The sequence below is a fragment of the Tolypothrix sp. FACHB-123 genome (genome assembly GCF_014697075.1).
GTDB lineage: Bacteria > Cyanobacteriota > Cyanobacteriia > Cyanobacteriales > Nostocaceae > Aulosira.
Genome location: NZ_JACJRE010000051.1, coordinates 1 through 51,801, shown reverse-complemented (window position 1 = coordinate 51,801; position 51,801 = coordinate 1). Strand labels below are relative to the sequence as shown.

Below are 51,801 nucleotides of genomic sequence, written 5' to 3'. Positions count from 1 at the left end.
TCGGCTTATGGATTTAGAAACTTTGAAAACTTCCGAATTAGATGCTTGTTAAACTGGCATTTTGATTGTTAGTTTAGCATAACAAGTACTAAAGAACCATTGATATTACCCTTATGTATGATGTAATTAGCAGCAAAATCTCCCAAGATTTTGAATTTATACTCTGCTCTAAATCCTATGGAATTGGGTCTAAAAATTCTGTGATGGAAAAAACAGAAAAGCAGAAAATGCTGGCAGGCGAGTTATATTGGGCAGAAGACACAGAACTAGTCACTGAGAGAAAACGCGCCTCTCGTCTTTTGCGAATGTATACCGCCACCACAGAAGAACAAGAAGAGCAACGGTGGCAAATTTTACAAGAATTGTTTGGGCAAGTAGGAAAAAAAGTAACGATTGTGCCACCGTTTCACTGTGATTATGGCAGTAACATTTATGCAGGCGATCGCTTGTACATGAACTATGGCTGTGTCATTTTAGACTGCAATACAGTTCATCTTGGCGAAAATGTCATGTGCGCGCCTTATGTGCAGATATACACTGCCTACCATCCTACACAACCAGAAATTCGCCTTGCCGACAGAGAATTAGCCGCGCCAGTCAAAATTGGTAACAATGTTTGGATTGGTGGCAGTGCAATTATTTGCCCCGGAGTGACAATTGGAGACAATACCACTATTGGTGCTGGTAGTGTAGTAGTCAAAGATATACCTGAAAATGTAGTTGCTGCTGGCAACCCATGCCGTATTATTCGGCACCTATCCTAAAATTTGCTTAAAACTTGTATCCTCTAGCCAACCAATATTGCCAATCTGCAAGGGCTTCTAGGGTGTCCTCATCAGCATCAATTACTTCTATTTCTGATAGCCGTGCTGAATACACATCATCTTCTTTGCCATTAAGATCGGCTACTTCTACATACATATCCTTGAGACATTCATCATCAGGTGCCATTCCCAAAACTTCAACTTGCTTTTCTTGGGGTGTCGTTGATTTACGCCCCTTTTTTGTCCATTTGGCATTAAAAGGAAAGTTGAGAGCTTCTTCTAAATAGTAGTACCAAGCCATTGCCCGGTCTTCTTTGTCTTCAGCATCCGCAATGATTTCAGTTTCAATGCGCTGCTCTCGAGTTTTATCAAGTTCAACACTAGGCATAATATCCAGACTTGCTTAGGATAAATTTGGAACTATGTATGTTACCGTTTTGGCGATCGCCTGTCAATTTTTGAAATATTGCCTGTGCTCATCGCCAAATCAGCGAGTCCTAGAAATATATCAAATTTTGCCACTTTATTCTATAAAATCCCTAATTTACCAAATCGGTAATTTACCTAGTTAGAAGAAGCAGGAGAATGAAGGGAGACAAAGGAAGAAAGACAAGGCAAGCAGGACAAGGAAGTAACTAAAAATACTTAATGCCCAATGCCCCATGCCCCTAACCATTTAACTCTGAATCCATTAACCTGGCAGCTTCTTGTAAAAGTTCTTGCTGTTCTTTGTGAATTGCTTGCAAGCGATCGCAAATATCTGCCAATCTTTGTTGCTTATTTTGATACTCTATTGCAGAATTAGCCTGTGTTAATGCTGAGTCTGTTTTTTGCTTGGAAGCGCCTGTAATAGTTTGAAAACTATAACGAGCGAATTTACTTACAGAGAGAAAGCAAACTTTCACCAAAGCCTGAAGTAATTGGATGGGAACCCGCAGAATTGTCCAACTAGTGACTTCAATTAAGCGCATCGCCGCTTTAACTAAGCTCCAGAGTAGAGCTAATATGAATACCAGCAAGACAGAACTAATAATTGGGTGATTAGCAGCCCAACTCAGGATTTGCACCAGACGGAAAAAGGAAGGGTGTTGTACTAGCCAATCATTCATCGAAGAGGCGATCGCATTTTGGAAAGCTACAGACGTTGTACTCTTAATTTGTTCAGCAGTTTGCCAACTTTGCTCTACAGAACCTTTAGCTTGTTCCCAAGTTGCCGTCATCGTATCAACTACTCTAGTAGTAGCTTGATTGGCAGTTTCCTGAACAGACTGGCCTGCTTGCTGTACCGAGTTACCCAGAGACTTTACACTATCATTGACCAAAGACTGCGCTTGTTGCCAGCGTTGCCAAATTCCTTGAGATGAATTGATGCGTATTTGAGGTTCCATAGAACATTGCACCGAGTCGGAATCGAACCTGCAACCCATCTTACGTCAAATTATTTCTGGGAAACTGAATTGCAGTTGCAACGTCAAAGATAATATCTTCTCCGGGAATTACAATCTTAGGGAACTCCAAAAAATAAATTATTCCGTTAAACGTTGACTGTTGACAGTTGACGGTTCACAGTTAACAGTCAACCGTCAACAGTGAACAATAGCAATGGAATATTTTTTTACTTGGAAGTCCCTTATAGCAACTCACCATGAAGTTGCTCTCAATATTTAGTAGCTGAAAAAATGTCACCACTTAGTATAGGGTGCAACATTACAGAAAAAATCAGTCATTTCTTAGAGTAAATTCCGGAGAATTGGTATTAATAAATGTAGCAACTATCAATTCTCAAGGTCAAAGTGCATGAACGGCATTTATAAACTATCTAACTCAATTAAAACTCTATCTTATTTCCCCCAAGGCTTAATATTTACCTTGGCATTAACTAGCTTATTATGTGGTATTGGCTTTACTGCTAATAATGCTAATGCTGCTTCCAATGTAGCTAATATCCAATTATCGCAAAACGTCCAAAATAACCAAAATATACTGCCGAGAAAAGTTGCCAGAGCTATACTCAATGATGCAGCTAAGCGTGCAGGTTTGCCAGTTGGCGATTTACAAATTACTAAATCTACGGCTAAAACCTTCAGTAATCCCTGTATTTTCCAATTTGGAGAAGTTTGTACAAGGGAATATAAACCCATCAGAGGTTGGGAAGTAATTGTCCGGGTCAAAGACCAATCTTGGACTTATCACGCCAATAGAACTGGTTCGCAAATCATTTTAGATCCGAAAAGTAATACATCGATAAAAGTGCCTTTACCCAAAGCGATCGCTAATAAAATTTTAAACGATGCTGCCAAACGTTCTGGGGTAGCTGTGGGAGATTTAAAAATTAGCGAAACCACATCAATAAACTTTGGTAATTCTTGTGCATTCAACTTTGGAGAAATTTGCACAGCAGATTATAATCCGGTTCCCGGCTGGCGAGTAATTGTGCAAGTTAAAGAAGAACCTTGGACTTACCACGTTAATAGAACTGGCTCGCAAATTGTTTTAGATCCAAAAATTAGTGCATGGCCAAATGTGGCTTTACCAACAGCGATCGCCAATCAAATTTTAAATGATGCTGCCCAACGTTCTGGGGTTGCAGCGGAAAATTTAAAAATTACTAAAGCTACAGCCAAAAACTTTGGCAATCCTTGCGAATTTGGCTTTGGTGAAATCTGCACAAAGGAATACAATCCGGTTCCTGGTTGGGAAGTAATTGTCCAAGTTAAAGACCAATCTTGGACTTACCATGTCAATAGAGCAGGAACACAAATTGTTTTAGATCCGAAAACTAATGCATCGTCAAATGTGACTTTACCCAGAGCGATCGCTAATAAAATTTTAAATGATGCTGCCAAACGTTCTGGAGTAGCTGTTGCCAATTTACAAATTACCCAAGCTACAGCTAAAACCTTTGGAAACCAATGCCATTTTGGTTTTGGCGAAGTTTGTGCAGAGATTTATCAACCTGTTGAGGGGTGGGAAGTCGTAGTTAAGGTAAAACAGCAATCTTGGACTTATCATGCCAATAAATCTGGCTCCGCGATCGTTTTAGATCCAAAAGTGTCTTAGGGATTTGCCAATAAAAAACATCCCAATCATTAACTTACCAAGCCCGCAACTCGTAGGGATGGGGGTTACCCCGCCCCTAAAATTTATATTGATGGCGATCGCATCCTTAACTTTACCCATCTATATAAACTTGAACTTATTGTGGCTCGTGCAATTCGATTCGCTTAGTATATAATGATGGATTGTGTCGATCAAAGCCAAACCATGCCTAAACTCAAAACTCGTAAAGCTGCGGCGAAGCGATTCCGTGCCACCGGTAGCGGTAAAATCGTCCGTCGCAAAGCCTTCAAAAACCACCTTTTAGAGCACAAGACTACCAAGAAAAAGCGCAGCTTCTCCAAAATGGCGATTGTAAATGAGCGCGATGAAGAGAATGTACGTTTAATGCTCCCCTATTTGTAAATTTTTCAGGAATTTTCAGGAAAATATAAGTTATGACACGGGTAAAACGCGGTAATGTAGCTCGTAAACGCCGCAATAAAATTCTCAAACTAGCTAAAGGTTTTCGCGGTTCCCACTCAACTCTGTTTAGAACCGCTAACCAACAGGTAATGAAGGCGCTGCGGAGTTCTTACCGCGATCGCAAAAAGAAAAAGCGCGATTTCCGTAGCCTTTGGATTGCTCGGATTAATGCTGCTGCAAGAGAACATGGTTTGAGCTACAGCCAGCTAATCGGTAATCTCAAAAAAGCTAATGTCCAACTCAACCGCAAAATGTTGGCACAAATGGCAGTTGTCGATCCAGCTAGCTTTGGCAAAGTAGCTGCATTAGCTATTCAAGCTAAGGGATAAAGGATTAAGGATGAAGCATGAAGTATGAAGGCTGAAGTATACCCCAAAAATCAATCTGGGGGCTGGAAAACAGACACCTTACTACACAGAATAGGTGTCTGGCAGCAATTTTGGTTTTCATCCTTTATCCTTTACTCCTTATCCTTATTATTAATTGTTTGCTGTTGCTTTTTAGGCACAGGATCAATTGCATCTGCCGCCGAAATGCCAGAAATTCAGCGGCGAGGCTATTTAACTATTGCCGTCAAAGATAACTTGCGTCCCTTGGGATTTAGAGATGCTAACGGGAATTTGCAAGGCTTGGAAATTGACTTAGCACAGCGTTTAGCCAGTGACTTGTTAGGGAAAGCAAATGCTGTGAAGTTACAACCGATAGCAAATCGCGATCGCTTATCGGTAGTCTTTAACAATAAAGTTGACTTTGCTATTGCGAGAGTTACAGCCACAGAGTCACGCTCTCGCTTAGTAAGTTTCAGTGTTCCTTACTACTTTGATGGCACATATTTGGTTGTTAAAGATACAGGAATTCAGCAAACAAAAGATTTAGCTAACCGCAAAATCGCTGTCCTGAATAACTCTAGCACCATTGCTGATGTGAGGTACTATGTGCCCAATGCTGAGTTAGTCGGAGTGAATTCATATCAAGAAGCGCGATCGCAAATGGAAACTGGGGAAGTGCAAGCCTTCGCTGCTGATGCTAGCCTGCTGAGCGGTTGGATACAAGAATATCCCCAGTATCGCCTACTCCCAAACAAACTCTCCACAGCACCCTTATCTGTAGCCATGCCCAAAGGCTTGCAGTACGATGATTTAAGACTACAGGTAAATGAAGCGATCGCGCGTTACATCGCCGAAGGTTGGCTCAAGCAACGCGCCCAATATTGGGGGTTACCATAAGTCAATCGTCAACCGTCAACAGTTAACCGTTTCCCCCGCTCCCCTTGCAGCTGATAATAAATAAGAAGACTCTTTATAATTTTCTCTTTCAAGACAATGGATAACAGTCTAGCGGTTGTTTATCTCTCGATTTTCGTCGGTATACTCGCCTTTGCAGTTGTGAGTATTTTTCGCCAAATTTTCAAAACTCGTCGGATTGAAAGTTCGTTGTCCCGATTAAAAAATAAGTTGAGTAAAGATAAGGGTACAACTCAAGAATATTACGAGTTAGGCAGTATTTATTCTCAAAAGAAAATCTATTCCCAAGCAATTGCGCTGTTTCAAAAAGCTCTCAAAACAGCGGAAGAAGAAGGGGAAGAAAATATTGCTCCGATCTACAATGGGCTAGGTTACGTTTACTTTGCTCAAGAGCAATACGATTTAGCAATTCGTCAGTACAAAGAAGCCCTGAAAAATAAACCTGACTACGTAACAGCGCTGAATAATCTTGCTCATGCGTATGAGCGGAAAAAGTTGAACTCCCAGGCGCTACAAACTTACGAAGAAGCTCTGAAATTTTCGCCCAATAATTCTACAGCTAAACGCCGTGCTGAATCTTTGCGGCGATTAGTTTCTGCTTAATTATTAACTTTGTAGTGAGGAATTTAATCCTCATAATTATTATAAGATACCTAACTTCTAGGAATAAGTTGGGTATCTTATTTTATATTTATTTCAATGTATCTAATTTAAAATATTTTTTCGGATGAATACTTCTATCAATTTGAAAAAATCATGCGAAACATTGTAGGGGCTAGGCAATGCCTCGCCCTCTAGAATATATTAATGTGTCGCTATAATTAATATAAAAATTTCCGAAATTATGCGGTTTATCAATCCCAGCAAAGAATATATATAGCTATACATTCCGATAAATATTGAAATAATGATTAAGCGGCTCCGGTTCTTGAGTTTAATTATTGCCATCATTATTTTCATTGTTGGCGCTCTCGGTTATCGAGAAATGTTATTTGCACAAGAACCGACAATTACCCATCCCCTAACAGCGTTAACAGCAGCAGAAATTAATACAGCGGTTGCAGTGGTGAAAAAAGAGAAAGATATCACTGAAAATGCTGTATTTCCTTTAATAACTTTGCAAGAACCAGATAAAAAAGAAGTTCTAAATTTTACACCAGGTAAGTCTTTTCCACGCCAAGCTTTCTTAGTAGTGTATGAACGCTCCCAAAATCAAACATACCAAGCTATCGTTGATTTAAAAACTCAAACCTTGAGTTCTTGGAAGCAAATACCTAATGCCCAACCTGCAATCATTAATCCTGAATACGATTTAGCAAGGCAGATTGTCCAATCAGATCCCCAATGGCAAGCGGCTATGCAAAAACGGGGAATTACAGATTTTGATCAAGTGAAAATTAACTGTTGGGCACCAGGGATTTTAACTGACAAAGAAGCGGCTACAGGTAAGCGTTTGTGTCGCGCATTATCTTACTATAAAGGCGAGCATTGGAACTACTTTGCTAGTCCCATTGAAGGGGTAGTAGCTACTGTTGATTTAAACACAGGTAAAATCGATAGTTTTATAGATAATGGAGTAGTACCTTTATCCTCAGAAAATTGGAATTATGATGTCAAATCTTTTAGGAAATTACTGACACCACCAAAATTATTAAAAATTCTCCAACCTCAAGGTACTAGTTTCCGCATTCGGGGAAATACAATTAGCTGGCAAGGTTGGAATTTTCGCTATTTAATGCATCCTAGAAGTGGGTTAGTTCTTTATCAAGTAACTTATGATGATGGGGAAAAAATTCGCCCAATTTTATACCGTGCTAGTCTATCAGAAATGGTAGTACCCTATGGTCATCCTGATTTTACCTGGGCTTTTAGAAATGCTTTTGATGTCGGTGAATATAATTTTGGTTCTCTCGCCACTTCAATGGAGTTAGGTAAAGATATTCCGGAGAATGGCTTGTTATTAAATGCCGTGATGGCTAACCCTGAGGGCGAACCTTATGAAATGCCAAAGGTAATTGGCATTTACGAGCGAGATAATGGGCTATTGTGGCAGCATTACGAATACAACAGCCGGAAAAATTATGTCCGTCGCAATCGAGAATTAGTAATGACGATGACGGCAGCAGTTGATAATTATGATTACAGTTTGAATTGGATTTTTCGCCAAGATGGCAGTTTAGAAATTGAGAACGATTTAACGGGAATTGTGCTAGCACAGGGTACAACAGCAGAAACACAATCTCCAGATAATTCCTATGGCAGACTATTAGCAAAAAATATCTTTGGGGTGAATCATCAACACTTCTTTAACTATCGCCTAGATATGGATGTAGATGGTGAAGCTAATTCTGTCATGGAAATGAATGTGCAAGCTTTACCTTTAGATAATCATAATTCTTTTGGAAATGCGATCGCAGTTACAGATACTCCCTTAACTACAGAAAAAGCTGCTGTGCGCGATTTAGACATGAAACACAGCAGGGAATGGATGATTGCTAACGCCAAACGTCAAAATAGTCTAGGAACTCCCCCAGCATATATGCTGATGCCAGGAGGGAATGCGGTATTTTTCCCAGTAGAAGGTGCTAAGATTCGCGATAAAGCTGGCTTTGCGACACATCATGTATGGGTAACAAAATATCACCCAGATGAACTTTATGCTGGCGGCGATTATCCAAACCAAACTCAACCAGGACAAGGTTTACCTAAATATATTGCTAACAATGAATCTTTGAATGGTGAAGATATTGTACTTTGGTACACAATGGGCGTTACCCATATTCCTCGTCCTGAAGATTGGCCTGTAATGCCAACACACCGAGTGAGTTTTAAACTTGCTCCTAGAGGATTTTTCCGCCGCAATCCTGCTATCAATTTACCAGGATCGCCCTGATAAAATATGCCGGAAAATATGGACTTAGAAAAACAATTTATAGATTTTGTGTCAACCTATTAGCATCATCCCCCTAACTTTATTTATGGGGATTTCCTTCTCTCCTCAGCAAGACAGTATAGCTACCTGCTCAATTTTATTTAGGAGTTAGATGGCTTATCCTGCCTGACTTTTTTGATTAATTCCATGTAAACATTAATTTCACTAACTTCTACATCATGTTCAACTCTAGTTACTTTCCATTTCTCCTTTTTTAGGTAAACTTCTTCTCCGATTCTGGGAATAAATTGTAAATCATAAAACTTTTTGAGAAAATCTTTTTGATTCTCTTCCCATAAGACTACTTTGGCTACTTCTTTGTTCATTGGTGATCCTTGTTTGTTACTAAATGAAAGTCAGTAGTTTAATGACATACATTCAGCAAGTTTATCTTACTAATTCAAGGTCATAGCGTAGTTAAAACCACATTATTTACTAATAGTCATTTCTTTTGCGCGATATTCACTCACAATCCACAGTAAAAATACTCAAGTTGTTCGATCAACAGAGTGCGATCGCTCTTACAAAGATTAGAGCAGAAAGCCCACTCTTTTCTAGAAATGGGGACGCGAATAATGCGTGAAGCAAAAAGCCACACCTTGATAAATTCTTCCTACTCCTCGCCTGTCTGGGTTAGGTTATCTTGTGTCAATCCCACAATTTGGATTAACTTCCTTGTTATGGCTGGACTTTCGCCCAGTTTTATGTACTTTTCTATCGGATCTTCTCGGCAAGAAAGATAAAGATTTATGTCACTTAAACAACATCAATGTTGTTAAAATTAAGCGCTAAACCCCAGATGCTAACAGGGTTTGGGCGATCGCATGAATTGAAACTTAATAATTACCCCATTTTATTCAGGCTACAAGTTTTGAGAGAATCAAACAACGATGAGAGATTCCGCAATCATAAAGTCCATCTATATAACGGACTGCGTATTGTTTCAGTTTAAAAGGGAGAAAAACTGATGAAATTGGCTTACTGGATGTATGCAGGGCCAGCGCACATTGGTACGCTACGAGTCGCTAGTTCTTTTAAGAATGTCCATGCCATTATGCACGCCCCGCTAGGCGATGACTATTTTAACGTCATGCGCTCCATGCTATCGCGGGAAAGAAACTTTACTCCGGTAACAGCCAGTGTAGTAGATCGCAACGTTTTAGCACGCGGTTCTCAGGAGAAGGTGGTAGACAATATTACCCGCAAAGATGCAGAGGAACACCCAGATTTAATTGTTTTAACTCCTACCTGCACCTCAAGTATTTTGCAAGAAGACTTGCACAACTTTGTCGAACGGGCACAACTAGAAACTAAAGGCGATGTCATGCTAGCGGATGTCAACCATTACCGCTACAACGAACTGCAAGCCGCCGATCGCACTTTGCAACAAATCGTCCAATTCTACATTGAAAAAGCCCGCAAAAAAGGCGAACTTCCCGAAGGTAAAACTGCAAACCCCTCAGTGAATATCATCGGGATTTCTACTCTGGGTTTCCACAACCAGCATGATTGCACTGAATTGAAAAGACTGATGGCTGATTTGGGAATTGAGGTAAACACCGTGATTCCTGAAGGCGCATCTGTCAACGAATTGAAGAAAATGCCTCAAGCTTGGTTTAACCTAGTACCTTACCGCGAACTGGGTTTAACAACAGCGCGTTATCTCGAAGAACAATTTGGTACTCCCTACGTAGATATTACGCCAATGGGTGTAGTTGAGACTGCCCGTTGTATCCGTAAAATTCAGCAGGTGATTAATAGCCAAGGTGCTGATGTAAATTACGAAGAGTTCATCAACGAGCAAACTTTATATGTATCCCAGGCTGCTTGGTTCTCCCGTTCCATTGACTGCCAAAACTTAACTGGGAAAAAAGCCGTCGTGTTTGGCGATAACACCCATGCAGCAGCCATGACGAAGATTTTATCGCGAGAAATGGGGATTCACGTTGTTTGGGCAGGAACTTACTGCAAATATGATGCAGATTGGTTCCGCGAACAAGTCAGCGAATATTGCGACGAAGTATTAATCACCGACGATCATGGCGCAATTGGAGATGCGATCGCTCGCGTCGAACCCTCAGCAATCTTCGGTACGCAAATGGAACGCCACGTTGGGAAGCGTTTGAATATTCCCTGCGGTGTCATAGCTGCACCCATCCACGTCCAAAACTTCCCAATTGGTTACAAACCATTCTTGGGTTATGAGGGTACAAATCAAGTCACAGATTTAATCTACAATTCCTTTACTTTAGGAATGGAAGATCATCTTTTAGAAATCTTTGGGGGACATGATACCAAAGAAGTGATTACCAAAGGAATTTCTGCCGAATCTGACTTAAATTGGACAAAAGATGGTTTAGCAGAATTAAACAAAATTCCTGGATTTGTGCGCGGAAAAGTCAAACGCAACACCGAAAAATTTGCGCGCGATCGCGGTATTAAAGACATCAACTCTGAAGTACTTTACGCTGCGAAGGAAGCTGTCGGTGCTTAGCTGACGAAGTTAATTGAGAAGATTGGGGTAAAGATTCATTCTTTACCCTACATTAAGGCTGTATACCTGTTTTAATTTTGAATTCTGCCTTGTGGTACTAGATTTCATCTGGAAGTTAGACTTTACTTCTCTTCAGGCTGTTAAGAAAATATCAATATGATGAATTTTTTGTTGTTCAAAATAGTTCATTAAAGCAGAAATATCATTACTAAATTCAATCGAACTGCTACTTCTATCGACTACAGAAATTTTATACCCAATATCTAAGATTGGTTGTAAGAAATCTGATGTTTCCATTCCACTGAATAGTTTGATATTTGAAGGTGCTAATTCTGCGAAGATAACAGGTTTATCTCGTCTAATAATATTCAACATTCCCCGGATGGCGTAAGGTTCATGACCTTCAATATCAATTTTTACTATATCTACTTTAATGTCTGTTAAAAAAGTATCAAGTTGAACAGCCTCTATCTTTTTTAAACATATATCGGTATCAGGAACCAAAGATTTTAATAAATCTTCATTGGTCGAAGTAACTTTTGCTCCAGAATTGTCTGTATTACCAAGGTCAGCAATCATAATAGTTTTATTGATGTCACTGACTGCTAAATTATATGCTTGGATAATATTATCAAATCCGTTATAGGCAATACTTGTTTTCAATAGTTGAAAGTTCTGATTGTCAGGTTCAAAACTAAAAACTTTACCATTAGGGCATTGGCTAGCAGCTAGTAAACTGTAATAACCTATATTAGCTCCAATATCTATTACACAAGAATCAGGTTTGAGATATTTAGCAAATGTGTCTGATATCCACTGTTCATAGCTACCTTTTATGAGGAGTGGACGACCGATATATTTATCTTGGATATTTAAAAGTATATAAAAATTATAAGGTAAAATTTTCTTAAATACATGGTTAGATTCAGCAATAGGTTTCAGAAAAATATCAGGAACAATTCCTAATATTTCCACTCGTAGGTTTCGTAATTTTTCTTCCCATGATTTGAACATACATTTGAATACAAAATCAATTGTAATATTATAGGGTAAATATCAAAGCCCATTACCAATCAAAATAAAAGGTGCCCAATAGAATGGATGACTAAATTCGTTTGCAGCATTAGCAATTAACTTATTATTACTTTTATTTTGCTTATTTGATGAATAATTGCCGGAAATTAAAGCTATTTGGGCTTTTTGTAGGGCTTCAGCTTTGGTGTATTTACCCGATCGCAATTCTTGATAAAATACATTCATTAACGCCTGGGTACCGCCATCAGATACAGGCCATAATGAAGCAATAGATGCCTTGGCTCCTGTTAGTTGAATCTGATATCCTAAACCGAGAATTTCTTGTCCATTACCTAATTGTTCTCCTAAGGCTGTTTGACAAGCACTTAAAACTACTAAATCGACATTGGGTAAAGACCAATTTTCGATATCGCGTAAAGTTACGTGTTCGCCATCACCAAACAAAATAAATGAATCTTCAGGACTTCCTTTGACTAAATATCCATGAGTTGCTAAATGGACGATTTTATAATCGTTCATTTGGGGAATTGTTCCTGAAGGACTAAATAGTTTATCTAATAAAACCTTAGTTCCAGGAATTGTTTTAGCTAAGGTTTCTACTTCAGTTTTAGCAAACTGCAAACCACTAAAAACTTCTGAGCGATTGGCAAGTTTGACTGTATAATCGCCTTGGGTAAAAGCAGCAGCTAAAACATTAAGATTTTTCGGGGGTTTGTTGTCAAATTTGGTGAGACTTGCAGATGTAATGTTATTCACCACAAATCTTTGTGCTAGCCATTCTTTCCCATCAAATAAGCCAGCTAAGGGAACGTATCTTAATTGTCCATCGGGAGCATAAATAATCGTTTTTGCATCGGCTTGTTTTAGCTCATTTTCTATAGGTTTAATTAACCAGCTATACAATTTAAGTGCTGACTCTTTAATATTATTCCGGGGTACTTGGATTTTTTGGCGATATTCTTGAATTGTTTGATCTAACTCTTCTTTTTTTACTGCTACTGTGCGATGAATTGGTGGCGCGTCTGCGGTGACGATGACTAATTCTAATCTATCTTCTAAAACTAAGGGATATATTAGTACAGCTTTGTTATTTAACTGGCGTAAATTATCCCGTAGGGAATTGAGTTGGCGTAAACTGAGATTTTCTTGACTTGATGTTGCAGATAATTGCTGAGTTAAAGCAACTACAGCCGGACTTTTGATAAATTTATTAAATTCGGCGGTAGCTTGTTGCTCAAGTTTTACTAATTCTGCGATGCGCTTTTCTTGCGCTGAAGTGCGTTCTTTGGGATTAATTTTGCGTAAGCTTGTCAGTTCTTTACCTAAGAGAATGACTTTATCTTGAATGGCGCTATATTTTTGCGATATTTCTTGTTCTTGCGGTTTTAAAGGTAGGTTTTGTACTGACTGAGAAGCATTATTAGCTGTTCTTGTTTGAGTATTCGCTATTTTTTGATTACTTCCGCGATGATTACCAATAAAATCTTGTACTTCTTGTATTTTCAGTAAATCTAAAACTTGTTGCGCTTCAGCTGAACGGTTTTGCTTGAGTAATAAATCAGCTAATCGGCGGTATCTTTCCGAGACTGTTTCTGTATAGGATTTTTGAATATCTGTAGGAAAAACGCGCAAATTTTGGCGGATAGTTTCGGTAAGATTAACTGATTGTTTGTAGAATGCGATCGCTAATTGTGGCTGATTTTGTTGTGCTAACACATCCCCTAAGTACTTCAGTGTAGCAGCTTCACTGACTTTATCGCTGACTTCCCGGTGTATAGCTAAAGCTTGCTGATATAAGCTGATAGCTTTTTCATATTGCTTTTGCTGCTGGTAGATTTGTCCAAGATTGCTGAGGGTGACACCTTCGCCGGTGCGATCGCCTACTGTTTTATAATTAGTCAACGCCTGCTGATTTGACTCGATAGCTTGGTTATATTTCCTGGTACTCGCGTAAACTCTGCCAATATTATTTAAGGTGACAGCAATTCCTTGGGGATATTTATTTTCTTGATAAATAGCTAAAGCTTGTTGATATAGCCTGAGTGCTTGTTCATTATTACCTTGGCTAAAATAAATTTGCCCGATATTATTTAGGTTTAATGCTTCCCCTTGAAATTGAAACGAATCTTTACCAAAAGCATCGCCAACATTCGCGCGACTGCTAACTTGTTGTAAAGCTTGGGGATTTTGTCCGAGAGCATCGTAGAGTAATTTTATATCTTGTTTATTTGTGCCTTTATATTCACCAGTGCGGAACTTTTTGTAGATATTGGCAGATTTTTCAGCAAATTCTAAAGATTTTTGATATTGTCCTAAGCTAAAGTAAGCACCTGCAAGATTATTTAAAATTGCTGCTTCTGTACCATAAAAGCAAGTTGATTTTTGTTGATAACAGAAATCTTGAATAGGAGTTAAAGCTTGTTGATAAGCATCTAATGCTTGAGTATAGTTACCTAAATTAATGTAAACAACGCCAATATTATTTAAAGCCTCCGCACTACCAACGCGATCGCTATTTGCTTTGTAAATTGCTAAACTTTGTTGATAAAGTTCTAAAGCCTTTTGATATTGACCCATCCTAAAATATACAGACCCAGTATCAGCCAGCAGAATGCGTTGACTTGTAGCGTAGCTAGAATCTTGAGGATTAGCAGCTTGCAGTTGTTTGAGAATAGTTAAAGTTGATTGATAAGCTTCAACTGCCTTAGGATATTGACCTAAATTTGTGTATACTTCTCCTATATAGGACAAAGGTATCCATTCATTCTGGGTATCTCGTGTTTGTTTGCGGATAGCTAAAGATTGTTGCAAAAACTCCAGTGCTTGAGAATATTTTCCCTGACGCAGATACACATAGCCAATATTGGTAAGGGCGTTAGCTTCCCCAGCTTTAGCATTGTATTTTTGGAAAATCGCCAACGCTTGCTGGAACATTTCTAACCCAGCTTGCAAATCCCCTAAACCCACTAAATCTTTATATACCAGTCCTTCGCCATTATTATTTAAGGTAATCGCTTCGGTAATTTTTTCTTCAGCAGTTGGTGTTGGTGCTTGGGCGATAACTGATGCTGAACGATGAAATAGTAGGGATGGCGCAGCTAGTGTTAATAGGGCGCTGATAGTAATTAAACGTAGTAACATAAGTAAAATTTTATATGTACTACTTAAGATAACTCTCGCAACCCTCTAGAACAGGAAAATTTTAACAAACTTTGATTATTTAGATGCAGAAAAGTAATGGTGAGTAGAGACAATTATCAGGGCACAACTATGTCGCACCCTGGTAATAAACTATAAGTGCGATCGCTAAACGTGCAACACTTACTTAGGCGCTGTAAAACCTGCTTTTTCCGCAGTGGCGGTATCTTTAAAACAGATATCTGGTTTTACATTTGCATAATCAGGAAACTTCGCAGTATGGTAGATATTTCCTCGCTTTGCAGTAGCTTTCCCCTTAATAGATGCATTGCTAGGACAAGTAGTCTCATCTTGAGGTTTTACGCCTAACTTTTGCGCATCTGCGGAAATCGCTGTATTAGTTCCAGTTGCGGAAGTTTCACCTTTTGTTTCAGGCTTAACTTGAGAAACCGCCGTTGGTTTTTCAGCGTTATTACTAGCTGATTCTTCTGTTTTATTACCGCAACTAGCTAACATTAAAACACTTAACAATGTTAGTCCAACTCCAAATTTACGTAGTTGAATTTTTGCATTCATGGAATATATCATCCCCAAATCAAGTATTGTCTTCGGCAGATGAAGACAGCATATAGAGGTTGTTTAAAAAGTATTTTGTTGCATTTTAAGTACTTCTGACTCGCCTATTTAACCTAAAAATATATATTTAGGAATTTCCTTTCCTGGCTTCCTGTCAACAAGATAACTTTTAAAACATCCTCTGATAAAAAATTGCTGTCTCATCAAGGAATTAATTCAAAAAATCACTTAACCAACTGCAACTTCATCAGTGGCTACTTCTGTTGCACCACTTACACCAGCCGCAACTTCAGCCAATTGACTTAAAGTATCTGCATCAGGTACTTGCCCTCTTAAAACTACTTTAGTTCCTAATTGAGCAACGTAAATTGTATTAATATCATCGAAGCGAGAATCTTCATCAAAAGCCAAGGCGACTCTTTTAGCTAAACCACTTTGGTCATATTCCCCATTCAATCCCATTCTTTCAATAGGAACTGTTTCACCTTCCACAGAATTCTCAGCTACTAAAGTAGGCTCAGGATTTACTTGAGCATTTTCTGGTTTTTCCATACCAAAAAGTCTTTGTAACCAGCCCATAATGTATTTTCTCCAATGCTAAATCTTGAATTTACGCAAGTATTTTAACTTGTTGTGGATTTAGATTGATTGTAGCCAACATCATGCAAATGAATAATGAAAAAATTATTTATATCAAGTATGCAGATATCAACGAAATATTTAACTTATGACAAATCCTAGATTAAGTCAATGATTGTTATTTTTTGTTAAAAATAGCAGTCTATTTATAGACGATCCCAGCCTAATATTGCTTAATTTTCTATTCAGGTTATACAAAATATCTATGGACAGAGAAAAATAATTAAATAGAACTTATGAAAAAATTAGTGACTAGTCAATAGTCAATAGTCTAATAACTAATGACTATTGACTATATTAATTAACGATCGCAGTCAGGGTATTAAAGAAGTCAGGGTAAGAAATCGCTGCTGCTTCTGCACGGTGAATTGTCGTGATCCCGGTGGTGACTAAAGCGGCGATCGCTAAACTCATGGCTATGCGATGATCTGTATGGCTATCAACATCAGTCCCGACTAAAGCAGTACCGCCTGTAATTTCCATTCCATCGGGGAGTTCAGTAACCTTAGCACCCATTTTATTGAGTTGTTGCGCCATCACGGTAATGCGATCGCTTTCTTTAACTCTTAACTCCTCTGCATCGCGAATAATTGTTGTTCCTTGGGCAAAGACGGCTGCTACTGCCAAAATCGGAATTTCATCAATCATTCTTGGTATAATATCGCCAGCAATAGTACAGCTTTTTAAACTACTGGAACGCACTCTAATATCCGCTACTGGTTCCCCTGCGACTTCTCGCTGATTTTCCAGTTGAATATCTGCGCCCATCATCGCTAAAGCTTCTAAAATCCCGGTGCGAGTAGGATTCACGCCAACATTTTCTACCACCAATTCCGAACCAGGAACAATTGCACCTGCGACTAACCAAAAGGCTGCGGAACTAATATCACCAGGAACTATCACCTTTTGTCCATAAAGTTGGGCTGGCCCGGTAATTGTGACGCTGTTAGTGTCTGGATCTATACTTAGTTCCGCACCAAAAGCCCGTAACATCCTTTCGCTATGGTCGCGGGAAAGGGCTGGTTCCGTCACCGTAGTTTTACCCTCAGTTGCTAGCCCAGCCAGTAAAATACAAGACTTCACCTGTGCCGATGCAATGGGGGAATGGTAATGAATTGGTTTGAGGGCTTGTCCTTGAATCGCTAGAGGGGCGAGAGAATTTCCTTTGCGTCCCCAAATTTGCGCGCCCATTTCTTGCAAAGGTTTAACTACGCGGGACATGGGACGCGATCGCAAAGAATGATCGCCTGTTACAGTAAAAAAGCGCCCTGGATGAGAAGCCAAAAGTCCCAACATCAGACGCAGTGTAGTGCCAGAATTACCAGCATTCAATACGTCAATTGGTTCTTGTAAATTTCCCAGCCCAATACCTTTAACCTTGACTAAATCTGTATTTAGTTCCGAAATTTCCGCGCCCATAGCTTGAAAACAACTAGCAGTGCTGCGCGGATCTTCTCCTAAAAGCAGACCTTGAATTTCCGTTTCACCTTGGGCAATAGCCCCCAACATCAAAGCACGATGAGAGATAGACTTATCACCGGGAATCCGAATCCGACCTTGCAAGGACAAACCAAAGTGAGGTCGCTGGATAATTAATTTTTGCGAAAGATCTGTTTGCGTTTCTTGGGTTATTACAGCAGCCGACATTAGGATACACTGGCTTTTGAACACACAGGAAGTATATAAGCGACTGCGTATGCCGCAGTTGTTGACTTCCTTTTTAGTATCCTATCGCCTTTTGTTCTATGAAACTTAATCAAATCTTCCAAAAGTGGTTATTAATCATTGGTCAATATTAATTACTTTGGGCTATTGACTTTGGACTCTAGACTATCCGCTATACTTAATTCGGTTATCTTAAGATTATTTACAATATATTCAATAAATTTACTTTTAAATTGAGTTTCCGGATAAAAATCGCAGTTTTTGCTTGATAAATTCGTACCCTAACTATTTTCATATTTATTTATCTGGCTTACCAAATAAGCAGATTCAGTTAATATCTAAGCATGTTTTGCTGTTTAGTTTCTGACCCTGGACTGCTAGATACCCTGGTGTTGATTTTTTGTTGTTCAATAGCTTTTAGCCCTTATCGCTCCCATGCTGACCCATCACCGCAAGCCTGTTTGTTTATCACTAATTTCCACTGACCTACCAGTTTGGTCTGTTGTGGAAACTGCCGGAACATTGTATCAAAAAGATACTGACCGCTTTCATTTACTCCTGACCGCACCGCCTTTAATTAGCTGCGAAATAGTAAATTCCCAAAATCCAGAGGATGCGCCTCTCCAAAAAAGGAGTAGTGCTTATGCACCCAGCAGTCCCAGGATTTTGTGGTTAGAGATTTCCCCATATCGGGTAATAATGACCATGCAAGGTAACGCTCAAGTGAGTTATCGTCACTTCTGGGAACAGGGTGTTTATGGAGTTAGTCGTTACTGGTTACCAACTGAGTCATTGCAACCTAATGAGCCTATCCGTCTGCGAAATTTTACAACTGCTATGGTTCTCACTGGACAATCTTTACCAGAACATTTGCGGATAGAATACGAATTATGGGCAGACAAAGTCCAATTGGGACGCTACATACTTAATTTGGAAATCAAACACTAATCGCAAATTTACCTTCACCCTCACGCCCTTAAAAATCATAGTGAGGGTGAATTTTTTCGTAGGTAGTCATTAGTCATTAGTCCTCCTTCCCTAGCTTCTAGCCTCTAATCCCTAGCCCCTACCAAAATAACTAGGCGCATTCCCAGCTTTCCATTTAATATTGCAGCCAATGCTAGGTTTTTGCTCATCTGACACAGATTTACCCGCTAACACCGCCTCAATAGCTGCACGTAAATCCGCACCTGTGACAGGTTTACCATTACTGGGTCTGCTATCATCTAATTGTCCGCGATATACAAGTTTACGTTCCCGATCGAATACAAAAAAATCAGGAGTACAAGCAGCTGTATAAGCCTTTGCTGTTTCTTGGCTTTCGTCGTAGCACAAGGGAAATTTGAACCCCTGTTCTGTCGCCATTGCTTTTAAAGAATCTGGCGCATCATCTGGATAATTTTCGGCATCATTAGCACTAATAGCAATTATTCCTAAATCGCTGTTAATATAGTCTTCTCCTAACAGTGCTAATTGTTGTTGAATATGTTTTACAAATGGGCAATGCCGACAAATAAACATCACTAACAGTGCTTTTTTATCAGCAAAATTAGCCAAAGAAATTACTTCTCCAGATACTACTTCTGGTAGATGAAAATTCGGAGCAATTGTGCCTATGGGCAACATTGTCGAAGCAGTTAAAGCCATAATTTACCAAATAAGATTTCTCTAGTAGATAATACCAATTTAAAAAAAGAATACGACAGATTGTAGGGGCATTATCTTGTCCTATAGCATAAATTGATGTATCGCAAACATTATTTGAATTGGTATAACAAAATAAAACCACAAAATAAAGGCACAACAAATTTGTGCCCTATCTGTTTACTTAATTTACTGTAAAGAGGCTATATTTTCAAATATTCTTTACTACCACAACTTGATTAAATCCATGTGGATTAAAGTCTCCAAAAGAATAGGTAGAAAAGAAAAAGTCACCCGTTAATGGGTCAATTGCTGCGCCAATGGGGCCATCAATTCCAGTTAAAAAGTCTTGGCGGCTGCTGCTAATGGGATCGCCATTTTCATCGATGTTGTAAACGGCAACTTTGTCAGCATCTTGCTCTGTCATTAAGATGCGCTGGCTCTTAAATTCTGGCATGGAAGCAGATACATAAACAAAGGCATCAGGGCCGCCACTGAGATTAACTGATTTATTGGGAGGTGCAATATTCCAAGTCCCCATACCATCAGCAGACACAGTTGTGTCATAAAAATTACCAGTATCGTAGGAAGTAATTTTTAATCGCCCAGCACCAGGAAACCCTTGAGGTACGAAAGTCAAACCCCCAGCAGAAGCCTCAAAACCAAGTTCATTTAAATCTATTTGCTTGTCAGGACTAGAACTACCTGGTTTGATTTGCCCTACTGTATTGTCGTTCCAAGTTGTATAGAATAAGACATTTTCCGGGCCAAACCCCAAGCCAGCATCAATTAATCCGCCATTTAACCCAGGTGCAGCAGCCACTAAGGTCGCTGTACCCGTAAATCCGATAATATGATTATTGGCATCCCGTTTGAGTGCGATCGCAAAAATTTGGCTGTCTTCTGTTTGGGGTGTAGAACCAATTAACAAAGTATTAGGATCGTCTGGTTTAAAAGCTAATCCTACATAAGGAATAGGTAGTCCTGGTACTTCCCCAAGACTAGTTACAGCATAAGCACTATCAAACGGAGCAGCCAAAGTCATAAATTGGCTAACTTGTTGAGCGTAATTGATTAGTTGTTTTCCTAATTCTGTATTGCGCCACTCTTTTTTTGAGTTAATTAATGCATCTAACGGAGATGTTTTTCCCGTAGCTCCCTTAATTTGAAAGATGATATCGTTGTAATCCCAATCAGAATTTTGATGAGCAAGTACATCTTCTACGCCAAAAGTAGCACCTTTATCTGTTCCCTGTCCGAGTTGGGCAAAATGAACAGATTTGTCAGTATTAGCATTAGCAATCGAAAATATGGCAGTTTTATCTTGCTTAGGAGCATCTAATAATTCTTGGATTTTCCCATTAGGTAATAGTAAGAAAGCAAACTGCTCCCCAGCAATCATGGTATAGCTTTTCTCTCCTAAAAAGCCACCATGATTTTTTTCTCCTTCCCCTAAATTTCCGCTAAATTTAGCGCCCTCTTGAATGTCGGAAATAGCGAGATAACCAGCTTGAGAATTACTCAGAATCCGACGGGCAGATTCTTGAACAAATTCCACCGAACCAAGTTGTAAATTTTCCATCCCCTTCAAACTGAAGAGGCCGAGTTCTCCAAGATAACTACCACCATCAGCTAAAAATTCAATACTGACTTGACCATCAAGTCCGACATTAAACACACCAGGATCTAAAAGAGACATTGTTTAAAAAATTGAGTCTTACTCTCAAAAAAATTTCCGGTTTGAAATCATGCAAAATTAAACTAAAATTTTAGTTATCGATGCACGGTATTGTGTCATCTTTAAACTAAAGTTTTAGTCCAATATGGATACAGCAGCATTTAGTTGATAAATCTGCTGTTGCTTCAGGATTGATATTCAAATTTAACAAAAAAAAGACTAGATAATATTTAGGAGATATACGCAATTATTTCTGAATATATTATGATTTCCTGAAATAATTTCGGTATTCACAGAGATAGATTCTATAAAGAAAATTATTTTTCTCTAATACAACACTTCCAAGAAAATACAACGTTTTTTGGAAAATTCCAGAAAATTTGTGGTTTCCCAAGACCGCGCTAACTCACTACGAACTTAAAATAATATGCCAGTTGCGTAAATTTTTCTGAATATCCATAAAATTATGATTTATATTTGATTTCTGGAATATACCTATGTAGGCATTCTCCACTCTACAAATAAGAATATTTTTCAAAACATCAAATTTAATTTCGATAGTATTTGATTTGGGTCAATATTTAGTGAATTTCATCACAAAATCCCTGACATATTGACAAAGTCAGGGATTTTATTTGTCACAAATTATTGAAAATTGCTGGATAAAAATTAAAATTACTATTTACAGATTTGCCAAAAGACCAAAAATACCGTGTCCTGTAACAACTTCTAAAACAATTAGAGACACAAAACCAATCATTGCTAAACGACCATTGACGAGTTCTGCATAGGGTGTAAAGCCAGTGCGATCGCCTTGCTCATCTACATATACCTTTGGCTCAAGCGCAAAGTTGTTCATCAAACCTTGGTCATCAACGATGGAAGTATTTGTACGCATAAGATTTTCCCGCTTTGATTTGCTATGTAACAAAGTGTAACGCAATCAATTAAGTTTTGTAAAGTAAATGAGTAAGTTGAATCAAGTCCAAGGCAGAGATATGATAGTGAATCGTTCTCTTGGAGATGTCTCACCAACAGGCTGCATACTCATGGATCGATTTCGCGTAGAGGTTATTAGCAAAACACCCAATCCTCAGCAGGTGATTTATGCCGCCATGCACCAGGACTACACTGAGGGGTTCGTGTATGATGAACGGGACTCATGGCCATCTGAGTCTCAATGTGGCGAAATTATTGTCAAGCGACTTTTAGCTGGAGAAAGGGGACATTATGGGCCTTTAGAGCATCCCCAAATAATTTTTAACTGTGGCTACTTTCCCCACAGTGTCATGCAACAGGCGCGTACACACAGGGTGGCGGTATCATTCGATGTCCAATCCTTGAGGTATACGGGTAACCAGTTTATTGATGTAGTAGAGGGTAAGAAAGATATTGAAGATGTTTTCTACTTGCGCCCTGTTGGTTATTACACTGATAGACAAGGTAAAAAATATTATTACTCACCAGAACAAAGAGCATCAGATTTACAGTGGTGTTTAGAAGCAGCGAAACGATATAAAGCTGACTTTGAAGCTGGAATGTCTGAGGAACATGCTAGAGGTAAAATGCCTTTTGATTATCGCCAGCACTTTGTTGTGAGTTTCAATTTAAGGTCTTTCTTGCATTTTTGCGACCTCAGAAACAAGAAAGACGCTCAACTGGAAATTCAAAAGTTATGTGAAATGATGTGGCCTCATTTTACCGATTGGGTACCCGCGATCGCAGAATGGTATGAAAAATCGCGCCTGGGTAAGGCGAGATTAGCACCCTAACTCATGGCTAACTTCAGCCTTAAACTTTCGCTAAGGTGACCCTTTCAGATTGATCTTGATATTTACCTTGACGAGCTTCGTAACTAATTGCGCAGGGTTCGCCTTCTAAAAAGAGCAATTGCACAACACCTTCATTGGCATATATGCGACAGTCAGCACTGGAAGAATTAGAAAATTCCAAAGTTAAATGACCCCGCCAAGCAGCCTCAGCAGGTGTTAAATTTGCTATAATTCCACAGCGAGCGTAAGTGGATTTACCAATACAAATAACGGTAATGTTATTGGGAACCTCTAGTTTCTCTAAAGCTACGCCCAAACCATAGGAGTGAGCAGGTAAGATAAAATAATTACCATTAACATCCGTATGTAGAGGTGTTGACTCTAAATTCTGCGGATTAAAGTTTTTGGGATCGATAACAGTTCCAGGAATGTGGCGAAAAATGCGGAATTCAGCAGATGAAAGGCGAATATCATAGCCATAAGAAGATAAACCATAGCTAATAACTGGTTTGAAGTCTGTTTCTGCGTTTTGTTGTACTTTTCTAATTAAAGTAGGCTCAAAAGGCGAAATCATACCCTTTTGGGCCATTTGAGTAATCCAAATATCGTTTTTAATCACAAGTCCACAGCTAATTTAAACAGAATTACTAGAATATCGTGAAGTGACACATTGTTCACGGGCTATGACTGCGCCGGATTTCGGTGATTTGATCGGCTACATCCAACAAAGATTTGGGCATATCTGGCCCAGTCAGGATGATATCGATATGGGGAGGGCGTTTGGCTAAGAATGCTAAAACTTCAGCTTCTGGGATTAAATTAAAGTTGATCGCTAAACTTAACTCATCTAAAACAACGAGAGAATACTTACCCTCGGATACTACCTTTTGTGTATGTTGCCACAGTTTTTGTAAAGCTTCGTTTTCGGTATCGTCTAACTGTGGTGTATCGATACAACGAGGCAAATCGCAACGAATCCAATCTAAATTTTGCCCCATTTGAATCGGTCGTTCATGCCCTTGGCGAATGCCACCTTTGAGAAATTGTACTACTAACACTGGTGTGCCTTGTCCGGCAATTCTCAGTGCTTGAGCCATAACAGTTGTGAAAAAGTTACGGTGTGAGCTAGTAAAAACTTGTACTAGCCCTTCGATGGGAGATGATAAATTAATGGTCGAATTTACACTTGAGGTATCTAGCTGAGCTACCATAAAACGAAGTTTAAAATATTACAAATTCACAGAGAGATTTTGCTGAAACAAGCGATCGCCAATTAACTTGTATAATCAATCAGATTTTCCCAAATGTATTTTATTGGGCAAGTTGCATTTTTAGTCAATCACTACCTTTGTGTGAAAGTCAAGAGTTAATGATATTGGCATTGATCGAGCATAAATGCAAGTCTTCATAAAACTCAAAACACAAAACTAGCAGTGCCAATTCATCAACAACCTGGGTGCAAGCGCTCTGAATCAGCAGATGTTAGATTGACCATCTGTTTGGGCACAACAGAGTAAGTAAGTAATAAATTTAACAGGATGAGGAGTGAATTGTTGTGAGATTGGTGATTCTGGGTGGTTCAGGATCGGGGAAAAGCACTCAAGCAGAAAAACTTTGTAGACACTTTGATATTCCTAAAATTTCTACAGGGGAAATTTTACGAGAGGCAATTTCTGTTGACTCGCCATCCTTACGAGAAGATGCTTTGCAGTCAGGTCTCAATAATCACATCAATGATTTGGGAGATTTGGGACGCTATGCACAACCATACATAGCCAAAGGTGAGCTAGTCCCTGACGAAATGATGATTGACTTAATTCGGATGCAGCTGACACAGCCGGATTTACAGTCGGGTTGGCTATTGGAAGGCTATCCGCGTACCGCTTTCCAAGCTGAAGAATTAGATTTTTTATTGGAATATTTAGGACAAAAATTAAACTGGGCAATTTATTTACAAGTACCAGAAGCTATTATGGTTAATCGTTGTTTAGGGCGATCGCTCAAAGATGAGCAATCCGAAATCGTCCAGAGGCGGATAGAGTTATTTTACGATCGCACTATTCCTATACTCGAATATTACGACCGTCGTCGCCGCTTGTTAACAATTAATGGCGACCAATCACCAGAACTAGTACATCACCATATTCTCAACCTGCTAGCAGTTCATTAAAAAAATCTGCAATTTTTATTAGCAATTTCCTGACATAAGTTTGGCGCTGGCTATACCACAGACCATCTAGAGACACTATGACATTAAGGTAACCTTAAGGCAGTATTCTCTATAAAAATTCAGAGGCAACTCCAATGGTTTGGCAGCGTCCAGACGGCCGGTACTCCGACCAACTCCGTCCCATCAGCTTTGACAGTGGCTTTACCCGCTTTGCCCCTGGTTCTGTGCTGACAAAATGTGGTGATACGAAAGTACTATGTACGGTCAGCGTTACCGAAGGAGTACCCAAGTTTCTCGCCGGTAGCGGTAAAGGTTGGTTAACTGCTGAGTATCGAATGCTTCCCAGCGCCACACAACAACGGCAAGAACGGGAATTGATGAAATTATCGGGACGTACCCAAGAAATTCAACGGTTAATTGGACGTAGCTTAAGGGCTGCCTTAGATTTTGAAGCTTTAGGAGAACGCACGTTAACCGTAGATGCTGATGTCTTGCAAGCAGATGCGGGAACGCGAACCACAGCCATTACAGGTTCCTTCGTCGCCTTAGCCAACGCCATTTCTCAATTATTACAGCAAGGGAAAATCGAGCGATCGCCTTTATGCGGCCAAATAGCCGCAGTCTCCGTGGGTTTATTAGAAGGAGAGCCATTTTTAGATCTCAACTATATCGAAGACGTAGCCGCCACAGTAGATTTCAACGTCGTTATGAATCAAAATCTAGATGTAATTGAAATCCAGGGAACAGCAGAAGAAGGCAGCTTTAGCCGCAAACAGTTGAATCAGTTATTAGATGTTGGTGAACAAGGCATTCAGGAATTACTCATCGCCCAACGGGAAGCTATTACCGACTGGAAGGAGATTTTTGTGAATTAGGGCATGGGGCATTGGGCAGGGGGCAGGGGGGACAAGGGAGACAAGGGAGACAAGGGGGACATGGAGGACATGGGAAGGGGGATGACCATTGACCAATGCCCAATGCGCCATGCCCATCGACAACTGATCTTAAAAGTTTCAAAAGTTCAAACGGGGGATTGTAATAAATTCGGTATTGTATTGCTGGAAGCAGGCAAAATGATGATAAAGCCATGAACAAAACGGTCGAAGTTCTACCGGATCAGTCCGCTCTAGTTAAACGAGCGCTAGACTTGATTCTGTCCAAGATAGATACTGCTATTCAAGAGCGGGGGCGGTTTACTATCGCCTTATCTGGCGGCAGTACACCTAAGCCGTTGTATGAGGCGATCGCTAATCAAAAACTGCCTTGGGATAAAATCCATGTATTCTGGGGAGATGAACGTTATGTTCCCCCAGATCATCCTGACAGCAATGAACTGATGGCGCGTCGTGCTTGGCTAGACCGGGTTGAGATGCCAGAGACGAATATTCACCCTATGCCAACTTTGGAAGCCGATCCCGCAGTAGCAGCAGTGAAGTACGAACGTCATTTGCATAACTTTTTTAATTCTGCATCCGGAGAGTTTCCCGCTTTGGATGTAGTTTTGCTAGGAATGGGTGATGATGCGCACACGGCTTCCTTATTTCCACATACCGAAGCCTTAAAAGTAAGCGATCGCTTAATTACTGTGGGTAATAAAGATACCAGTATCCGCATCACTTTTACCTACCCATTCATCAACTCGGCTCGCAGCGTCATTTTTGTAGTTGCAGGTGCTAATAAACGCCCAGCTTTAGCTCAAGTATTTGCACCCGTAGCCGATGACTTTACTTACCCATCACGCTTAATTCAACCCCAAGGAGAACTTTGGTGGCTGCTAGATGCGGCGGCGGGTGCGGAACTCCCTAGTTAATTTTCCAACAGCGGTATTGCCTGGAAAGGAGATCTGGATTATTCCGGATCTTCCTCTGTTATTAGTCATATGTCATTGGTGTTGACAATGGGCAAATTGCCAAGTCTCTTGTGAGATTTTCAGTAATGAAAACTTTGTCAGCAAAAACTAATGACAGCGAGGGGTTTTCCCTTATGCAGGTAATAACATCACCCGCAAGGTCTCCAGGAACAATGTTTAATTGAGACGCATGTTAACTTATCAGGAGTAATTGTTTAAAATTGAAAGCTAGAGTCGCTTCTCTGCTTGCCAGTCCCATTTTACGATGAGCTTGAACAAAGGCTGAAATCCATGATCGTCTGCCCTAATTGCAATCACCCTAACCCAGACGGCGCTGTCCAGTGCGAAGCATGTTATACGCCGTTACCAGCGACTAACAACTGTCCCAACTGTGGGGCAACTGTGCAGGCAGATGCCGCTTTCTGTGGTCAGTGTGGCCATAACTTGCGGGCAAGTGCCGCAGCGCCTCCAACAGCGGTAGCAGCAACTGTCGCCCCTGACGTTCCCTTAGAAGTACCGCCATTGGTTACTCCTGATCCTCTTGTTGAACTGATACAACCAGACCCATCAGCAATTCCCAATCCGGTTGCAGCTTCACCTTTACCACCAACAGCAGTGGCTGTGCCACCAGAGGTACCAGCAGCACCACCAGTTGCGCCAATAGCAGTAGAAATTACTCCTGCACAACCTGTAGTTTCTGAACAAACCTTTCCTACTCCTGCACCGGAACCGGAACCAGTCGCCGCAGTCCCCGAACCGGAACCAGTTGTAGTAGTACCAGAACCAGAACCAGTTGCAGTAGTACCAGAACCAGAACCAGAACCAGAACCAGTCGCCGCAGTACCGCCAGCGCCTGCTGTTAGTCCTGCCAGAACCCAATTACAGCAGATAACTGCACAACTATTCCACGTTCAAAGCGATACCAATATTGAATTACCACAAACACTGTCTGTAATTCATATCGGCAAACCCAACGATCGCATTCCCCCAGATGTGGATGTCTCAGGATTTCCCAATTCGGAAATTGTCTCGCGGATTCATGCAGATATTCGCGTTGAGGGAGATGCTTTTTATATTGAAGATGTTGGTAGTTCCAATGGTACCTATATCAACAATTTGCCCCTATTACCAGGAAACAGACACCGCCTCAGACCAGGCGATCGCATCAGTTTGGGTAAGGGCGATTTGGTAACATTCCTCTTCCAACTTACTTAAGTTAATTTTGTAGTCAAGGCTTTAGTTATTAATATTAAGGCTAAAGTCCTGACTACAAAAATCTCTAAAAATCTTGATCAACTTCCGCAAATAATGCCATATATCAATATGGGCACAACAATAACAATGTTGTGCCCTTAAGCATACTTGAATTGATTTGTTGCAAAAATTATGGGAATGAGGATGACACTTTTCGTATCAAGTTAAATTCAACTGAGATTTTTTAATACTTGGTTTGAGTAAAAATACAGCCAGAATAATTCCCAAAATAGACAATCCAATGGTGATGAGAAAAAATGGTAAATAGTTACCAAAAATATCACGGATATTACCAGCAATTACAGTTCCCAATAACGCACCCATACCAAAGGCAGTAAATACTATACCGTAATTTTGGGCATAATCCTGACTGCGAAAGAGAATTAAAGTAGATGTGGGCCCTATTGCCATCCAACCACCAAAAGCCAGATAAATTAAACTAAAAGCTACGATATAAGTGGCGATCGCTCCTTTAGTCGCACTCAGCATGATAATCGAGGCAATCATAATCAATACATAGGAAACGATCGCTGCATTTTTGGGCTGAAAGCGATCGCTAATCCAACCAAATAAAGGTCTACCTAACCCATTAAATACCGCAAATAAGGACACAGCACTGGCGGCTGTATTTTTATCTAAACCAATAATTTCTATCCCTACTGGACTAGCAATACCAATTGCTGCTAACCCGCCAAAAGTACCGATGGTAAAGCATAACCACAAGCCATAAAAGTTCAGGGATTTTAATAAAGGTGGATTGCTATCGTTGTTGAAGTTGTTCTGTTGCATTGGTGGTTTCCAGCCCGCAGGTTGCCAGTCTGTGGGGGGATATTTCATCACCGGTGCGATCGCTAACAGAATCAGGGTAAAAGCAATACCAAAAATAATTAACGTCGGTTGCCAACCTTTATCACCATTAACAGCAATTAAATTTCTCGCTAAAGGTGCAGTTACCAATGGTGATAAACCAAAGCCAATTACCGTCACGCCAACAGCTAAACCCTTTTTATCAGGAAACCATTTAGCATTCACAGCCAGCGGTACACCATAAACCATCCCTACACCAGCGCCAGCAATAATACCGTAGGTAATAATTAGCAAAGGGATACTATTTACAAAACCCGAAGCGATGTAACCCATCCCCATCACAATTGCTCCCACCGTAGTCACCAAGCGTGAGCCAATTTTTTCCAGATAAAAACCAGTAATGGGCATCAAAATTGAAAGTACCACTAACCAAATTGTGAAAGGTAGCAAACTTTCTATTGCCCCTACCTGTAATGACTTTTCAATCGTATTCCGGAAAATACTCCAAGAATAAGCTGTTCCTAAACAGAGTAAAACAATCATACCCAAGGGAATTAGTAGCCATCGCCCTTTTTCCGCAGGTAAACCAAATAGTTTGACCTCATTTGACAAATAATTGTCAAAATTATTGTTGATACTCATTGTTTACAATATTGGTAACTAAAATCAAGGTTACCTGAGGGAGATATTGCGTAAAAAGCTATATAGCCAAAAAGTAATATTTAGTAATTTTTCAATAGCAAAAATAACCAAACTTAACTGTAAATTAAGCGTTGTACTCTTTAGCTAAACTCCGAGAGAATGCTCCTGCCACTTGCTTTAAGCTGGGAAAGCCGCCCAATGCCCCATGCCCAATGCCCCAGATAGAGATTAGCATGGAAGAGAATACACTCAAGCCTTTGAGGTAATTACTTTAAGGAAGTGAACATGAGGGAACCAGGAAAGGATTTTGCAAACTTGCTTTCCCAAGAAGCACCAAAAGAAGTTGAACGGATGGGGCTAACTTGGTTAATTGCTGCCGCGATCGCAACTATTGTCCTCTGGCAAGTCCCAGCAGGAGATTACATTTTATACCCGTTTACTATCCTTGCTACTTGGTTTCATGAAATGGGTCACGGCTTAATGGCACTGATGTTAGGGGGACAGTTTCTTAAATTAGAGATTTTTGGTAATGGTTCGGGTGTAGCAACTTATCGCATCGCTTCCTCGTTAGGGTCAATCGGCCCTGCTTTAGTTGCCGCTGCCGGGCCAATGGGGCCGCCAATTGCCGGTGCAGCCTTAATTCTCGCCTCTCGCAGTTTTAAAGCCGCTTCCCTCAGTTTAAAAATATTGGGTGGCGTTTTGCTACTTTCCACCTTGGTTTGGGTACGTTCCTTATTTGGTTTTATAGCAATTCCTGTATTAGCCTTAATTATCCTAGGTATTGCCTTCAAAGCACCGCGTTGGGTACAAGGCTTTAGTATTCAATTTTTAGGCGTACAAGCTTGTATAAGTACATACCATCAACTAAATTACTTATTTAGCTATCGGGCTGGTTACTTAGGTTTGTCCGATACAGCCCAAATGCAGCAGTATTTATTATTACCTTATTGGTTTTGGGGTGGATTAATGGCGATCGCATCTTTGGTGATTTTAGCCCGTAGTCTCCAAGTCGCCTACCGTCATTAATCATCTAGCACCCCAACAAACTTCCGTCACAACGCAAGCAAAGCAAATCACGCACGGTTCGACTTCGCTCACCGTGCGCCACACTACAACGATGGACTGCTGAGTGCCGGCTTTTGCTCGCGGTTGATCAAAATACCTCTCAACCCTGCGGCTTTAGCACCGTTATAGTCTTCTTCTACACTGTCGCCAATGTGCCATGCAGCGTCAGGCGAGCAGTTATGCTTTTCTAAAGCAACAGCAAAAATTTGCGGGTCGGGTTTAGCTGCACGGGCTTGGGTAGAAATAGTAATAGAGGTGAAAAAGTCTCTCAACCCCAAACTTTGCAGCACCGAATAAATCCGGGAATCGAAATTAGACAATACACCTAACTCAATCCCCATTCGCCGCCAATTTACCAAAGCTGGGAGAACATCCGGATAAACAAACCACGGTTCCGCAGTGCCAAAATGGATATATAATTCGCTAAAAAAAGCTGAAAAGTCAGAAAATTGCTTGAGAACGCCGGCGCTGTCAAAAGTATTGAGAGCAATAATCCGCCACCAATCAAATTCTCGCTGGAGTATATCTTGTGAGTCTGCATCGGGAAATATTGGCGGTGGTGCGGCTTTAAAGCTCTCGTAAAATGCTTGATTCAATGTATCAGCGGGAACATCTACATCAAATTCCTGGGCGATTTGCCGATAAACTTCGCCCACGCTGCCTTTTACCCCGATGAGTGTGCCTACAGCATCTAAAAAAATTACTTTCGGTCGTTCCATCAAAATGTTATGCTTTTGAGTCCTGGATTTGAGATTTGCCTGAATACAGCTTCAGTGCATAGTTATATTTACGCACTATTTGCTACCGAGAAAGTGATTCTATAATAGGACGGACTAGCCAATTAAAACCAACTCTTAGTTGGTGATCTAAAGTAGGCAAACGATATAGATAAGCCAGACGACGGGCTACGTAAGCCAATGAACCATCTAACTTGATTCCTAAGCCTGTGAGGGTAGCATTATCTACACCCAATGACAACATTTCCCCTAACTTTTGATATTGGAAAGGTAATAAAGGGCGATCGCACAGAGAAGCCCAGATATTCCAAGCTGTATAATCTGCTTGTTGAAAAGCAGCTTGTGCAGTAGCCGGGATTTGCTGACCTTGAGCATCAATACAGTCGGCTAAATCTCCCAAAGCAAAAATTTCCGGATGTTCTGGAACTTGCAAAGTTGCTGTAGTCGTAATTTGACCGCGCTGATTATGTTTGAGAGGTAAGGATTGGACAACTGGACTCACTCTAGTTCCTACAGTCCAAATCACTAAATCAACAGGAATTGTGTCTACTTGATTTTTATACTCTAGAGAAATAGTATCTTGAGCAATAGATTCTATTTTGGTTTCTAAATCAATAAATACGCCTCTTGCATCCAAAGCTTTTTTGGCAGCTTCCCGGTTAAATTCGGGCGAGGTACGTAAAATTTGGTCACTCAGTTCTACCAGGCGGAAACGTCCTCTTTCCCCTAACCTATCTGCTAATTTACAAGCCAACTCAACACCGCTGTAACCTGCACCAACAATTGCCACGCGAATTTTATCAGCATCAGATTCTTCCAACGCCCGCAAGCGTTCTTCCAAACGATAGACATCAGCAATTGTGCGGAAAGGGTAGGCGTAGGAGGTCGCACCGGGAACAAAATCCAAGGGGGTTTCTCCACCTAAGGCTAGTACTAAACGATCGTAGGGAATTTCCGGGCCATCTTGTAACTGTACCCGTTGCTGGTCTACATCAATTCCTGCAACCACCGCTTGATAAAAGCGTACACCTGTGCCTTGGAGAAGTTCAGCAAAAGGTGGCGCAATTTCCCAAGTTTGGAGTTCGCCAGTGAGTAATTCGTAGAGTAGAGGAGAAAATAAAAAGCGATCGCTTTGATCTACTAGAACAATTTCCGGTTTAGCGGTAGACTCCCAAGGTAACTGGCTCAAGCGCAAAGCAGTATACAGACCACCAAAGCCTCCACCAAGGATCGCAATTCTCTGAGTTCGTTGAGTCATCTTTTCTTCGGGACATTCAATCCCATCTAGGCAACTAACTCTCAGTGTAATGATTTATTTCCCCTCTTGAACATAAGGCATTGGACATAGGGCATTTGCAGGGATGTTTGTTACCTTATCTAACTTGGGAATAATAAACCTAAGCTCATCAAAGCTACTCAATTCACTAATCTTTCCCAGTATTCTGGTAGGCAAACTTTGCAGGGTGAAAAATTCTCCCTTCCTTGTTTCCTTGTTTGGCCGTCTCCTTGTCAGTCTCAAACCATAATTAATTTTGGAGAGGTTGGCAAACTATGAGTATGCCTTCCGCTCAGCTTGAAAACCGCAATTTTAGGAACTGGTAGTGCCAAATTTAGATGATTTCAATCAATTTCCGCAAATTAGTCAGCCAAAAAGAATTCCTGGCCATTCTCACTCAACTCGAAATGGATATGGATACTGCTATCTGCATTGAAGATGTAGACGGTAAACCACTAATTGGCATTAATCATGCTATCAGCATCCATAAATACCCAGTGAAGGTAGAAGAAGAAATTATTGGTTGGGTAATTACTGACCACAATACTACTACTATTGCGGCTCTAATTTCTTACTTAGCACAACAGCAATACGAAAAAAAAGCAGTTACTAAGGAATTATTAGACAAGTATGAGGAAATTGATTTATTTCAAGACTTATCTACACAAGTTACAGCCAGTCTAGATGTTCAAGAAATTGCCCGATTAGTTATTGAGGAAGCTAAAAATTTTATTCAATCTACCAGTAGTGCAATTTTGTTGCTAGATGACAACACAAATTGGTTCAGAATTATTTGGAAATCTGGACAGATTGACAATTGGGTAGAACCTCTGACATTGGGTCAAGGAATTGTCGGTACAATTCTCCAATCAGGTCAAGGTGAAATACTTAATCATGTCTCAACCGATCCTCGATTTACTCATCTTTCACCTAGGGTAAGTTCTTTAATTTGTGTTCCCCTAACTTCTAAAACCAAGATGATTGGAGCAATTGTTATGTGCAGTGAAACTCCTATTACATACTCTACTAAAGACTGGAAGCTGCTAAGTATTTTGGCATTGCAAGCAGCAGGAGCAATTGAAAGAGCTTTACTTTACGAACAAAGCTGTACTGCGGCCAAAGTGGCTCAAGAACAGGCTAAACAACTCCAGCGCACCCTTTTTGAACTCCAGCAGACACAAACGAAGCTGATTCAAAGTGAAAAAATGTCTTCTTTAGGTAATTTAGTTGCTGAAGTGGCTCACGATATTAACAATCCCATTAACTATGTTAGTGGTAACCTCAGCCATATTCAAGAATATACCCAAGAAATTCTCAATTTATTGCAACTTTATCAACAACATTATTCTCAGCCAATTGGAGAAATTCAAGCTGCGTTGGACAATTTAGATTTAGAATTTCTCATAGAAGACCTTAACAAAATTCTCTCTTCGATGAATTTAGGTGTTGGTCGAATGCGCCAACTTGCTTTATCTTTACGCAATTTCTCGCGATTGGATCAACTGGAGATGAAACCAGTAGACATTCACGAAGGAATTGATAGTACATTACTAATTCTGCAAGGACGATTGAAGCCCAGAGAAAAGAACTTAGGTATTCATATTGTCAAAGATTATGGCGATATTCCCTTGATTGAAGGCTATGCGAATCAGCTAAATCAGGTATTTATGAATTTAATTGCTAACGCTATCGATGCTTTAGAAGAATCTATGATTAGTTGTCAATGGCCAATGATTGCTGATAAAAGTAGTAATAACTTCCAAATTCGTATTTCTACTGAGCTAGTTAACTCTAATTTATTGAAAATCCAAATTACTGACAATGGCCCAGGTATTCCTGAAAATATCAAAGAAAGATTATTTGAACCATTTTTTACTACCAAACCAACTGGCAAAGGTACTGGATTAGGTTTATCTATTAGTCACCAAATTATCGAGAAACATGGCGGATCGCTGCGTTGTTTATCTCAGCATGGAGAAGGAACTACTTTTTGTATTGAAATTCCAGCATTCCAAAATACATGAAAAATTTATATTTAGTAATGAGCTTTTTCTCAAATTTATAGAAATTTCCTATAGGTAGTTAATTTATGTAATTCTCTTTCATTGTTCTTACTAGTCATCCGATACTTAATAAAAATTATTTGCCCTTAAAAATACTGACAGACATATTACATATACAAGGATAGAATGTTATTGCCACATCTGACAGCTAATCTGATAGCTAATAAGTTTTCTCAAACTCATTAACAAGCGATCGCATTTTTATGCATGAATTAGTTTATCTTTTATCACTAAAAAATTTTTATGATAATTGCTGTCTGTAGGAGAATCATGAATTTCTATGAAAAATAAAGTATTAATTGTTGATGATGAAATTAGCGTGCGTTTACTTCTTGAAGAGGTACTAGAGACTTTAGAACATGAAGCAGTAGAAATATTAATGGCTAAAAATGGCTCAGAAGCCCTAGAACTTATTCAAACAGAAAAACCAAAGCTGGTATTTCTAGATGTTATTATGCCCAAAATGAGTGGGCTTGAAGTTTGTAATACTGTTAAAAATGAACTAAGGATACCAAATATTTATATCATTATGTTGACTGCTAATGGGCAGGAAGTGGATAAACAACAAGGTAGCGAAGTTGGTGCAGATTTATATATGACTAAGCCATTTCGTGCCAAAAATGTTCTAGAGATTTGTCGCGATGTCTTGGGTTTATCTATTGCCAATGAATAAAGCTATATATGTTATGGGTATGGGAATTGTTGTGAAATTGGGGAAAATTTTGCAAGCAAAAGGCAAGGTTATAAATTACTGAATCAGCGGTAGTTTATCAGTTAAATATCATCGTAGGGGCACAAAATTTTGTGCCCCTACCTGTGTATACTTAACTTACCTGAAATCAGCTTTATGGAAACTGCGATCGCTAAAATCAAGCTAAAGCTAATTAATTTCCCCCAGTGGTGATAGCTTTATTATGTATAGGTGGATCTTCGGGTTTTCTTTGCCATTGTCCGCCGTTCCCCGGCTCATATTCATTTCTCACACTATTCCACGCTACATCACGAGCAGCTTGTTCGCTCATACCGTTGTCTTGAGCTGCATTGAATGCTGCAAAGAATATCTGTTGGGCGTGTTCAGGTAGCTGTTCTCTAATATCCTGAGGTAATTCGTCTATCTGCTTATAAGGCATAAACTTACTCCGATTATCTCAACTTAGATTCATCCTAAAAAATGGCTAAGTAGATTTCCTCTGCAAGTAGAGATAGACAAATACCATCCTTTAGGCTGAGTTACCTTCAGGAACTAATACAAATTAAAATTTTATTGGCAAAATTAAATTATTCAATCCGGGTACAAAAATATTGCGTGCCTATTAATTTTGCTAATTCTTTGGTTAAATTCATTCGTAGTGATAACTGAAGTTTTCACTACAAAAGTCAATTATACCTTGGAAAGCAAAACTGCTACCAAGCTATACTATCTTGCCATTTGTTGACCATCTTATTACTAATACCAGGAACTTTTTCTAAATCTTGTAAAGAGCTAAATTTTTGCTGTTGACGAGTCATAATTATGCGTTGTGCTAACTTTTCACCAACACCAGGTATTGTGATTAATTCTTCTAATGTCGCCGTATTTATATTAACTTTTTTTGCTGTTTTTTGAGGAATTGATGTCGGACTCTGGATTTGAGAACATTGTTTAATTTCGGTGGCAATTTTTTGTTGAATTGCTGGTGGTAATCCAAGTTTGACATTAGTATAAAGACGGGCAAATTCGCGCACATAATGGGCGGCGACGGTGGGACTTTCAATTACTAATAAAGTTTCATCATTACCATTATTTGCCGCTTCAGACCAATTATGGGAACCTGTAATTACAGTTTTTCCATCAACTACTGCAAATTTATGATGGAGTAAATCTCCTTTAGCTAAGGTAGGGACACCTACAGTAGTAATTGGATTCTGCCAAGGTTTATTATCTACTTCATATTTACATTCATCACTGAGCGCCAATCCCATCATATCTAAGGCTTCGCTATAAGGACGATAAGCAAATTGTGGTTCAATTAATGTACGGATTTGTACACTTTGTTGATGACGAGTTTCCAGGATATTAGCCAACCGTTGCTCGGAAAATACAAATAATGCCATATCAACTGACTTGGTAGCAGATTCTAAAGTACTAGCTATTAAACCATTAGTACTGTTACTCCACGGTTGAGTTGCAGAAGTGGGTGAAAATTGGACGGTAATTTTTGTATCCCCTAAAGATATAGTTTTTGGTAACCGTATCGGTTTTTTGACACCAAAAATACTATCTGGCTTTCCTCCAGGCCCGTCACCCCACATGATGTTAAACTCTTCTGTAAATAATGCAGCTAATTCTGGACTATTAATTTCTAAGAAATTATTGACATTTCCTAAACTGCTGGAATTACTAAAATCTCCAAATACATCGCTTAAAGTAAAGTTAGCAGAAGTGACAATTACAATCCGATTGTCTACAACTACAAATTTGTGATGCATTAAACTGCTACCTGCTGAACCATCAGCACGATCGTCTAGCCAAGGAATTTGAGCATTTTGAACGATCGCTAAAGCATCTCTTTGATTAATTTCTTCCTCGCTGAGTTGGTTGTCTTGGTTAAGATCTATAAATTTACGCAATTCGTTATAGCGTTCCTGTTCCCTTTTTTCTAGCTTGCTGATTTCTTCAGGCGTGAAGCTACTCCAAGGACGGGTATAGGTATTTTCTAAGATTAATCTAACCTTAACTCCGGCTTTTTGTCTTTCTGCTAGTGCTTGGGCTAATTTGGGTAAACGTAATTCTTGAACTGCTACATCTACTGTAGATTTAGCTTGGGAAATAGCATTGACTATCTGTTGTTCTAAATTATCTCCCAGCCGAGTCTGCTGGCGGTAAGGTTCTTTGAATTCTGAAGACTGAGAATGGTTAAAGGAAACCTGAACAAATGGATCTTGTGGTAGAGGTGCTGGACGTTTATTGTAAGATTGGACTCGCTCGCAAGCGGTAATGGTAAATATGAAAAAAAATGTAAAATAATACTTGAGACTAGAAGAAAGTTGCACGGTAATCTGCTAAAAGTGGATTGAGAGTTAACAAGTATATTATTCCCAAAATTAAGTATGTTGCGGTAGGTAGAAAAATACCTTTACAAATCAGGCAAAAATCTATCTATCGCCGGAAAATTAGGGAGATATTTTGAGAATTAAGCTAGTTAAATGTATATGCTGAAAATATAGATAGCCCAGATTCAGCTTGTGTTTTTACTCATTTATTGATGATATGCAAATATATCTAGATTACAGTGCTACTACTCCTACCCGTCCTGAAGCGATCGCAGCTATGCAAAAAGTTTTCACTCAACAATGGGGGAATCCTTCTAGTTTACATGAGTGGGGACAACGAGCCGCAACAGTTTTGGAAACAGCCAGATTCCAAGTAGCAGGATTAATTAACGCCTCTATTGTGGAGTCGATTATTTTTACCTCTGGTGGTACTGAGGCTGATAATCTAGCAATTATGGGCGTAGCTCGGTTATACAATGTCCCCCAACACATAATTATTTCTAGTGTTGAGCATTCCGCTATTTCTGAATCAGCACGGTTGCTGGAAATGTGGGGTTGGGAAGTGACTCGTTTGGCGGTAGATGGAAAAGCCAGAGTTAACCCCGCAGATTTAGCCGCAGCGTTGCGAGATAATACGGTCTTAGTATCTGTGATTTACGGTCAAAGTGAAGTTGGAACTGTCCAAGCGATCGCAGAATTAGCAGCTATTGCCCGCCAAAATGGGGTATTATTCCATACGGATGCAGTGCAAGCTGTGGGACGATTGCCCATTGACGTAGAAGCTTTTTCCGTAGATTTACTGAGTTTATCTAGTCATAAAATATATGGGCCGCAAGGTGCAGGAGCATTGTATGTCCGTCCTGGTGTAGAGTTAGTACCCCTATTTGGTGGTGGTGGACAAGAAATGGGGCTACGTTCTGGTACTCAAGCAACAGCGGTAATTGCTGGTTTTGGTGTAGCGGCTGAACTAGCAGCCCAAGAAATGTCCACAGAAACACCGCGTTTAATTCAGTTACGCGATCGCTTATTTGCCCAGTTAGTCGATATACCTGGTTTAATTTCCACAGGCGATCGCGAACACCGTCTACCCCATCATCTAAGTTTTTGTTGGGAATACGCCGATGGTGAAAAACGTAGCGGTAAAACCATAGTCCGACAAATGAACCTAGCTGGTATTGGTATTAGTGCAGGTGCAGCTTGCCATAGCGGTAAACTCAGTCCCAGTCCCATATTATTAGCAATGGGCTATTCCGAAAAAGCCGCTTTGGGTGGAATTCGCATTACATTAGGACGGGAAACCACCGCAGCTGATGTAGATTGGACAGCGATGGTTTTGAAACAGGTATTGCAGAGGTTGTAATTAAAATATGGGCATTGGGCATTTGACTCTAAACTAGACAATAGGAGCAATACTGATACCTTCAACAGCAATCCCAGCTGGTATTCCATTGTTTGAACCATCCCAGAAGGGGGTAAAACTACCACTGGTATTAACGCCAAGAGAGGTTGGGTTGAATACAAAGATATCAGCACCATCCCCTGTTGCACCAAGAACGCCAAAAGATCCCTCGGTAGTCAGGAAGATTTTGTTACTATTAGCGTCGAACCAAATACCATTCACATCTTCAGAAGAGTTAGTTAGACCAACATCAGACCCGTCAAACAGCATTGTCCAGGTACCAATTGTATTTTGACCTAAACTACTAGCATTGAACTTGATCAGGTCTTCATCGGAACCGGATACTCCAGGAATTGTAAAAGAACCCTTTGTACTAATGACCAAATTACCATCTGGGGCAATAGCGATCGCATCTATTTCCTCAGAATCGGTGCTTAATCCTACATCCGAACCGTCAAAATAAAGTTCAAAGGTTCCACTGGTAAACTCACCTGTAGTTATGGGCGTAAACTTCACTATATCCGAATCATCTACTGCCAACTCACCAGCCAAGATCGCCGGGTTATTTAAAGCAAACAAAATTGAGCCATCGGCATTAATATGAAAATCTCGCAGGTAGGAACTACCGAAGCCCAGATCAGAGCCATCGAAATACATATACCATTGATTATTTGACTGGTCGTATGCGAGGATGTCTTGGCGATTAAAGCTGACTCCGCCAATAGTCCCACTACCGCCAAGGCTGACAAATTTTGTCGATGCAGGATTTAAAACTTGGATAGTTTTCTGGCTGCTACCCGTTAATTCCCCATCATTTGCCTGTAATTGTACAGTGTAAGTTCCGGGAGTAGAGAAGGTAGCCGTAGTATCCTGTACAGATGGATTGGCAAAAAATACTTGACCAGTCCCGCTAATCGCACTCCATGCAGTAGTGAAATTTCCTGGAGGATTTGGTAAACCATCATCGCTTACAGAACCGTCAAGGTTGGCTTTGTACAACACTACTTGATTTTGACCTGCGGATACTGCTGGTGCTTGATTGGGGACAGGAGTACCTAGAGCAAATTCGTAGAGGCGACCATCATTTTCATTGGCATCGGTATCATTATCAATAGCGCGATCGACAATGTAGAGGCTTTGCAGATAAGGATTTTGACTACTGGGTGCAATCGTAATCCCCGCTGGCTTGATGGCGTTCGCCGCAGAAATATCATAGGTACGGACAAGTTGACCGGAAGTTGTGATTTCAAACACCAAGTTAGACGGGAAACCGACCATAAACAGGTTCCCACTACTAGGATCGATGGTAATCCCTTCTGGATCGTGAAGTCCCAAGATCTCAGTATCAAATTGGCTAATTAAAGTGCCGCTGGTGGTAACATGATAAACTTGTTCACCCAGACCATCAACAACAAATAAAGTCCCTGTGGTTGGTGAATAGACTATATCTTCTGGATCAGTACTACCCCAAGCAGTAGTACTAAAAGAACTCACCACATCATCAGCAGTGTTGTAATTGCCATCGGCTCCGAGATTGAGTTGAAAAACCCGACCCTTGTTATCATCGGAAATATAGAGGAAGCGATTTGCTGGATTATAGGCTATCCCTGTTGGCTCGTTGGAAAAGCTCATCGTGGTCAAAGTCCGTTGCAAAGTCCCACTCAGACTTGTTTGAAACAGGTTCCTACCTGTGAAGTAGGTAGGCATTTCATCAACTTCACCATCAGAAATCAACAGTGAACCCAAATGACTAATATAAACAATCCCCGATGGATCGGGACTTGGAGGGGCAAATTCAGATGTGTAGATAGTCTGTACTAGTGTGGGAGCAGAAAGAACAGATGTTGTCTCCATCGTCTGAACTAGCATCAAGGATGAATCCGCAGTTCTGGCTGTTAAGGTGCTATCGATAGTATTATCAGTAACTAAAACAGGCTGACTGTCTAGCTCCAATCCTGATAGATAGCGTTCAGAAGCAATGTTACCAGCGGGGGTAAATTCATACTGAATTTGATGTGAAGAGCTTTCTACCAGAAAATTACCATTTTGAGGATTCAGCTTGATACTGCTAAGATTCGGTAGATTTTCTGGGAGATTTATCTGGGTAACCAAGCTAGGTTTGACGAAACTACCTTGAGAATTTGGCTGAATTTGATAAATCTGCTGTTTAGTACCTCGGTCTAAGATAATCAAGCTTCCTGTAACTGGATCTATTGTCAGCCCTTGGGGATTTTGCAATCCAACTTTATGAATATCAATTCGTTTTAAAGTTGTCAGATCTAATTCTCCATTTTTAGTTTTAACCTCAATCAGCACTGAGGAATTTTCTAAAGCGAACCAACGATTAAGCTTAGTATCAAAAATAGCGTTAATCGAATTACGAAATTCATCAATGCGGAAATTTGCTGAGGTCGCCATTATTATTTACGATTACTTATTACACAACTAATGTTGCTGATATTTTGCCGAAAAATGCTCTATATCAGAGATAATAAGTAAGAATTTACCTTGATTTAATCTATTCTTAAAGTCGTTAAATATAAAATTTACAGATAATTCATCGAGTTTTTATAAAAAGCCTGATCTAAGAAGAATATATCCATGAAATGTGTGAAATTTTGTCAGGTATTCACTATGTATGCCCATTGGGATAATTACGGTATGTTTAACTAGGTTGGCGTGATTATTTATCGTTAAGATCAGGCTGTAGGCAGCAATTATATAAGCTCAGCGATCGCCCAACATAAGAAAATAGCTTTGAATTGAGTTTTATTTATAGCTGTTGACTGTTGACTGTTGATTGTTGACGGCGATGCACTGAGCTTGCCGAAGTGTTGACTGTTGACTGACTCTAAAGGCTTTTATTGTCAGGATTTTATTTTGGCTTGATGTCCTAATATATCTGGCTACGGCTATACATACTTCAGTTTTTTTGTATCGTTATTCCTGTAATCAAATTACATTTAAATTATTGATTTACAAGCCTAATACTGTTGAGAGAAACGCTACTTTAACTGACTGCATAAAGATTACTTGATATTAACTAATTATGAGAATTGATAGATTTTAATGCTGCTAAAATTTCCGTGTTAATTGGTGATGTTGCGAGAATTGGATGCTTAATACCTCCCCAAATACTACCTTTTTGGAGGCGAATTGAGGTGAACAATTCTGGGATTTGTTGTGATATGAATACTTCTGGTGGTGCAAGCTGACCGAGCGATCGCGCTAAATTATAGTGATAAGACTGTGATAGAGCTTTATCTAGTTGTTGCGCAATGGTTTGGGGGGTTTGCGGCGCTGAATCTAGTAACAGAATATAGTGAGGTGGGTTGTTAACGGGAACCAAACTCTGAAAATGATTTCCTGGCAAATTCAGGCTATTTAAAGCATCCTGCACAAAGGTAGCTGACAATTTTTCCCCGACTAAATCGCTGATGTCTTGATTTCTTCCGAGAAATTCTAAACAGGGTGTGTGACGATAGTAATGAGTCACGCGGACGCGATCGCCTATGCGATAACGATAAAGACCGCCTTTTTGCGATAAAATAATCGCGTATTCATCACCGATGCTGAGTTCGTGTAACTTATGCAAAGAGCCAGTATCATCCTCAAACTCAAAAAAAACTTCATCCAACACCGGAACATAACCCCCCGCTGCAATTAAAGGAATTGTCATCGGTGCTTCAGTGGCTAGCAAACCCTTACCCTGAACAAATACACCCGGAAACTGCGATCGCAATCCCTTGGCTGAATCGGCGGCGTTAGCGCTATCCCAGCAAGAAATCAGCTTTAAATTTGACCATAGCTGCATCCAGGGAATATTATCTGATTGGAGAATTTGCAAGCGATCGCTTGATATAACTCCTTTTAATTCCTTTGCTAATAACTCCCGATTTTCTTGAATGTAGTTTAAATGTACTTGTAAAAAACTCGGACTCCAAACTGAAATAATTTCTAACTTCTGTGCTTGTAATAAAGCCAAAGCCAATTGATGTTTAAATTCTTGGACATTATGGAGGCGATTTAGTCGATTTGGCATTACTAACCAAGGACGCAATAACCAACGCAACCATTCATCTAAATAATCTAAGTCATCCTGTAAAGATTGGGAATCACCTACATTTAGTTGTGGCGAGATAGAGGCGTAAATTTTCCCCGTTGAAAATTTCGGGCCATGTACAATCAAATCATGTGCCCAAACACAAAACATCTGATTAAACGAGCGCCGCAAAGATTTAGTATAGGGAATCCATTTTATCGCCCCAGTACTACCAGAGGTTTTTTCATAAAATAAAATTGGTTCTGGGGTGAGGGGAATTTGTTGACGTTTTTCTTGTCCTAAAATCCAGGGTTCTAGCCCATCGTAATCAACTATAGGTACAGCTTGCCAATCTCCTAGAGAACGAATTCCTAAACTTTTACCATACTCGCTGTTGATCAGGCGATCGCAAATTTCCTTCTGCACAGATATCTGCGTTAACTCAGGATAATCCAACGCTTGCGTAAAGCGTCGGTAAGCCCCTGCAAAAAGTTGTCCAAATAGTTGAATAATCGGACGCATGATTTCTAAGTAAACTAGTTAAGTTAAATGTTAGCTTGAAAATGGGCATGGGGCATTGGGCGTGGCGTGGGGGTTATTGTTGATTTTGTACTTCTTACGGATTATTACCTAGTAACTTTCGCTAAACCGATGAGTCTACCCTAGGGTGATGTCTTCATAGGCAAAAATTCCTTAGCCTAAATTGAGAGTTCAATAAATAGGTATTAAGGAAAAATTGCTATGACAAGCGATGTTTCTCATGTTTCTAATGAAATTAACAAGAGTGATAATAAGTCTCTGTTAACTGGTGTTCTCTTGATTGTCTTAGGAATTATTGCGATCGCACTTCCTGCTGTCTCAACAATTTTTGCGGAAACCTGGGTAGCTGTGATTCTGGCTTCGGCTGGATTTGCTAAGCTCTTCTATGCATATAACACCCGTACTTCTGGCGGTGTGGTTTGGAAAGTGTTGTTAGGCGTACTCTACATTGCAACTGGTGTAATGCTGTTGATTTACCCATCTACGGGTATTTTGACTCTAACTTTATTGCTGGGTAGCTTCTTATTAACTGAAGGTGTGTTTGAGTTAATTCTCGCATTTAAACTGCGTCCCCAAAAAAACTGGACATGGGTATTGGGTGACGGTATTATCACTTTAATCTTGGGTGTGATGATTTGGTTTCAATGGCCTTTTAATGCACCTTGGCTGATTGGAACCTTACTCGGTGTCAGCATTCTCTTCACTGGTGTTTCACGGTTGATGCTTTCATGGAATGGCGGTTCTACTTTTAACAAGCCCGATAGTGCTGCTGGTACTGCTTAAGGCTGTAGTTTTAGTGAGGGTGAGCATGAGTGATAATTTTTCGCTCACCCAGTCAACGCGATCGCATTTTATTTTTCAACCGATGCGATCGCGATCGTGTGATTTTAATAAATATGACATATCGGGCCCGGAAGGAATAATCCCGCCAGGATTTAACGGAAATAAATTGCCATAATAGTCTTGTTTCACGCTTTCTAAATTACAGGTGTCAGCAACACCAGGAAGTTGATATATATCCCTTAAATAAGCTCCTAAGTTAGGATAATCCTGAATTCTCCGGCGATTACATTTAAAAATCCCATAATAAGCCACATCAAAGCGGAATAATGTTGTAAATAGCCGCACATCTGCGAGGGTAAGAACATTTCCACACAAATATCTACTGGTTTCTAGTGCGGCTTCAATTTCGTCTAAAGTGGTAAATAGTTCATCTATAGCTAGATTATAAGCTTGTTGGGTTTGGGCAAAGCCGCAACGATAAACACCATTATTTACACTGTGATAAATCTTCTCATTCCAGCTATCAATTTTTTCTTTTAATTCTTCTGGATACAAATTTATTGTTGGATTATTAGCGAACTCATTAAATTCTGAGTTCAGCATGACAATAATTTCTGCACTTTCATTATTAACGATAGTATTCGTTTGTTTGTCCCATAAAACCGGCACTGTAGCCCTGCCGCTATAACCTGGTTGAGCCAGCTGATATAATTGCGCCAGACTAGCACAATCTAATTCTGGTTCATCGAAGATCCAACCACCTGCGATCGCTGAAGGAATAACCACAGTTACAGATATTGCATCTTCTAATCCCTTCAAAGCCCTGACAATTAAGGTGCGGTGCGCCCAAGGACAACTCAGTCCTACATACAGATGATAACGCCCTGTAGCTGGTGGATAAAAACTACCTTTCTCGGCATTAATAGAATTTCTCAACTGACTGCTAGGACGAATATACTCTCCCGACTGATTGCGCGGAGCAATTTTCGACATCATAGTTTGCCACATCGTTGTCCATACAAACCTACCTAACTGAATAATCAGCTTTGGCGGTAATGATTTACCCTGCTTTTTTGTCGAGTTAGTAGACTCCATATGCAAATTTTTGACCTTAGTCATAGTTTATTTTTAGTAATAAAGTAAAGGTTTTGGTTAAAATTCAATCTCTGCATCCTAATTTAGATTTTGATTTTAAGTTTTGTATGGCAATCAATGCCGATTCAGCAAATCTATAAGATCTCTACTATTGGAGGTATGTAGGTATATCTATAGTATTGCTACTAATTACTCTTGTATATAAATTTTATCACCTAAGTAGGAAGAAAATTATGTAGTTTTTTTATTAATATTTAATTCTAAAGTTTTTGGACAACAAGCCAATGCCAAATATTCTGTAATTTAACTATTAATTAGCTTGCAGAATATAACCGCATTAGCTGCTGAAATTAGGTGCAGGGTAGTGATATCTATTCACTAAGGGAGATTATTCATATCTTCCTTAGTGTTTATCTAGAAAAGCAAAAATCGGCAAATAATTTCCACAAAGTAAGTAATTATTTTTAATATCTTCCGATCATGAATATATTTGACCGCAGTAAATCTAATCAAGATGCTACTAGTGATGCTAAAGTTGAAAGTCGTCCTCGGACATTAAGGCTGCAAGATGCATTATTGTTAGCTACTTTAGTATTGATAGCTGCTTTTGTAAAATGGGACTACACCGATGGACAGGGTAGTAATCGATTTCCCAATCTTACTAGTACTTCAGAAGTAAATACAAATACAAGAGAATTTATTGGAGAAACCATCACCATTAGAAGCAAGCCAGTTCAGACAGTAAACTCCAGTTCTTTTATCATCAACGATCGCCCAGGAAATAGCCAAGAATCTCTATTAGTTGTAAATGCCTCAGATGTAGCGTTTGAGTTACCAACTAATAGTGATAAAAGAATTGAAATTAAAGGTGAGGTTCGGAGATTAGTAATTCCTGAAATTGAAAGAGATTTTAATTTAAATTTACCAGACGAAGACTATACAAGTTATTTGAAGAAACCTGTGATTATTGCTAAGTCTATTAGTCTAGTAAACTAATACTTTTGTCCAGGTAAGCAGATAAATAACCAAATTTAAAATTTGGCCCCGGCTTTCTTGAGAACAGCAACTATTTTCTGCCAATTACCTTGAGTTGCTATACTCAGGGGTGTTGCTCCTAGCTGGTTTTTAACATTTAGCTGTGCGCCTTTAGCAATTAGCATCTTCACAACCTTGACATACTCATCTTCATAGTGTTGAGCTACTGGTGAACAAGCAAACATCAGTGCAGTGCTATCTTTTTGAGTTTTTGTATTTACTAAAGCACCTTTATCTAGTAAAAATTTGGTCATTTCGGTTCCCGCACGATAAGTGTACCTAGCTGCAACCATTAACGGAGTTATACCGTTGGGATCGGAAATATTGACATTTGCTCCTCGTTGCAGCATCAATTCTACACTTTGCATTGAACCATTACTTACCGCCAACGCAAAATATCTATCAGGATCGCCACCGTTATCTAAGTACTTTTTCAAAACATCAACTTGATCTACGGAAACGGCTTCAATTAATATTTCTTCTTGGTTATTGCGCTGTGCTTGTGATGATGCAATTGAGGGTGTTCCCAGTAACAGTAATAGTAGTAACAATCCTAACTTCCGAGGTGATAGTTTGCTGAGCATATCTCAAGTAAATAAAGTAACTTGAGCCAAACTTCACTGTAGGAAGTATGTTTTCCGGAATGTATAAAGTTTTATCAAGCTAGTATGGAGAATTGGTAACAATTTTTAGATTTTGGACTAGATTTCCATTGAAAATCTCAATCCAAAATCTTAACTTTCAGTTAATAACCATGATCGCGAGTATATTGTGACTCTTCAATGATGACTTGTGACTGTTGAGCATTAACTGTTGACCCTGTTTTTCTGGAAATTTGCTGCTGAGAAAACATTTCCCGTAGCACCATTGCTGGATCTACATAGTTGCTGTCATATTTGAGTCCCCAATGCAGGTGAGGCCCAGTGGTACGTCCAGTCATACCAACTCTACCAATTCGGATACCACTGGGTATTTGTTGACCTTCAGCAATTTGAATTCCGGCGGCGCGATCGACTAAATAACGGCGACCAGATATGCTTTCGACATGTCCTTCCATATGACAGTAGGTATGCTCCCAGGCTCCAGATTTGATGATGATATGGGTACCACAGGCATTGCGATCGCCTACTTTAATGACTTTACCAGCCCACCAATTGCGAATGTAACTACCTTGGGGAGCAGCTATATCTAAGCCGCCATGAAATTCCCAGTTATCGCCACCAGTAGCGGAACGGCGATAACCAAAGGCAGAAGTGTAAGCTTGAAAGTTTTCTACCGGAAAAGAAGCGGCTAACCACGCATTACCTCTATTTGCTTTGTTTGACTTGGCTTCCCTAGCTCTAGCAATTTCTGGCTTAGGCAATAGAGTAATTAGGCTTACAAGACTCAACCCTAACATTAATAAAGTAGCTCCTGATACAATTACTCTTTTTTGCCGCTGATTCATTTTTTTATTCCTCAATCTAATAAAACGCTTGATAAATTGCTGTGAAAATTCAATTTAATTTGGTTAAAAAAGTCACAACGAAAGCTACTTAATGATGGATATCTCAGTATTGTTTACATCACAATATACGGCTTGTACATATTACTATGTCAAGTTGCCTAGCTTAGGCTATCATGCTTTTTTAACTGTCAAGTCTGTCTGATTAGCTATTAAAATCAGAAACCGCAAAACTATAGATAATCAGTATTTTTAATACATTTCAGTAGACAAGTATAATCTTTAATTAGCATAGTGTTTAGCTAGTAATTACGGATTAAGTAATTTTTAATAATAAATGTTTCTGCTAGTTTTTACGGATATATTGATGATACTAATTCATACATTATTAGTCAAAAAAGCAGCGATCGCTGAGATAATATACTCTCAAGATAGTTGCCAATCCGGCAAAAGGCTGTTAAGTTAATTTACTTAAAAGATTAATTTGACATTCATCAAAGCTTTATAGCTAAAATTGTGCCTTTACAAGACGCCGACAAACTATGCTGACAGATATTTGGCCCTTCCAGTTTGAATTGGACACAATTGCGATCGCGGGAGCGAGTTTGTGGTCTTTGGCTCTATATTTAGCTTTTTCCTCGGTGAGTGAATGGGTAATTGAGCAACTTAACCGTTGGTTTAACTTTGCTGAGCGATCGCTCTACACTAGCAAAACAGAATTTGAGAAAACTCGCAAAGCTAGAGAATCCCAAAACGCTTTTTACGCTTCTTTGTTTAGTATTGTGCCTTTTTTGATAGTCGGTGCTTTAGTCCACTGGGGTGTAGAAATTAGTTTAGGGCCGAGTTGGGGTATCAGTACTGGTATACTTGCTTGCATCGGTTCCGGTATTTACGAACTCGGTAGAAGAGATGGGAGTTCGGAATAGGAAATGGGCACTGGGTATTTTTCAATGAGAAAAAGTTTCTCGCATACCCAAAAATAACGCCCGCAGGCTAGAAGCCTGGGGCTATTGTTACAAAGCCCACAAAGGTGGGCTTGTTTTTTGAAGGATAACTTAACACAAAAAGTCATACACCAGCTTGAGGATTGTTAATCAATCTTGCAACTACCTAGATGCAAAATTATCTAGGATGAATGTGCTGTCTAGGGCCCCATCCAGGATTGATAATAGCTGCTAAATCTTCTTCAGATAATTTGGCAATTTCTGCTTCTAATTCTGCAACTGTGAAATTATAGCCACGTTCTTTAGCAATTTGGATAAAGGCTTCTGGATTGGATGTGGCTTTTAGTCTTTGCTTTAATGCTTGATCTTGTTTTACAGCTTTAAAAAGTTGAGCAGCATTTTGTTGCGGCATGACAGTCTATCTCCTGTTTGAAACATTAGATTTGAATTGAGTAATTTGACTCCTGTCGTTTTGCCTAGTCTACGAGCCTCGTAGAAGATATTTTCGCTGAGGTTATAAAATTCCATATTAGAACTAATAAACAAAATAAATTGATTTTGACAAAAAAATATAACTTTCGATGACTGTTGGTACCATTAATAGGTTATTAATGAGATTCAAGAATAAAATGATTTATATTTATGATTTTCTTTTTAGTCCTAATTTGAGAGCTGAAATCCTGACAATAAACTATTAGAGACTTCCAAATAAAAAAATATTCCAATCATTAACTTACCAAACCCGCAAATTGTAGGGGCGGGGTTACCACTACAATTTGGCATAATTTATTTTTTGGAGTTCCCTTAATTTCTAGCGAATATTTTGACAATATATGACTGGTAAACGCTTCTATCATCTTGGTTTTGGACAAGAAGACTTGAGTACTTCTCCACCGGAAATTGCATTATTATCTGGAGATCCGGAACGCGCGCGTTTGATTGCGCAAACTCATTTCCGAGATGTACGCTTATTGTCAGAGAATCGGGGGTTGAATAGCTATCTGGGCTATTTAGCTAACCATCGCCCTATTTTATCTACTACTAGCGGCATGGGTGCGCCTTCTTTAAGTATTGTCGTGAATGAGTTGATACAGCTAGGTATCCGGCAAATTATTCGCATTGGGACTTGCGGATCGATTCAACCTCATGTGTCGGTGGGTAGCATTGTCATCAGTAGTGCGGCGTTATGTCGCCAAGGTGCAGCAAATGATATTGCGCCTGTGGAATATCCAGCCGCAGCCGATCCGTTTCTCACGGTGGCGTTGGTGAAAGCAGCACAAGAGTTAAGCTTTGAGCATCATTTAGGAATTACGGCTTCGGTGGATACCTTTTACGAAGGACAGGAACGCACAGATTCAGCCAATCCTTATTTAATGCGATCGCTCCAAGGAATTACCGCCGAATATCGCCACTTGAATATCTTGAACTATGAAATGGAATGTGGCACTCTGTTTAAAATGGCGGGAGTATATCAATTTGCGGCTGCGGCTGTCTGCGGTGTAGTTGCCCAGCGTACTGTCTCGGAAAATATCATCTATCCGCAGAAGGATATTGCTGTGGAAAATGCGATCGCTACTGCTGTACGTGCAGCTACTAATTTCATATCCCCTTGATTGTTACATCCCATTGACAATGAGAAAAGCTTTGTTTCATACATGGCGAGTGCCATCTTTCATTTTTACAGCTATTGGCAGCTTAATTCTATTCATTACAATTAGTTCGCCAGCAATTTCTAGTGTTGCTAATTCTTCTACAATTGCTAACAATAATCAAATAGTTGCGGCGACACCAAATTTAGGCAGACATTTCCAACAATTGGGGGTGGAAGGTTCAATTGTAATTTACGACTCAAAAAATAATCGCACCTACGAACACAATCCACAACGCAACGCTACCGCAATGGTTCCCGCTTCGACATTCAAAATTTTTAATTCGCTGGTGGCGTTAGAAACAGGAGTTATTGCTAATGATGTGGCTGTTCTCACTTGGGATGGAATTCAGCGAGAGATAGAAACTTGGAATCAGGATACAAATTTGCGTCAAGCTTTCAAAAATTCTACCGTTTGGTTTTATCAAGTTTTAGCGCGTAAAGCGGGATATGAACGGATGCAGGAATTTATTAATAAAGTGGGGTATGGTAACCGTCAAATTGGTACAGCCGCAGATATTGATCGCTTTTGGCTACAAGGGCCATTAAAAATTACACCCAAAGAGCAAATTAATTTTTTGCAACGCTTATATCAAGGTAATTTACCATTTTCTCAGCAGACAATGGAACTGGTAAAAGATATCATGGTACGCGAACAAACTCCAAAATACACGCTACGAGCAAAAACAGGATGGTTAATCAGTAGTAAACCAGAAATCGGCTGGTTTGTTGGTTATTTAGAACAGAATAATAATGTCTATTTTTTTGCTACTAAGTAAGTCGGCATGAAAAAACCAAAGTATGTAAAGATAAGTAAATACGGAGAATGCATCTACCGAGGTGGCTAAAATATGGGCGCTCGTTTAAGGGTA

Annotated in this window: 47 protein-coding genes and 1 pseudogene; 24 read left to right on the top strand and 24 right to left on the bottom strand. The window is 39.7% G+C overall.

Annotated elements, in window-relative coordinates; genetic code table 11:
- Positions 1-203: 203 nt before the first annotated feature.
- Positions 204-764, top strand: coding sequence for a sugar O-acetyltransferase (locus tag H6G41_RS26120; protein ID WP_190750085.1), 561 nt, complete (start codon positions 204-206; stop codon positions 762-764).
- Between the two features lie 7 nt (positions 765-771).
- On the opposite strand, the gene H6G41_RS26115 is transcribed toward H6G41_RS26120, so the two are convergent.
- Positions 772-1,152 (bottom strand): calcium-binding protein, encoded by a 381-nt coding sequence (locus H6G41_RS26115; protein WP_190750082.1) that lies wholly within the window; start codon positions 1,150-1,152, stop codon positions 772-774.
- A gap of 280 nt (positions 1,153-1,432) precedes the next feature.
- Entirely contained in the window at positions 1,433-2,152 is a 720-nt protein-coding gene (locus H6G41_RS26110) for a hypothetical protein (protein WP_190750081.1), read from the bottom strand.
- 409 nt (positions 2,153-2,561) lie between these two features.
- Here H6G41_RS26110 and H6G41_RS26105 point away from each other — a divergent pair, with 409 nt between their 5' ends.
- The 6 genes from H6G41_RS26105 to H6G41_RS26080 all read left to right on the top strand — a co-directional run bounded on the left by H6G41_RS26105 (position 2,562) and on the right by H6G41_RS26080 (position 8,423).
- The gene (locus tag H6G41_RS26105; protein ID WP_190750080.1) at positions 2,562-3,824 is read left to right on the top strand and encodes a hypothetical protein; all 1,263 of its coding nucleotides are present in this window, start codon (positions 2,562-2,564) and stop codon (positions 3,822-3,824) included.
- A gap of 204 nt (positions 3,825-4,028) precedes the next feature.
- Positions 4,029-4,226 carry a 50S ribosomal protein L35 gene (rpmI, locus tag H6G41_RS26100; RefSeq protein ID WP_190750079.1) on the top strand — a complete coding sequence of 66 codons (198 nt, stop codon included), beginning with the start codon at positions 4,029-4,031 and terminating at the stop codon, positions 4,224-4,226.
- 32 nt (positions 4,227-4,258) lie between these two features.
- Complete coding sequence (rplT, locus tag H6G41_RS26095; RefSeq protein WP_190544302.1) at positions 4,259-4,615, top strand: 50S ribosomal protein L20; 357 nt, start codon at positions 4,259-4,261, stop codon at positions 4,613-4,615.
- A gap of 24 nt (positions 4,616-4,639) precedes the next feature.
- Complete coding sequence (locus H6G41_RS26090; RefSeq protein ID WP_190750076.1) at positions 4,640-5,512, top strand: transporter substrate-binding domain-containing protein; 873 nt, start codon at positions 4,640-4,642, stop codon at positions 5,510-5,512.
- Between the two features lie 96 nt (positions 5,513-5,608).
- Entirely contained in the window at positions 5,609-6,133 is a 525-nt protein-coding gene (locus H6G41_RS26085; protein ID WP_190750074.1) for a tetratricopeptide repeat protein, read from the top strand.
- Positions 6,134-6,437: 304 nt separating this feature from the next.
- Positions 6,438-8,423 carry a primary-amine oxidase gene (locus H6G41_RS26080; RefSeq protein ID WP_190750072.1) on the top strand — a complete coding sequence of 662 codons (1,986 nt, stop codon included), beginning with the start codon at positions 6,438-6,440 and terminating at the stop codon, positions 8,421-8,423.
- A 140-nt stretch (positions 8,424-8,563) separates the two neighbouring features.
- Here the strand turns inward: H6G41_RS26080 and H6G41_RS26075 are convergent, their stop codons facing one another.
- Positions 8,564-8,788, bottom strand: coding sequence for a hypothetical protein (locus H6G41_RS26075; RefSeq protein WP_190750070.1), 225 nt, complete (start codon positions 8,786-8,788; stop codon positions 8,564-8,566).
- 641 nt (positions 8,789-9,429) lie between these two features.
- Between H6G41_RS26075 and bchB the strand changes: the two genes are divergently transcribed.
- Positions 9,430-10,956, top strand: coding sequence for a ferredoxin:protochlorophyllide reductase (ATP-dependent) subunit B (gene bchB / locus H6G41_RS26070; RefSeq protein ID WP_190750068.1), 1,527 nt, complete (start codon positions 9,430-9,432; stop codon positions 10,954-10,956).
- 132 nt (positions 10,957-11,088) lie between these two features.
- Here bchB and H6G41_RS26065 read toward each other — a convergent pair whose 3' ends face one another.
- The 5 genes from H6G41_RS26065 to aroA form a co-directional block, all read right to left on the bottom strand.
- The gene (locus H6G41_RS26065; RefSeq protein WP_190750066.1) at positions 11,089-11,970 is read right to left on the bottom strand and encodes an FkbM family methyltransferase; all 882 of its coding nucleotides are present in this window, start codon (positions 11,968-11,970) and stop codon (positions 11,089-11,091) included.
- Positions 11,971-12,012: 42 nt separating this feature from the next.
- A complete protein-coding gene (locus tag H6G41_RS26060) occupies positions 12,013-15,132 on the bottom strand; it encodes a tetratricopeptide repeat protein (protein WP_190750064.1) in 3,120 nt (1,039 codons plus the stop codon).
- A 180-nt stretch (positions 15,133-15,312) separates the two neighbouring features.
- Positions 15,313-15,705 carry a hypothetical protein gene (locus H6G41_RS26055; protein ID WP_190750062.1) on the bottom strand — a complete coding sequence of 131 codons (393 nt, stop codon included), beginning with the start codon at positions 15,703-15,705 and terminating at the stop codon, positions 15,313-15,315.
- A gap of 228 nt (positions 15,706-15,933) precedes the next feature.
- The gene (locus H6G41_RS26050; RefSeq protein ID WP_190750060.1) at positions 15,934-16,284 is read right to left on the bottom strand and encodes a phospholipid-binding protein; all 351 of its coding nucleotides are present in this window, start codon (positions 16,282-16,284) and stop codon (positions 15,934-15,936) included.
- Between the two features lie 357 nt (positions 16,285-16,641).
- Positions 16,642-17,991 carry a 3-phosphoshikimate 1-carboxyvinyltransferase gene (gene aroA / locus H6G41_RS26045; RefSeq protein WP_190750058.1) on the bottom strand — a complete coding sequence of 450 codons (1,350 nt, stop codon included), beginning with the start codon at positions 17,989-17,991 and terminating at the stop codon, positions 16,642-16,644.
- 453 nt (positions 17,992-18,444) lie between these two features.
- Here aroA and H6G41_RS26040 point away from each other — a divergent pair, with 453 nt between their 5' ends.
- Positions 18,445-18,957 (top strand): hypothetical protein, encoded by a 513-nt coding sequence (locus H6G41_RS26040; protein ID WP_190750056.1) that lies wholly within the window; start codon positions 18,445-18,447, stop codon positions 18,955-18,957.
- A gap of 111 nt (positions 18,958-19,068) precedes the next feature.
- On the opposite strand, the gene H6G41_RS26035 is transcribed toward H6G41_RS26040, so the two are convergent.
- The 3 genes from H6G41_RS26035 to H6G41_RS26025 all read right to left on the bottom strand — a co-directional run bounded on the left by H6G41_RS26035 (position 19,069) and on the right by H6G41_RS26025 (position 22,229).
- Positions 19,069-19,656 (bottom strand): thioredoxin family protein, encoded by a 588-nt coding sequence (locus H6G41_RS26035; RefSeq protein WP_190750054.1) that lies wholly within the window; start codon positions 19,654-19,656, stop codon positions 19,069-19,071.
- 208 nt (positions 19,657-19,864) lie between these two features.
- Positions 19,865-21,352: a DUF4114 domain-containing protein gene (locus tag H6G41_RS26030; protein ID WP_190750052.1), complete on the bottom strand. Its 1,488-nt coding sequence runs from the start codon at positions 21,350-21,352 to the stop codon at positions 19,865-19,867.
- 661 nt (positions 21,353-22,013) lie between these two features.
- A complete protein-coding gene (locus tag H6G41_RS26025) occupies positions 22,014-22,229 on the bottom strand; it encodes a chlorophyll a/b-binding protein (RefSeq protein WP_190750050.1) in 216 nt (71 codons plus the stop codon).
- 151 nt (positions 22,230-22,380) lie between these two features.
- Here H6G41_RS26025 and thyX point away from each other — a divergent pair, with 151 nt between their 5' ends.
- A complete protein-coding gene (gene thyX, locus H6G41_RS26020; protein ID WP_190750084.1) occupies positions 22,381-23,103 on the top strand; it encodes an FAD-dependent thymidylate synthase in 723 nt (240 codons plus the stop codon).
- A 19-nt stretch (positions 23,104-23,122) separates the two neighbouring features.
- On the opposite strand, the gene dcd is transcribed toward thyX, so the two are convergent.
- The gene (gene dcd / locus H6G41_RS26015; protein ID WP_199316317.1) at positions 23,123-23,692 is read right to left on the bottom strand and encodes a dCTP deaminase; all 570 of its coding nucleotides are present in this window, start codon (positions 23,690-23,692) and stop codon (positions 23,123-23,125) included.
- Between the two features lie 85 nt (positions 23,693-23,777).
- Complete coding sequence (locus tag H6G41_RS26010; protein WP_190750046.1) at positions 23,778-24,314, bottom strand: P-loop NTPase family protein; 537 nt, start codon at positions 24,312-24,314, stop codon at positions 23,778-23,780.
- A gap of 344 nt (positions 24,315-24,658) precedes the next feature.
- On the opposite strand from H6G41_RS26010, the gene H6G41_RS26005 reads away from it, so the two are divergent.
- The 5 genes from H6G41_RS26005 to H6G41_RS25985 all read left to right on the top strand — a co-directional run bounded on the left by H6G41_RS26005 (position 24,659) and on the right by H6G41_RS25985 (position 28,337).
- A complete protein-coding gene (locus H6G41_RS26005; RefSeq protein ID WP_190750044.1) occupies positions 24,659-25,273 on the top strand; it encodes a nucleoside monophosphate kinase in 615 nt (204 codons plus the stop codon).
- Between the two features lie 134 nt (positions 25,274-25,407).
- Positions 25,408-26,148 carry a ribonuclease PH gene (gene rph / locus H6G41_RS26000; RefSeq protein WP_190750042.1) on the top strand — a complete coding sequence of 247 codons (741 nt, stop codon included), beginning with the start codon at positions 25,408-25,410 and terminating at the stop codon, positions 26,146-26,148.
- Between the two features lie 102 nt (positions 26,149-26,250).
- Positions 26,251-26,364: a ribonuclease PH gene (locus H6G41_RS25995; protein ID WP_199316315.1), complete on the top strand. Its 114-nt coding sequence runs from the start codon at positions 26,251-26,253 to the stop codon at positions 26,362-26,364.
- Positions 26,361-27,083 carry a 6-phosphogluconolactonase gene (gene pgl / locus H6G41_RS25990; RefSeq protein WP_190750040.1) on the top strand — a complete coding sequence of 241 codons (723 nt, stop codon included), beginning with the start codon at positions 26,361-26,363 and terminating at the stop codon, positions 27,081-27,083. The genes H6G41_RS25995 and pgl overlap by 4 nt, the downstream gene beginning before the upstream one ends.
- Before the next feature lie 330 nt (positions 27,084-27,413).
- On the top strand, positions 27,414-28,337 hold the full coding sequence (locus H6G41_RS25985) for an FHA domain-containing protein (RefSeq protein WP_190750038.1): 924 nt from the start codon (positions 27,414-27,416) through the stop codon (positions 28,335-28,337).
- Positions 28,338-28,535: 198 nt separating this feature from the next.
- Here the strand turns inward: H6G41_RS25985 and H6G41_RS25980 are convergent, their stop codons facing one another.
- Positions 28,536-29,825: an OFA family MFS transporter gene (locus H6G41_RS25980; RefSeq protein WP_190750036.1), complete on the bottom strand. Its 1,290-nt coding sequence runs from the start codon at positions 29,823-29,825 to the stop codon at positions 28,536-28,538.
- Positions 29,826-30,110: 285 nt separating this feature from the next.
- Between H6G41_RS25980 and H6G41_RS25975 the strand changes: the two genes are divergently transcribed.
- Entirely contained in the window at positions 30,111-30,851 is a 741-nt protein-coding gene (locus tag H6G41_RS25975; protein ID WP_190750034.1) for a M50 family metallopeptidase, read from the top strand.
- An 83-nt stretch (positions 30,852-30,934) separates the two neighbouring features.
- Here H6G41_RS25975 and H6G41_RS25970 read toward each other — a convergent pair whose 3' ends face one another.
- Together H6G41_RS25970 and H6G41_RS25965 are read right to left on the bottom strand one after the other, a co-directional pair.
- Positions 30,935-31,609: an HAD family hydrolase gene (locus H6G41_RS25970; protein ID WP_190750032.1), complete on the bottom strand. Its 675-nt coding sequence runs from the start codon at positions 31,607-31,609 to the stop codon at positions 30,935-30,937.
- A gap of 82 nt (positions 31,610-31,691) precedes the next feature.
- Positions 31,692-32,885, bottom strand: coding sequence for an NAD(P)/FAD-dependent oxidoreductase (locus H6G41_RS25965; protein WP_190750031.1), 1,194 nt, complete (start codon positions 32,883-32,885; stop codon positions 31,692-31,694).
- Between the two features lie 356 nt (positions 32,886-33,241).
- Here H6G41_RS25965 and H6G41_RS25960 point away from each other — a divergent pair, with 356 nt between their 5' ends.
- Together H6G41_RS25960 and H6G41_RS25955 are read left to right on the top strand one after the other, a co-directional pair.
- Positions 33,242-34,927, top strand: a complete 1,686-nt coding sequence (locus tag H6G41_RS25960; RefSeq protein ID WP_190750029.1) for a GAF domain-containing sensor histidine kinase — start codon at positions 33,242-33,244, stop codon at positions 34,925-34,927.
- 319 nt (positions 34,928-35,246) lie between these two features.
- A complete protein-coding gene (locus tag H6G41_RS25955) occupies positions 35,247-35,639 on the top strand; it encodes a PleD family two-component system response regulator (RefSeq protein WP_190750027.1) in 393 nt (130 codons plus the stop codon).
- Positions 35,640-35,850: 211 nt separating this feature from the next.
- Here the strand turns inward: H6G41_RS25955 and H6G41_RS25950 are convergent, their stop codons facing one another.
- Both H6G41_RS25950 and H6G41_RS25945 read right to left on the bottom strand, forming a co-directional pair.
- Complete coding sequence (locus tag H6G41_RS25950) at positions 35,851-36,096, bottom strand: ChaB family protein (RefSeq protein WP_190750025.1); 246 nt, start codon at positions 36,094-36,096, stop codon at positions 35,851-35,853.
- A gap of 274 nt (positions 36,097-36,370) precedes the next feature.
- Positions 36,371-37,999, bottom strand: coding sequence for a phospholipase D-like domain-containing protein (locus tag H6G41_RS25945; RefSeq protein ID WP_190750023.1), 1,629 nt, complete (start codon positions 37,997-37,999; stop codon positions 36,371-36,373).
- 217 nt (positions 38,000-38,216) lie between these two features.
- Here H6G41_RS25945 and H6G41_RS25940 point away from each other — a divergent pair, with 217 nt between their 5' ends.
- Complete coding sequence (locus tag H6G41_RS25940) at positions 38,217-39,359, top strand: cysteine desulfurase family protein (protein WP_190750021.1); 1,143 nt, start codon at positions 38,217-38,219, stop codon at positions 39,357-39,359.
- 33 nt (positions 39,360-39,392) lie between these two features.
- Here H6G41_RS25940 and H6G41_RS25935 read toward each other — a convergent pair whose 3' ends face one another.
- Positions 39,393-41,816: a PKD domain-containing protein gene (locus H6G41_RS25935; protein ID WP_190750019.1), complete on the bottom strand. Its 2,424-nt coding sequence runs from the start codon at positions 41,814-41,816 to the stop codon at positions 39,393-39,395.
- Between the two features lie 625 nt (positions 41,817-42,441).
- Complete coding sequence (locus H6G41_RS25930; protein ID WP_190750017.1) at positions 42,442-43,962, bottom strand: GH3 auxin-responsive promoter family protein; 1,521 nt, start codon at positions 43,960-43,962, stop codon at positions 42,442-42,444.
- 219 nt (positions 43,963-44,181) lie between these two features.
- On the opposite strand from H6G41_RS25930, the gene H6G41_RS25925 reads away from it, so the two are divergent.
- Entirely contained in the window at positions 44,182-44,763 is a 582-nt protein-coding gene (locus tag H6G41_RS25925) for an HdeD family acid-resistance protein (RefSeq protein WP_190750015.1), read from the top strand.
- Positions 44,764-44,838: 75 nt separating this feature from the next.
- Here the strand turns inward: H6G41_RS25925 and H6G41_RS25920 are convergent, their stop codons facing one another.
- Positions 44,839-45,882, bottom strand: coding sequence for a glutathione S-transferase family protein (locus H6G41_RS25920; protein ID WP_242038047.1), 1,044 nt, complete (start codon positions 45,880-45,882; stop codon positions 44,839-44,841).
- A gap of 456 nt (positions 45,883-46,338) precedes the next feature.
- Here H6G41_RS25920 and H6G41_RS25915 point away from each other — a divergent pair, with 456 nt between their 5' ends.
- Entirely contained in the window at positions 46,339-46,854 is a 516-nt protein-coding gene (locus H6G41_RS25915) for a hypothetical protein (protein ID WP_190750013.1), read from the top strand.
- Positions 46,855-46,889: 35 nt separating this feature from the next.
- Here H6G41_RS25915 and H6G41_RS25910 read toward each other — a convergent pair whose 3' ends face one another.
- Both H6G41_RS25910 and H6G41_RS25905 read right to left on the bottom strand, forming a co-directional pair.
- On the bottom strand, positions 46,890-47,477 hold the full coding sequence (locus H6G41_RS25910; protein ID WP_190750011.1) for an ankyrin repeat domain-containing protein: 588 nt from the start codon (positions 47,475-47,477) through the stop codon (positions 46,890-46,892).
- A 161-nt stretch (positions 47,478-47,638) separates the two neighbouring features.
- A complete protein-coding gene (locus H6G41_RS25905; RefSeq protein ID WP_190750010.1) occupies positions 47,639-48,340 on the bottom strand; it encodes a M23 family metallopeptidase in 702 nt (233 codons plus the stop codon).
- Positions 48,341-48,879: 539 nt separating this feature from the next.
- Between H6G41_RS25905 and H6G41_RS25900 the strand changes: the two genes are divergently transcribed.
- A complete protein-coding gene (locus tag H6G41_RS25900; RefSeq protein ID WP_190750009.1) occupies positions 48,880-49,263 on the top strand; it encodes a hypothetical protein in 384 nt (127 codons plus the stop codon).
- A 196-nt stretch (positions 49,264-49,459) separates the two neighbouring features.
- On the opposite strand, the gene H6G41_RS25895 is transcribed toward H6G41_RS25900, so the two are convergent.
- A complete protein-coding gene (locus H6G41_RS25895; RefSeq protein ID WP_096643160.1) occupies positions 49,460-49,693 on the bottom strand; it encodes a Nif11-like leader peptide family natural product precursor in 234 nt (77 codons plus the stop codon).
- A 421-nt stretch (positions 49,694-50,114) separates the two neighbouring features.
- Here H6G41_RS25895 and H6G41_RS25890 point away from each other — a divergent pair, with 421 nt between their 5' ends.
- Both H6G41_RS25890 and blaOXA read left to right on the top strand, forming a co-directional pair.
- The gene (locus tag H6G41_RS25890) at positions 50,115-50,894 is read left to right on the top strand and encodes a nucleoside phosphorylase (protein WP_190750008.1); all 780 of its coding nucleotides are present in this window, start codon (positions 50,115-50,117) and stop codon (positions 50,892-50,894) included.
- Between the two features lie 19 nt (positions 50,895-50,913).
- A pseudogene (gene blaOXA, locus H6G41_RS25885) lies at positions 50,914-51,702 on the top strand (class D beta-lactamase); the annotation flags it as partial.
- Positions 51,703-51,801 lie beyond the last annotated feature (99 nt).

Coding starts and splice junctions, on each gene's coding strand:
- H6G41_RS26030 (WP_190750052.1), bottom strand. CDS start 21,352: ATGTCTCTTTTAGATCCTGGTGTGTTTAATGTCGGACTTGATGGTCAA.
- bchB (WP_190750068.1), top strand. CDS start 9,430: ATGAAATTGGCTTACTGGATGTATGCAGGGCCAGCGCACATTGGTACG.
- H6G41_RS25905 (WP_190750010.1), bottom strand. CDS start 48,340: ATGAATCAGCGGCAAAAAAGAGTAATTGTATCAGGAGCTACTTTATTA.
- rpmI (WP_190750079.1), top strand. CDS start 4,029: ATGCCTAAACTCAAAACTCGTAAAGCTGCGGCGAAGCGATTCCGTGCC.
- H6G41_RS26115 (WP_190750082.1), bottom strand. CDS start 1,152: ATGCCTAGTGTTGAACTTGATAAAACTCGAGAGCAGCGCATTGAAACT.
- H6G41_RS26025 (WP_190750050.1), bottom strand. CDS start 22,229: ATGCGTACAAATACTTCCATCGTTGATGACCAAGGTTTGATGAACAAC.
- H6G41_RS25910 (WP_190750011.1), bottom strand. CDS start 47,477: ATGCTCAGCAAACTATCACCTCGGAAGTTAGGATTGTTACTACTATTA.
- H6G41_RS25890 (WP_190750008.1), top strand. CDS start 50,115: ATGACTGGTAAACGCTTCTATCATCTTGGTTTTGGACAAGAAGACTTG.
- H6G41_RS25930 (WP_190750017.1), bottom strand. CDS start 43,962: ATGCGTCCGATTATTCAACTATTTGGACAACTTTTTGCAGGGGCTTAC.
- H6G41_RS25970 (WP_190750032.1), bottom strand. CDS start 31,609: ATGGAACGACCGAAAGTAATTTTTTTAGATGCTGTAGGCACACTCATC.
- H6G41_RS25960 (WP_190750029.1), top strand. CDS start 33,242: ATGATTTCAATCAATTTCCGCAAATTAGTCAGCCAAAAAGAATTCCTG.
- H6G41_RS25985 (WP_190750038.1), top strand. CDS start 27,414: ATGATCGTCTGCCCTAATTGCAATCACCCTAACCCAGACGGCGCTGTC.
- H6G41_RS26050 (WP_190750060.1), bottom strand. CDS start 16,284: ATGGGCTGGTTACAAAGACTTTTTGGTATGGAAAAACCAGAAAATGCT.
- H6G41_RS25975 (WP_190750034.1), top strand. CDS start 30,111: ATGAGGGAACCAGGAAAGGATTTTGCAAACTTGCTTTCCCAAGAAGCA.
- H6G41_RS25940 (WP_190750021.1), top strand. CDS start 38,217: ATGCAAATATATCTAGATTACAGTGCTACTACTCCTACCCGTCCTGAA.
- H6G41_RS26085 (WP_190750074.1), top strand. CDS start 5,609: ATGGATAACAGTCTAGCGGTTGTTTATCTCTCGATTTTCGTCGGTATA.
- H6G41_RS25980 (WP_190750036.1), bottom strand. CDS start 29,825: ATGAGTATCAACAATAATTTTGACAATTATTTGTCAAATGAGGTCAAA.
- H6G41_RS26055 (WP_190750062.1), bottom strand. CDS start 15,705: ATGAATGCAAAAATTCAACTACGTAAATTTGGAGTTGGACTAACATTG.
- H6G41_RS25895 (WP_096643160.1), bottom strand. CDS start 49,693: ATGCCGCAACAAAATGCTGCTCAACTTTTTAAAGCTGTAAAACAAGAT.
- rph (WP_190750042.1), top strand. CDS start 25,408: ATGGTTTGGCAGCGTCCAGACGGCCGGTACTCCGACCAACTCCGTCCC.
- H6G41_RS26060 (WP_190750064.1), bottom strand. CDS start 15,132: ATGTTACTACGTTTAATTACTATCAGCGCCCTATTAACACTAGCTGCG.
- dcd (WP_199316317.1), bottom strand. CDS start 23,692: ATGGCCCAAAAGGGTATGATTTCGCCTTTTGAGCCTACTTTAATTAGA.
- H6G41_RS26035 (WP_190750054.1), bottom strand. CDS start 19,656: ATGGCTTTAACTGCTTCGACAATGTTGCCCATAGGCACAATTGCTCCG.
- H6G41_RS25920 (WP_242038047.1), bottom strand. CDS start 45,882: ATGACTAAGGTCAAAAATTTGCATATGGAGTCTACTAACTCGACAAAA.
- H6G41_RS25950 (WP_190750025.1), bottom strand. CDS start 36,096: ATGCCTTATAAGCAGATAGACGAATTACCTCAGGATATTAGAGAACAG.
- H6G41_RS26080 (WP_190750072.1), top strand. CDS start 6,438: ATGATTAAGCGGCTCCGGTTCTTGAGTTTAATTATTGCCATCATTATT.
- H6G41_RS26040 (WP_190750056.1), top strand. CDS start 18,445: ATGCTGACCCATCACCGCAAGCCTGTTTGTTTATCACTAATTTCCACT.
- H6G41_RS25925 (WP_190750015.1), top strand. CDS start 44,182: ATGACAAGCGATGTTTCTCATGTTTCTAATGAAATTAACAAGAGTGAT.
- H6G41_RS26010 (WP_190750046.1), bottom strand. CDS start 24,314: ATGGTAGCTCAGCTAGATACCTCAAGTGTAAATTCGACCATTAATTTA.
- pgl (WP_190750040.1), top strand. CDS start 26,361: ATGAACAAAACGGTCGAAGTTCTACCGGATCAGTCCGCTCTAGTTAAA.
- H6G41_RS25935 (WP_190750019.1), bottom strand. CDS start 41,816: ATGGCGACCTCAGCAAATTTCCGCATTGATGAATTTCGTAATTCGATT.
- H6G41_RS26065 (WP_190750066.1), bottom strand. CDS start 11,970: ATGTTCAAATCATGGGAAGAAAAATTACGAAACCTACGAGTGGAAATA.
- aroA (WP_190750058.1), bottom strand. CDS start 17,991: ATGTCGGCTGCTGTAATAACCCAAGAAACGCAAACAGATCTTTCGCAA.
- H6G41_RS26105 (WP_190750080.1), top strand. CDS start 2,562: ATGAACGGCATTTATAAACTATCTAACTCAATTAAAACTCTATCTTAT.
- H6G41_RS25955 (WP_190750027.1), top strand. CDS start 35,247: ATGAAAAATAAAGTATTAATTGTTGATGATGAAATTAGCGTGCGTTTA.
- H6G41_RS26090 (WP_190750076.1), top strand. CDS start 4,640: ATGAAGGCTGAAGTATACCCCAAAAATCAATCTGGGGGCTGGAAAACA.
- H6G41_RS25915 (WP_190750013.1), top strand. CDS start 46,339: ATGAATATATTTGACCGCAGTAAATCTAATCAAGATGCTACTAGTGAT.
- H6G41_RS25965 (WP_190750031.1), bottom strand. CDS start 32,885: ATGACTCAACGAACTCAGAGAATTGCGATCCTTGGTGGAGGCTTTGGT.
- rplT (WP_190544302.1), top strand. CDS start 4,259: ATGACACGGGTAAAACGCGGTAATGTAGCTCGTAAACGCCGCAATAAA.
- H6G41_RS25900 (WP_190750009.1), top strand. CDS start 48,880: ATGCTGACAGATATTTGGCCCTTCCAGTTTGAATTGGACACAATTGCG.
- H6G41_RS26120 (WP_190750085.1), top strand. CDS start 204: ATGGAAAAAACAGAAAAGCAGAAAATGCTGGCAGGCGAGTTATATTGG.
- H6G41_RS25995 (WP_199316315.1), top strand. CDS start 26,251: ATGCGCCATGCCCATCGACAACTGATCTTAAAAGTTTCAAAAGTTCAA.
- H6G41_RS26110 (WP_190750081.1), bottom strand. CDS start 2,152: ATGGAACCTCAAATACGCATCAATTCATCTCAAGGAATTTGGCAACGC.
- thyX (WP_190750084.1), top strand. CDS start 22,381: ATGGATCGATTTCGCGTAGAGGTTATTAGCAAAACACCCAATCCTCAG.
- H6G41_RS26075 (WP_190750070.1), bottom strand. CDS start 8,788: ATGAACAAAGAAGTAGCCAAAGTAGTCTTATGGGAAGAGAATCAAAAA.